The organism is Bradyrhizobium denitrificans (assembly GCF_013179005.1).
GTDB classification, from domain to species: domain Bacteria; phylum Pseudomonadota; class Alphaproteobacteria; order Rhizobiales; family Xanthobacteraceae; genus Bradyrhizobium; species Bradyrhizobium denitrificans.
This window is the reverse complement of record NZ_JABFDP010000005.1, coordinates 111,199-168,869: the sequence shown is the minus strand read 5'-3', so window position 1 is coordinate 168,869 and position 57,671 is coordinate 111,199. Positions and strand designations below refer to the sequence as shown.

The 57,671-nt window shown below is 64.1% G+C and carries 45 protein-coding genes, 1 tRNA gene and 2 pseudogenes (2 of these 48 only partly in view); 24 read left to right on the top strand and 24 right to left on the bottom strand.

The genetic code is table 11. The features are described 5' to 3' along the window. From HL671_RS06870 to HL671_RS06855, 4 genes are all read right to left on the bottom strand, one after another. On the bottom strand, positions 1 to 479 hold the 5' portion of the coding sequence (locus HL671_RS06870) for an isocitrate lyase/PEP mutase family protein (RefSeq protein WP_172235954.1). It extends 388 nt beyond the left edge of the window; 479 of the gene's 867 nt are visible here — the first part of the coding sequence; its start codon is at positions 477 to 479; its stop codon lies off the left edge, out of view. Positions 480 to 589: 110 nt separating this feature from the next. Continuing rightward, positions 590 to 2,605, bottom strand: coding sequence for an acetyl-CoA carboxylase biotin carboxylase subunit (locus HL671_RS06865; RefSeq protein ID WP_172235953.1), 2,016 nt, complete (start codon positions 2,603 to 2,605; stop codon positions 590 to 592). Positions 2,606 to 2,762: 157 nt separating this feature from the next. After that, positions 2,763 to 2,990: a hypothetical protein gene (locus HL671_RS06860; protein WP_012044908.1), complete on the bottom strand. Its 228-nt coding sequence runs from the start codon at positions 2,988 to 2,990 to the stop codon at positions 2,763 to 2,765. 70 nt (positions 2,991 to 3,060) lie between these two features. After that, a complete protein-coding gene (locus HL671_RS06855; RefSeq protein ID WP_172235952.1) occupies positions 3,061 to 4,185 on the bottom strand; it encodes a zinc-binding metallopeptidase family protein in 1,125 nt (374 codons plus the stop codon). 214 nt (positions 4,186 to 4,399) lie between these two features. Here HL671_RS06855 and HL671_RS06850 point away from each other — a divergent pair, with 214 nt between their 5' ends. The 7 genes from HL671_RS06850 (at position 4,400) to HL671_RS06820 (ending at position 13,921) form a co-directional block, all read left to right on the top strand. Continuing rightward, entirely contained in the window at positions 4,400 to 6,880 is a 2,481-nt protein-coding gene (locus HL671_RS06850) for a PAS domain-containing hybrid sensor histidine kinase/response regulator (RefSeq protein WP_041750833.1), read from the top strand. A gap of 133 nt (positions 6,881 to 7,013) precedes the next feature. Further along, positions 7,014 to 8,462, top strand: coding sequence for a sensor histidine kinase (locus HL671_RS06845; protein ID WP_172235951.1), 1,449 nt, complete (start codon positions 7,014 to 7,016; stop codon positions 8,460 to 8,462). Next, positions 8,447 to 9,805 (top strand): sigma-54-dependent transcriptional regulator, encoded by a 1,359-nt coding sequence (locus HL671_RS06840; protein WP_172235950.1) that lies wholly within the window; start codon positions 8,447 to 8,449, stop codon positions 9,803 to 9,805. Before HL671_RS06845 ends, HL671_RS06840 begins: the two co-directional genes overlap by 16 nt. A gap of 114 nt (positions 9,806 to 9,919) precedes the next feature. Next, a complete protein-coding gene (locus tag HL671_RS06835) occupies positions 9,920 to 10,618 on the top strand; it encodes an OB-fold nucleic acid binding domain-containing protein (RefSeq protein ID WP_172236018.1) in 699 nt (232 codons plus the stop codon). Between the two features lie 37 nt (positions 10,619 to 10,655). Then, positions 10,656 to 11,330, top strand: coding sequence for a hypothetical protein (locus HL671_RS06830; protein ID WP_012044914.1), 675 nt, complete (start codon positions 10,656 to 10,658; stop codon positions 11,328 to 11,330). Positions 11,331 to 11,370: 40 nt separating this feature from the next. Continuing rightward, positions 11,371 to 12,645: an MFS transporter gene (locus HL671_RS06825; protein ID WP_172235949.1), complete on the top strand. Its 1,275-nt coding sequence runs from the start codon at positions 11,371 to 11,373 to the stop codon at positions 12,643 to 12,645. Positions 12,646 to 12,667: 22 nt separating this feature from the next. Further along, positions 12,668 to 13,921: an arsenic transporter gene (locus HL671_RS06820; protein ID WP_012044916.1), complete on the top strand. Its 1,254-nt coding sequence runs from the start codon at positions 12,668 to 12,670 to the stop codon at positions 13,919 to 13,921. A gap of 25 nt (positions 13,922 to 13,946) precedes the next feature. Here the strand turns inward: HL671_RS06820 and HL671_RS06815 are convergent, their stop codons facing one another. Next, positions 13,947 to 14,441 carry a YciE/YciF ferroxidase family protein gene (locus HL671_RS06815; protein WP_012044917.1) on the bottom strand — a complete coding sequence of 165 codons (495 nt, stop codon included), beginning with the start codon at positions 14,439 to 14,441 and terminating at the stop codon, positions 13,947 to 13,949. 204 nt (positions 14,442 to 14,645) lie between these two features. Between HL671_RS06815 and HL671_RS06810 the strand changes: the two genes are divergently transcribed. Then, positions 14,646 to 16,505: an alkaline phosphatase family protein gene (locus HL671_RS06810; protein WP_012044918.1), complete on the top strand. Its 1,860-nt coding sequence runs from the start codon at positions 14,646 to 14,648 to the stop codon at positions 16,503 to 16,505. Between the two features lie 182 nt (positions 16,506 to 16,687). On the opposite strand, the gene HL671_RS06805 is transcribed toward HL671_RS06810, so the two are convergent. Together HL671_RS06805 and HL671_RS06800 are read right to left on the bottom strand one after the other, a co-directional pair. Continuing rightward, the gene (locus HL671_RS06805) at positions 16,688 to 17,812 is read right to left on the bottom strand and encodes a S1C family serine protease (RefSeq protein ID WP_012044919.1); all 1,125 of its coding nucleotides are present in this window, start codon (positions 17,810 to 17,812) and stop codon (positions 16,688 to 16,690) included. Between the two features lie 192 nt (positions 17,813 to 18,004). Further along, entirely contained in the window at positions 18,005 to 18,577 is a 573-nt protein-coding gene (locus HL671_RS06800; RefSeq protein WP_012044920.1) for a hypothetical protein, read from the bottom strand. 363 nt (positions 18,578 to 18,940) lie between these two features. On the opposite strand from HL671_RS06800, the gene HL671_RS06795 reads away from it, so the two are divergent. Further along, positions 18,941 to 19,600 (top strand): peroxiredoxin, encoded by a 660-nt coding sequence (locus tag HL671_RS06795; RefSeq protein ID WP_012044921.1) that lies wholly within the window; start codon positions 18,941 to 18,943, stop codon positions 19,598 to 19,600. A 16-nt stretch (positions 19,601 to 19,616) separates the two neighbouring features. On the opposite strand, the gene HL671_RS06790 is transcribed toward HL671_RS06795, so the two are convergent. The 4 genes from HL671_RS06790 to HL671_RS06775 all read right to left on the bottom strand — a co-directional run bounded on the left by HL671_RS06790 (position 19,617) and on the right by HL671_RS06775 (position 23,609). Continuing rightward, positions 19,617 to 19,889, bottom strand: a complete 273-nt coding sequence (locus tag HL671_RS06790; RefSeq protein WP_172235948.1) for a hypothetical protein — start codon at positions 19,887 to 19,889, stop codon at positions 19,617 to 19,619. Between the two features lie 90 nt (positions 19,890 to 19,979). Further along, positions 19,980 to 20,381 (bottom strand): DUF2177 family protein, encoded by a 402-nt coding sequence (locus HL671_RS06785; RefSeq protein WP_172235947.1) that lies wholly within the window; start codon positions 20,379 to 20,381, stop codon positions 19,980 to 19,982. 52 nt (positions 20,382 to 20,433) lie between these two features. Further along, a complete protein-coding gene (locus tag HL671_RS06780; protein WP_172235946.1) occupies positions 20,434 to 22,404 on the bottom strand; it encodes a DEAD/DEAH box helicase in 1,971 nt (656 codons plus the stop codon). A gap of 698 nt (positions 22,405 to 23,102) precedes the next feature. Next, a complete protein-coding gene (locus tag HL671_RS06775; RefSeq protein WP_041750834.1) occupies positions 23,103 to 23,609 on the bottom strand; it encodes a Spy/CpxP family protein refolding chaperone in 507 nt (168 codons plus the stop codon). Positions 23,610 to 23,723: 114 nt separating this feature from the next. Here HL671_RS06775 and HL671_RS06770 point away from each other — a divergent pair, with 114 nt between their 5' ends. The 6 genes from HL671_RS06770 to HL671_RS06745 all read left to right on the top strand — a co-directional run bounded on the left by HL671_RS06770 (position 23,724) and on the right by HL671_RS06745 (position 32,403). After that, positions 23,724 to 24,203 (top strand): DUF6789 family protein, encoded by a 480-nt coding sequence (locus HL671_RS06770; RefSeq protein ID WP_246579391.1) that lies wholly within the window; start codon positions 23,724 to 23,726, stop codon positions 24,201 to 24,203. 931 nt (positions 24,204 to 25,134) lie between these two features. After that, a complete protein-coding gene (locus tag HL671_RS06765; RefSeq protein WP_172235944.1) occupies positions 25,135 to 27,219 on the top strand; it encodes a hydantoinase/oxoprolinase family protein in 2,085 nt (694 codons plus the stop codon). 2 nt (positions 27,220 to 27,221) lie between these two features. Beyond that, complete coding sequence (locus HL671_RS06760) at positions 27,222 to 28,877, top strand: hydantoinase B/oxoprolinase family protein (RefSeq protein WP_172235943.1); 1,656 nt, start codon at positions 27,222 to 27,224, stop codon at positions 28,875 to 28,877. A gap of 269 nt (positions 28,878 to 29,146) precedes the next feature. Further along, positions 29,147 to 30,148 (top strand): TRAP transporter substrate-binding protein, encoded by a 1,002-nt coding sequence (locus HL671_RS06755; protein ID WP_172235942.1) that lies wholly within the window; start codon positions 29,147 to 29,149, stop codon positions 30,146 to 30,148. After that, entirely contained in the window at positions 30,141 to 30,746 is a 606-nt protein-coding gene (locus tag HL671_RS06750; protein WP_012044930.1) for a TRAP transporter small permease subunit, read from the top strand. The genes HL671_RS06755 and HL671_RS06750 overlap by 8 nt, the downstream gene beginning before the upstream one ends. A 352-nt stretch (positions 30,747 to 31,098) precedes the next feature. Then, on the top strand, positions 31,099 to 32,403 hold the full coding sequence (locus HL671_RS06745; RefSeq protein WP_172235941.1) for a TRAP transporter large permease: 1,305 nt from the start codon (positions 31,099 to 31,101) through the stop codon (positions 32,401 to 32,403). 9 nt (positions 32,404 to 32,412) lie between these two features. Here the strand turns inward: HL671_RS06745 and HL671_RS06740 are convergent, their stop codons facing one another. Next, positions 32,413 to 34,116, bottom strand: coding sequence for a methyl-accepting chemotaxis protein (locus HL671_RS06740; RefSeq protein WP_012044932.1), 1,704 nt, complete (start codon positions 34,114 to 34,116; stop codon positions 32,413 to 32,415). Positions 34,117 to 34,241: 125 nt separating this feature from the next. On the opposite strand from HL671_RS06740, the gene HL671_RS06735 reads away from it, so the two are divergent. From HL671_RS06735 to HL671_RS06715, 5 genes are all read left to right on the top strand, one after another. Further along, on the top strand, positions 34,242 to 35,687 hold the full coding sequence (locus HL671_RS06735) for a cryptochrome/photolyase family protein (protein ID WP_172235940.1): 1,446 nt from the start codon (positions 34,242 to 34,244) through the stop codon (positions 35,685 to 35,687). Between the two features lie 101 nt (positions 35,688 to 35,788). Then, complete coding sequence (locus HL671_RS06730; protein WP_172235939.1) at positions 35,789 to 36,040, top strand: histone; 252 nt, start codon at positions 35,789 to 35,791, stop codon at positions 36,038 to 36,040. Positions 36,041 to 36,478: 438 nt separating this feature from the next. Then, positions 36,479 to 36,739: a hypothetical protein gene (locus HL671_RS06725; protein WP_172235938.1), complete on the top strand. Its 261-nt coding sequence runs from the start codon at positions 36,479 to 36,481 to the stop codon at positions 36,737 to 36,739. A gap of 135 nt (positions 36,740 to 36,874) precedes the next feature. Next, positions 36,875 to 36,951: transfer RNA gene (locus HL671_RS06720), tRNA-Arg, on the top strand. A gap of 227 nt (positions 36,952 to 37,178) precedes the next feature. Continuing rightward, entirely contained in the window at positions 37,179 to 38,405 is a 1,227-nt protein-coding gene (locus HL671_RS06715; protein ID WP_172235937.1) for a tyrosine-type recombinase/integrase, read from the top strand. A 33-nt stretch (positions 38,406 to 38,438) separates the two neighbouring features. Here the strand turns inward: HL671_RS06715 and HL671_RS06710 are convergent, their stop codons facing one another. The 4 genes from HL671_RS06710 to HL671_RS06695 form a co-directional block, all read right to left on the bottom strand. After that, on the bottom strand, positions 38,439 to 38,663 hold the full coding sequence (locus HL671_RS06710; RefSeq protein WP_012044950.1) for a helix-turn-helix domain-containing protein: 225 nt from the start codon (positions 38,661 to 38,663) through the stop codon (positions 38,439 to 38,441). A 531-nt stretch (positions 38,664 to 39,194) separates the two neighbouring features. Continuing rightward, positions 39,195 to 39,908 carry a helix-turn-helix domain-containing protein gene (locus HL671_RS06705; protein WP_172235936.1) on the bottom strand — a complete coding sequence of 238 codons (714 nt, stop codon included), beginning with the start codon at positions 39,906 to 39,908 and terminating at the stop codon, positions 39,195 to 39,197. A gap of 423 nt (positions 39,909 to 40,331) precedes the next feature. Continuing rightward, complete coding sequence (locus HL671_RS06700; RefSeq protein ID WP_172235935.1) at positions 40,332 to 40,577, bottom strand: hypothetical protein; 246 nt, start codon at positions 40,575 to 40,577, stop codon at positions 40,332 to 40,334. Continuing rightward, positions 40,574 to 41,164 (bottom strand): RNA polymerase sigma factor, encoded by a 591-nt coding sequence (locus HL671_RS06695; RefSeq protein ID WP_246579392.1) that lies wholly within the window; start codon positions 41,162 to 41,164, stop codon positions 40,574 to 40,576. Before HL671_RS06695 ends, HL671_RS06700 begins: the two co-directional genes overlap by 4 nt. Positions 41,165 to 41,280: 116 nt before the next feature. Here HL671_RS06695 and HL671_RS06690 point away from each other — a divergent pair, with 116 nt between their 5' ends. Beyond that, positions 41,281 to 42,189, top strand: a complete 909-nt coding sequence (locus tag HL671_RS06690) for a protein-L-isoaspartate O-methyltransferase family protein (RefSeq protein WP_172235934.1) — start codon at positions 41,281 to 41,283, stop codon at positions 42,187 to 42,189. A gap of 731 nt (positions 42,190 to 42,920) precedes the next feature. Here HL671_RS06690 and HL671_RS06685 read toward each other — a convergent pair. The 5 genes and pseudogenes from HL671_RS06685 to HL671_RS38225 all read right to left on the bottom strand — a co-directional run bounded on the left by HL671_RS06685 (position 42,921) and on the right by HL671_RS38225 (position 46,680). Beyond that, positions 42,921 to 44,002, bottom strand: a pseudogene (locus HL671_RS06685) (IS110 family RNA-guided transposase). A 186-nt stretch (positions 44,003 to 44,188) separates the two neighbouring features. After that, positions 44,189 to 44,704 carry a hypothetical protein gene (locus HL671_RS38240; protein ID WP_246579404.1) on the bottom strand — a complete coding sequence of 172 codons (516 nt, stop codon included), beginning with the start codon at positions 44,702 to 44,704 and terminating at the stop codon, positions 44,189 to 44,191. Positions 44,705 to 44,808: 104 nt separating this feature from the next. Then, positions 44,809 to 44,946 (bottom strand): annotated as a pseudogene (locus HL671_RS38235) (IS110 family transposase); the annotation flags it as partial. Between the two features lie 546 nt (positions 44,947 to 45,492). Next, positions 45,493 to 45,903 carry a S1 family peptidase gene (locus HL671_RS38230; RefSeq protein ID WP_312010667.1) on the bottom strand — a complete coding sequence of 137 codons (411 nt, stop codon included), beginning with the start codon at positions 45,901 to 45,903 and terminating at the stop codon, positions 45,493 to 45,495. A 234-nt stretch (positions 45,904 to 46,137) separates the two neighbouring features. Beyond that, positions 46,138 to 46,680 (bottom strand): reverse transcriptase family protein, encoded by a 543-nt coding sequence (locus HL671_RS38225; RefSeq protein WP_246705823.1) that lies wholly within the window; start codon positions 46,678 to 46,680, stop codon positions 46,138 to 46,140. 96 nt (positions 46,681 to 46,776) lie between these two features. Here HL671_RS38225 and HL671_RS06670 point away from each other — a divergent pair. Further along, a protein-coding gene (locus HL671_RS06670; RefSeq protein WP_172235933.1) for an IS3 family transposase occupies positions 46,777 to 47,966 on the top strand; the annotation gives its coding sequence in 2 pieces (ribosomal slippage) (positions 46,777 to 47,026 and positions 47,026 to 47,966; 1,191 coding nt in all). A 550-nt stretch (positions 47,967 to 48,516) separates the two neighbouring features. Here the strand turns inward: HL671_RS06670 and HL671_RS06665 are convergent. The 3 genes from HL671_RS06665 to HL671_RS06655 all read right to left on the bottom strand — a co-directional run bounded on the left by HL671_RS06665 (position 48,517) and on the right by HL671_RS06655 (position 55,740). Next, a complete protein-coding gene (locus tag HL671_RS06665) occupies positions 48,517 to 49,902 on the bottom strand; it encodes a hypothetical protein (RefSeq protein ID WP_172235932.1) in 1,386 nt (461 codons plus the stop codon). Beyond that, positions 49,899 to 54,617, bottom strand: a complete 4,719-nt coding sequence (locus HL671_RS06660) for an AAA domain-containing protein (protein ID WP_172235931.1) — start codon at positions 54,615 to 54,617, stop codon at positions 49,899 to 49,901. The genes HL671_RS06665 and HL671_RS06660 overlap by 4 nt, the downstream gene beginning before the upstream one ends. A gap of 658 nt (positions 54,618 to 55,275) precedes the next feature. Continuing rightward, positions 55,276 to 55,740: a hypothetical protein gene (locus HL671_RS06655; protein WP_172235930.1), complete on the bottom strand. Its 465-nt coding sequence runs from the start codon at positions 55,738 to 55,740 to the stop codon at positions 55,276 to 55,278. A gap of 275 nt (positions 55,741 to 56,015) precedes the next feature. On the opposite strand from HL671_RS06655, the gene HL671_RS06650 reads away from it, so the two are divergent. Together HL671_RS06650 and HL671_RS06645 are read left to right on the top strand one after the other, a co-directional pair. Continuing rightward, a complete protein-coding gene (locus tag HL671_RS06650) occupies positions 56,016 to 56,909 on the top strand; it encodes a hypothetical protein (RefSeq protein ID WP_172235929.1) in 894 nt (297 codons plus the stop codon). Further along, a protein-coding gene (locus HL671_RS06645) for an MFS transporter (RefSeq protein ID WP_172235928.1) crosses the window boundary here: on the top strand, positions 56,903 to 57,671 show its 5' portion. 374 nt of this gene lie beyond the right edge of the window; 769 of the gene's 1,143 nt are visible here — the first part of the coding sequence; it begins with the start codon at positions 56,903 to 56,905; its stop codon lies beyond the right edge, outside the window. Before HL671_RS06650 ends, HL671_RS06645 begins: the two co-directional genes overlap by 7 nt.

The following is a 57,671-nucleotide window of genomic DNA, read 5'->3' as shown; positions in this document are numbered from 1 at the left end:
ACAGCGCCGGTCCGTCCGAGAATGACCAGCGCGGGATCACCGCGGCCCTCGAGCGCGGCCTTCACCTTGCCGATGCCCTCGGCCAACGAGATCAGCTGCGGCTTGGCGGCCCCAAACGCCTGCGGCAGCAGCGTGTCCTCGATCGTCAGGCCGGCGGCGCCGGCGGCCTCGAGCTCCTGCACGGTCCGACGCACATTCATCGCATTGCCGTAGCCGTGATCGGCATCGACCAGCACCGGCAGGGTCGCGGCGCGCGACATCCGCCGCATCTGGTCGGCGAGCTCTGTCAAGGTGATCAGCGCGATGTCGGGATCACCGAGCACGGCGAGCGAGGCGGCCGAGCCGCCGAACATGCCGAGCTCGAAGCCGAGGTCTTCAGCGATCCTGATCGAGATCGCGTCATAGACCGAGCCGGGATGGATGCAGCGCTCACCTGTCAGAATCGTGCGGAGCACCTCTCGACGTGCATGGAAGGTCATCCTCGCCCCCTCTTGCTCTTCGTCATTGCGAGGAGCGCAGCGACGAAGCAATCCAGAGTCGCCTGCCGTCCCTGGATTGCGTCGCTGCGCTCGCAAGGACAGCAGTTGGCTTATGCAAATTCCAGGATCAGCGCGTCGACCGCCAGCGTGGCGCCGGCCGTCGCGTGGATCTTCTTCACGGTGCCATCCTGCTCGGCGCGCAGCACGTTCTGCATCTTCATCGCCTCGATCACGGCCAGCGTCTCGCCGGCCTTGACCTCCTGCCCTTCGGTCACGGCGATCGAGACGACGAGGCCGGGCATCGGGCACAGCAGCTTCTTGCCGCTGTCGCCGGCGGTGACGACCGGCATCAGCCGCACCGCAGCGGCTTCGGCTTCGGTGTAGACGTAGACTGGCGCTTCGACGCCCTGATGCGCGAGCCGTACACCGTTCGGGATCGGCCGCGTCTGGACCGCGATTTCGGCGCCGTCGATGGTGCCGTGCCAAACCGCATCGCCCGGCTTCCAGTCGGAGGCCAGCTGATGCGGCGCGCCGACCTTGCCGTCGGCGCCGACGAAGCGGACCGTGATCGCGCCGTTGTCCCTGGCAATATCCAGCAGGATCTCGTCACGCCCGAGCCACACCGCGCGGCGGCCCTGACGTTTCACCGGCCGGCCGATCATCTGCTGCGAGATCTGCCGCTTGCGCTCGCCGAGCACGTGATCGATCGCCGCGCCGACCGCCGCAAGCCGGCGCGCGATCTCGCCTTCCGGCGCACGCGCGGCAAAGCCCTTGGGAAACTCTTCGGCGATGAAGCCGGTCGACAGCCGGCCCTCCCGCCAGCGCGGATGGTTCATCAGCGCCGACAGGAACGGAATGTTGTGGCGGATGCCGTCGACATAGAACGCGTCGAGCGCGGTCGACTGCGCCTCGATGGCGGCAGCGCGCGACGGCGCGTGGGTGACCAGCTTGGCGATCATCGGATCATAGTAGATCGAGATCTCGCCGCCCTCCTGGACGCCGGTGTCATTGCGCACGGTGATGCCATCCACCTTGCTCTCGGCCGGTGGACGATACTTCACGAGGCGGCCGATCGAGGGCAGGAAGTTGCGGAACGGGTCCTCGGCATAGACGCGGGATTCGACAGCCCAGCCGGTCAACGCGACGTCTTTTTGAGCAAGCGCGAGCTTCTCGCCGGCCGCGACCCGGATCATCTGCTCGACGAGATCGATGCCGGTAACGAGTTCGGTCACGGGATGTTCGACCTGCAAGCGGGTGTTCATCTCCAGGAAGTAGAAGCTCTTGTCCTGGCCGGCGACGAACTCCACGGTGCCCGCGGAATCGTAGTTCACCGCCTTGGCAAGTGCGACCGCCTGCTCGCCCATCTTGCGCCGTGTCTCCTCGTCGAGCAGCGGCGACGGCGCCTCCTCGATGACCTTCTGATTGCGGCGCTGGATCGAGCATTCGCGCTCGCCGAGATAGATCACATTGCCATGCTTGTCGCCGAGCACCTGGATTTCGATGTGGCGGGGATCGACGATGAACTTCTCGATGAAGACGCGGTCGTCGCCGAACGAGGCCTTGGCCTCGGCCTTGGCGAGGTTGAAGCCCTCGGCCACTTCGGCGGTCGAATGCGCGATCCGCATGCCCTTGCCGCCGCCGCCGGCGGAGGCCTTGATCATCACGGGGTAGCCGATCTCGTCGGCGATGCGCACGGCGTGCTTGTCGTCCTCGATGACGCCGAGGAAGCCCGGCACGGTCGAGACCTTGGCCTTGGCGGCGGCCTTCTTCGATTCGATCTTGTCGCCCATCGCGGCGATGGCGCCGGGGTTGGGTCCGATGAAGACGATGCCATTCTCCTGCAGCGCGCGCGGAAACGCCTCGCGCTCGGACAAGAAGCCGTAGCCGGGATGCACGGCTTGCGCGCCGGTCTTCTTGCAGGCCTCGACGATGCGGTCGATCAGGAGATAGCTCTCGGCGGCGGCAGGCGGCCCGATCAGCACGGCATCGTCGGCCATCTCGACATGCAGCGCATCACGATCGGCTTCCGAATAGACCGCAACGGTCCTGATTCCCATGCGGCGGGCGGTCTTGATGACCCGGCAAGCGATCTCGCCGCGGTTCGCGATCAGAATGGTCTTGAACATGTTTTTTCTTGATACCTTTGGGCGGGCTCCCCGCTCGCGACGCAGGCGCATGGACCGCGAGCTTGACCGGTTCGTCTATAGCAAAATCGGCCGCGCGCAACCTGCCTGTCATCCCCCGGATACAGACGGTCAGGCATGCCAGCCCCGCTGCGTCCCGTCACCCGGAATAGCTGTGGAAACGTCCGCGAGCATAGGCGTGGGACACGGCCTTCATCAGCTCGGTGACCTCGGTCTCAAGATAATCATTTGCAACAATCAGCGCGCGAATGGTGGCCCTGAGGTCACCACCACAGGCTGCAATCGCCTGATCCATGGCGGCGTCCAGCGCAAGGTCTTCGCTGAGCTCGGTCATGGCATCGGTTTTGGCATGGAATTCAGACGGCATGGCGTGGCGACAGCCCCTCGCTTCCGGTCAGCCATCATGTTCACTTTATGTTCTCAGGAGTCAAGCCGGATCACGCCGCCCCGATCTCTTCCTCCTGCTCCTGCCCGGCCGGCATCGTCTGTGCTGCCGCCGGCTTGGCGCGGGCGCCCTGCCGCACCAGCTCATGGATGAAGCCCAGCTTGGCGATGACCGGCGGTGTCAGGATGAACGGATAAAGATCGCGCGCACCCATCGCCCGCGCAACGCTGTTCATGGCAAAGGTGAAGGGCAGCCAGGCGTTGACGATCGCATCGAAATCATCAGCCACATAGGGATCGAAGGTGACGCGCGCAGTGAGCCCGCCGATCTGGTCGGCAGGCGGATCGATCTCGATGCCGAATTCCGAGGCCATCTCCAGCGTATCGACGATGTGCAGATAGTGCGCCCAGGTTTCGGCGAAGTCCTCCCACGGATGTGTGGTCGCATAGGCCGAGACGAAATTGTCCTGCCAGTTCGCCGGCGCGCCCTCGTCGTAGTGGCGTTTCAACGCCTCGCCATAGTCCTGCGAGTCATCGCCGAACATCGCACGGCATGCATCGAGCCTGCCGGCATCGCGCACCAGCACGTCCCAGAAATAGTGGCCGACCTCGTGGCGGAAGTGGCCGAGCAAGGTCCGGTACGGCTCGTCCATTTCAAGCCGGCGCCGTTCGCGCTCGATGTCGTCGGCTTCGGCCAGCGCGATCGTGATCAGGCCATGGTCGTGGCCGGTCATCACCTTCTGCTGGCCGGCGGGATCGTCGGCCAGGAAGTTGAAGATCAGGCCATGCTGGGGATCCTCGATTCGCGTCTTCACCGGCAGCTTCCAGCGGATCAGCGAATAGAATAGCCGGTGCTTGGCCACCTCCAGCTCGCGCCATCCGGCGAGTTGCACCGGGTCCGACAGGTTGGGAATGGTGCCATTATGCCGGCATGCGCGGCAGAAGCCGGCGGTCTCGCCGATTTCCAGCAGCCAGTTACAGGCGTCGTGCTCCGCATTGGCGCAGAAGAACCTCCCCTCCCCGCCGTCGGCCAAGGTCCGAAAGCCCTCGCCGGCCGGCTCGATCGCCGAGAGCGTCTGGCGCTCCGGCATGAAGGCGAGCCGATGGCCGCAGCGCCCGCAGCTGCGATTTTCGAAATACAGAATATTCTTGCAGGCCTGACAGACGAAGAGCTTCACGGTATGGACCTACGCGTTGCGGTGTCTAGCGCCTGACGACGCATGACAGTAACAGTCCGTTCCGGGGCTGCGGAACTTTTTATCTGCCTCAACGTTTTCGTCCTGCGGGCGTTCGTCCGCCTCAATCGCTGGCCAATCTGCTGTCCCTCAACCCAATGTCGCCACGCTTCCGAACACCTGCGGTGAAATGGTCTGGCGACCACTTGCCTTCCCGATGCAGGTCAGCATGAACAGCGCGGACGCGCCACGAGACGAAGTCGTCCCCGATATTGCCGGCGCGGCCGCGTTGCGCCAGCATATCGAGGAGATCGCGCGCGATCGCGACCAGGCCTATCGGGCGCTGCAGGAGCGCGAGGCCGAGCTGGCACGCATCCAGCGCATCGCGCGGGTCGGCGGCGTCGAGGTCGATCTCCGGGAAGGCTTTCGCAACCGCCGCTCACCCGAATACCTGATCATTCACGGCCTGCCAGAAGAGGCTGCCAACGAGACCCACGAGGACTGGGTCAACCGGGTGCATCCTGACGATCGCATCAAGGCCGAGCAGGACTTCATCGCCGCGGTCAACAGCAAGCAGGAAGACTACACCACCGAATACCGCATCATCCGGCCGAGCGACGGCGAGATCCGCTGGATCCGCGTCATCGCCCGCATCGAGCGCGACTGGAACGGCCGTGCCATCCGCCTGGTCGGCGCGCATATCGACGTCACCGACCAGATGCTCGCACAGGCCAAGCTGCGCGAGAGCGAGGAGCGGTTCCGGCTGATCGCCGACAGCGCGCCGGTGCCGATCTGGCTGACAAGGCTCGACCGCACCCGCTCCTTCGTCAATCGCGCCTATGTCGATTTCCTCGGCCTGTCTCACGACGAGGCGCTCGCCTTCGACTGGCGCAAGGCGCTGCATCCCGAGGACCTGCCGCGCATTCTTGCCCAGCAGCAGACGGGCGAGTGCTCGCTGAAGCCGTTCTTCCTCGAGGCGCGCTATCGACGGGCCGACGGGCATTGGCGCTGGCTGCGCTCGGAGTCGCAGCCGCGCTGGGACGCCAACGGCCAGCACATCGGCTTCATCGGCGTCGCCCATGACGTGACCGCCGCCAAGCAAGGCGAGATCGAGCTCCGTCGTATCAACGAGACGCTGGAAGAGCGCATCCGGGAGCGGACCGCGCAGCTCGAAGCCAATGAGGCGCGGATGCGCGCCATCTTCGACACCAGCAATCAGTATCAGGCCATCCTCGACACCGAGGGCAGGATCACGCATGTCAACCGCATCGCGGTCGACGGCATGCGCGCCGGCGGCGTCGATGTCATCGGCCATCCGCTGTGGGACGCGCCCTGGTTCGTGCATACGCCCGGCGTGAGCGAGATGCTGCGCAAGGCGTTTGCGCGGGTGCTCGCCGGCGACAGCTTCCGCACCGAGGTGCGGCTCGACTTCGCCAATGGCGACCGCCACTTCGAACTGTCGATGCGGCCGCTGTTCGACCAGCATGATGCGATCATGGGCGCGGTCGCCGAAGCCGTCGACATCACCGAGCGCATCCAGGGCGAGGAGCTGCTGCGGCAATCCCAGAAGATGGAGGCGGTCGGCCAGCTCACTGGCGGCGTCGCGCACGACTTCAACAATCTGCTCACGATCATCCGCTCGGCCACCGACTTCCTGCGCCGCCGCGATCTGCCGGAAGAACGGCGACGGCGCTATGTCGACGCGATCTCGGAGACGGTGGAGCGGGCCTCGAAGCTCACCGGGCAGCTCCTGGCGTTCGCGCGCCGGCAGCCGCTGACGCCGCAGGTATTCAATGTCGGCGAGCAGGTCGAAAGCGTCGTGCAGCTGATCCGCCCGCTGGTCGGCAGCCGGATCCAGATCGAGCTCGCGGTGACTGAGACCAGCCTGTTCACCTTGGCCGACATCGCGCAATTCCAGACCGCGCTGATCAACCTCGCCGTGAACGCGCGCGACGCCATGAATGGCGAGGGACGCCTTACGATCAGCATGCGCAGCACCGACACGCTGCCGGCGCTTCGCGGCCAGAGCGCGCGACCCGGCGCCTTCATCGCGATCTCCGTCGCCGACACCGGCGCCGGCATTGCGCCCCAGCATCTCAACGCGATCTTCGAGCCGTTCTTCACCACCAAGGAGGTGGGCAAGGGCACCGGCCTCGGCCTCAGCCAGGCCTTCGGCTTCGCCAAGCAGTCGGAAGGCGATATCGCGGTGGAGAGCCGGCTCGGCCAGGGCGCGACCTTCACGATCTATCTGCCGCAGGCGGCGGCGCCGCAATCCGGTCCGGAGGCCGGACATGCGCGCAGCGAGCCCGCCACCATCGGCCGCGGCTATCGCGTGCTCGTGGTCGAGGACAATGACGAGGTTGGCCAGTTCTCCACCGAGCTGCTCGAGGACCTCGGCTATGTCACGCGCCGCGTCGCCAACGCCCATGATGCGCTGGCGATCCTGGAGACCGACGAGTTTGCTGTCGACCTGGTGTTTTCCGACGTCATCATGCCGGGGATCAACGGACTCGAACTCGCCGGCATCATCCGCGACCGCTATCCCGGCCTGCCCGTCGTGCTGACGTCAGGCTACAGCCACGTGCTGGCGGAAAACGCCCATCACGGCTTCGAGCTGATCAAGAAGCCCTATTCGGTCGAGTCGCTGTCACGCATCCTGCGCAAGGCGATGGCCGAGAAGGCGCCGCTGCCGCGGTGATCCCCGCCCGCAGGGTTGCAGGGCGGGAACCAAAATTGCGGGTGATGCGTTCTGTTCCGCATGAGAAGCAGTGGCCGGCGTCGTACGCATTGCGCTGCAGGCTCAGTCATCCGATGTCACTGCGGACCATTCGATGCGCTCCCTTCGTTCGCGGCTGTCAGCGCTCTGGCTCATGCTGGCGATGTCGGGCGCAGCGACGGCCTATCTCCTGCTCGAATCGTTTCAACAATCGTCCGAAGCGCGCGTGGCGCGGGCGCAGGACCTCGTCGTCCGCAGTTGCCGCGACATCGCCGACCGCTATCAGTTCTTTGTCACCGGCTGGAGCGGCAGCGCGTCCATCGACGACAGGCTCCGGCAGGACCTGCTGCCGGTGATCCGCTCGGCTCTGGCAGGCGCGCCCGGCGTCGAAGGTGGCATCTGGCAGGCCGCAAGCGGCTCGCTGGCTTATGGCTACCCGACCTATGAGGGCACGGGGCCGAAAACCGATCTGCCGGCCGCCGAGCTCGGCGTGATCGAACAGGTCAATGCCGAAGCCAGGCGCAGCGGGCGTCCCGCGACGATCCGGAACGACGGCCGCTCGCAGAGCCTGATCGTCCATGCCTGCCCGTTGCGCGGCCCTCTTCAGGACGTCACCGCCTGGACGATGACCCGGGCCGCAACCGCCGAAGGCCCGGCCTATACGCATCTGCTCATCGGGCTCATCGTCCTCGCTCTGACGCTGCTCGGCTCGGCGATCTGGCTCGCCTGGATTCTCGTGTCGTGGTCGCGTCGGATCGCAGCCATCGAGACGGCGCTGGGCGGCGCGACCGGTACGGCCGACCTGCCGCATCTGCCGCAGACCGGCGCACGCGAGCTTGATCGCCTGGTCGATGCCGTCAACGATGCCGGCCACCGTCTCTCGGCCGAGCGCAGGCGCGCCGCCGCAGCCGAGCGGCTGGCCGCCGTCGGGCGGCTGTCCGCCAACCTCGCCCACGAGATCCGCAACCCGATCGCAGCGATGCGGCTGAAGGCGGAGAATGCGCTCGCCTCCTCCGACCCGGCGCGCAAAAGCAGCGCCCTCGAAGCGATCCTGCAACAGGTGGCGCGACTCGATGCGCTGCTGCGCGATCTGCTCGCCACGACGCAGGCCGTCCAGCCGACGCCGCGCAATGTCGAGCTCGAAGGCTTTCTGCGGTCGACGATCGACGCGCATCGCGAGCTCGCCGCCCATCATGCCCTCGCACTCCGCAGCGTATGCTCTTCCCCGCGTGCCGCCTGCTTCGATCCCTCACAATTGCAGCGCGCCCTCGACAATCTGATCCTGAACGCGATCCAGAACACGCCCGCAGGCGGCGAGATCGTCGTCGCGGCGGAGATCCACGGTGGACGCCTGCTGTTTCGTGTCACCGACAGCGGCCCTGGCGTGGACGCCGGCATCAGGGATCGCCTGTTCGAGCCGTTCGTCAGCACCCGCGCGGACGGCACCGGTCTTGGCCTTGCCATCGTCCGCGAGATCGCGCGGGCGCATCAGGGCGAAGCTCGGCTCGGACAGACCCATCACGGCAACAGCTTCGAGATTTCCCTGCCATGGCAACCATCCTGATCGTCGATGACGACGCCGCGCTGCGCGACGGTCTCGCGGAGACGGTGACGGATCTCGGTCATCGCGCCGTGACGGCGGCCTCCGGCCGCGAAGCGATCGGCATGCTGTCGTCCGACACCGATGCCGTGCTGCTCGACCTCCGCATGCCCGGGATCGACGGCATCGAGACCCTGCGCCGCATCCGCGCCGGCGGCGACGCGCCGCCGGTGATCGTGCTGACCGCCTATGCAAGCCCGGAGAACACGATCGAAGCGATGCGGCTCGGCGCCTTCGATCATCTGCTCAAGCCGATCGGCCGGGATGCGTTGCGTGAGCTGATCGAGCGGCTGCCGCCACGCCGGCGTCAGCGGCGCGACAGCGGCCGGGTTGGCGACAGCGGACTGATCGGCACCAGCGAAGCGATGCGCCGGGTGCAGAAGACCATCGGGCTTGCCGCCGATGCCGATGCGACGGTGCTGATCCGCGGCGAAACCGGCACGGGCAAAGAGCTCGTCGCGCGCGCGCTGCATGTCCACAGCCGCCGCAGCACGGCTCCCTTCGTCGCCGTCAACTGCGCAGCGATCCCGCAGGATCTGCTCGAAAGCGAACTGTTCGGCCACATCAAGGGCTCGTTCACCGGCGCCGCCTCGGACCGGTCGGGCGCGTTCCGCGATGCCGGTGCCGGCACGCTGTTCCTCGACGAGATCGGCGACATGCCGCTGTCGATGCAGGCGAAGATCCTGCGGGCCCTGCAAGAGCGGATGATCACGCCGGTCGGCGGCAAGCCGATCAAGGTCGCCGCCCGCGTCGTTGCCGCGACCCATCGCGATCTCGCCAGGCAGGTGGCGAGCGGCGCATTTCGCGAGGATCTCTATTACCGTCTGAACGTGATCCCGATCGAGCTGCCGCCGCTCCGCGAACGCACCCAGGACATCCTGCCGCTCGCCGATCATTTTCTGGCGCAGTGCTCGGACGGCCGGCCGCAACCGCAATTGAGCGATCGCGCCATCGACAAGCTCGTGCATGCGCCTTGGCCGGGCAATGTGCGCGAGCTGCGCAACGCGATCCAACGCGCCTGCGTGCTGACACGCGGCGCCCTGATCGATGCCGATGACATCGACATCGGCGCCGTGCCGGCGAACGACGAGGCAGAACCGGCGACGGACTTGCCCGCCGCGGTCGCGCGTCTCGAGGAAGGCATGATCCGCCGTGCGCTTGCGGCCTGCGGCGGCAACCGCACCGAAGCCGCGCGGCAGCTCAACATCAACCGGCAGCTGCTCTACACCAAGATGCAGCGCTACGGCCTCGTCGAGGACGCCACGTCAGGAAATCTGACGTGCGCCGTCGCGAAAGACGACGGCTAGCGTCCCCATCTCTCATGCAACCTATTGATTTCTGGTCATCCCGCACCTGGCATGGCTGTTGCGGAGCAGATCGCGTCACCACCCTCGATCAGGAGTTCCAGGATGACACGAAAGATGACGCCGATCATGAGCGCGCTGGTGCTCGCCATCGCAGGCATCGGCACCTGTTCAAGCAACGCCCAAGCGCCGTTGTCCCCGCCGGATGCGACCTGGGATTCGTCGCAGCTTCCGGAGACGCGCGGCATCGTCAAGCAGTACACGCTGACGCCGCGCGGCGACGTCGACGGGCTGATCCTCAATGACGGCACCGAGGTGAAGCTGCCGCCGCATCTGACTGCGCAGATCGTGTTCGCGATCCGCCCCGGCGATGGCGTCTCGGTCCGCGGCTTGCGCGCCCGTGCGCTGCCGTTGGTCGATGCCACCCAGATCACCAACATCGCGACTGGCAAGAGCGTGATCGACAACGGCCCGCCCGACGGACCGGGACGACGCGGCGGCGAGCAGACCCTCAGCGGACGCATCACAACGGTGCTGCACGGCAAGCGCGGCGAGGTCAATGGCGCTGTGCTCGAGGACGGCACTGAGTTGCGCCTGCCGCCGCCGGAGGCCGAACGCTTCGGCGAGCCGTTGCGCGCTGGACAGACGATCTCGGTGCGCGGCGACCTGCTCGAGACCGCGCTCGGCAAGCTCGTCGATGTCAGGGCGATCGGCACCTCGCCGGATCAACTGACCGAGATCGAGGCCCCACGGCCGCCGCGCGGCCCGAAGGCGGGTCCCGATCGGCTGGGTCCGCCACCTCCACCGCGCGGCTGATCCTCGAACCCCCATCAAACAAATCCAGGAGACAATCATGCATTGGATTGATCCCAGCAGCCTGCCCGCCGTGACCGGCATTCTCGAACGCTTCGTGCTCAATCCCCATGGCGAGGTCGACGGCTTCGTCATGCGCACCGGCGACAAGGATGTGCTCGTTCACACGCCTCCGCACATGGAGGCGGAACTCACACGCCACATCAAGGCTGGCGATCCAGTCGACGTGCGCGCGGTCAAGCCACGCGGTGCCGACGTGCTCGCCGCGGTCGCTGTGACCGGGGCGAATGGCCGGGAGATCGTCGATCACGGGCCGGACGAGGAGCGCGAGCATCCCAAGCACGACCATCACACGATGGACGCGGAAGGCACGGTGCGGCTATCGCTGTTCGGTCCCAAGGGCGAATTGCGCGGCGCCCTGCTCACCGACGACACCGTCGTGCGGATCGGGCCGAAAGAAGCGACTGACATGGCCGAGCTGCTGGCGCCGAAGGCCACCTTGGCGGTCCGCGGCGATGGCATCGACACCCGCTTCGGCCGGGTCATCCATGCCCGAGAGGCCGGCGCGAGCCTGAACTCTCTCGCACCGCTCAAGCACGCCAAGCCAGGCCCCAAGCATGAGCATGGCCCGAAGCCCAAGCACGGCCCGAAGGACGGACCCAAGCACGGCCCGAAGCCCAAGCATGGACCCAAGCACGATCACGCCCACGCGTGATCGCACTGCTCACGACATCACCTGATTCGAGGCCGTCACCATGTCCCAGGATGAGACCATCACGCGCCGCGCCGGCCACGCGCTCGACGCGGCCAATTTCTTCCTGGCGGACGTGCGCGACGGCCTCGGGCCCTATCTCGCGATCTATCTGCTCACGGAACAGAAATGGGACGAGGCCGCGATCGGCCTCGTAATGTCGCTGGCGACGATCGCCGGCATTGTGGCGCAGACTCCGGCCGGCGCAATGGTGGATGCCACGAGGGCCAAGCGCCTGATCATGATTGCAGCGGCGCTCATCGTCACGGCGGCCTCATTGCTGCTGCCGCTGATGGCGAGCTTCTGGCCAGTGGCGATCTCGCAGAGCATCGCGCATGCCGCCGGCGTGATCTTCGCCCCGGCGATCGCCGCCGTCTCGCTGGGAATCTTCGGTGTCAGCGCGTTCACCGCGCGGATCGGCCGTAACGAGACCTTCAATCACGCCGGCAACGCCGTCGGCGCCGTGATCGCCGGCGCGGCCGCCTATGCACTCGGACCGTCGGCCGTGTTCTATCTCATGGCGTTGATGTCGGTCGGCAGCCTCATCAGCGTGCTTGCCATTCCCGCGCGCGCCATCGACCACGAGGTCGCGCGCGGCCTGTCCGATCGCAAGGCAGGCGATGCCGAGACACGAGATGAGCAGCCGTCCGGGCTCAGCATTCTGCTGACCTGCCGGCCCCTGCTGATCTTCGCGATCTGCGTCGCGCTGTTTCATCTCGCCAATGCGGCGATGCTGCCGCTGGTCGGGCAGAAGCTCGCACTGCAGGACAAGAATCTCGGCACCAGCCTGATGTCGGCCTGCATCGCCGCGGCGCAGCTCGTGATGGTGCCGATGGCGCTCCTGGTCGGCGCCCGCGCCGACCGCTGGGGCCATAAGCGCTTCTTCCTGGCGGCGCTTCTGATCCTGCCGCTCCGCGCCGCGCTCTATACGCTGTCGGACGACAAGGCCTGGCTGGTCGGCGTACAGCTGCTCGACGGCGTCGGCGCCGGCATCTTCGGCGCGATCATGCCGGTGATCGTGGCCGACCTGATGCGGGGCACCGGCCGCTTCAACGTCGCCCAGGGCGCCGTGATCACCGCGCAGAGCATCGGTGCAGCGCTTTCGACGGCGCTTGCCGGGCTTGTTGTGGTCGAGGCCGGCTATAGTGCCGCCTTCCTGACGCTCGGAGCGACGGCCGCGCTCGCATGGATCGTGTGCTGGCTGCTGCTGCCGGAGAGCAGCGGAGCCACGGCATCACCGCCGAACCCCGTCCCGTCGCCCGCTATCGCCGCCGAATGATTTGCTCTATCCAGCGCTGACCATGTCCCTGCACGATCCCTGGCTCGCTTACGCCATCATCATCCCCGCCACCGCCGGCGTCATCATCCGCCCGTTTCGGCTGCCCGAAGCGGTCTGGGCCGTGGCGGGCGCCATCCTGCTCGTCGCGCTCGGCCTGATCACGACAACGGACGCCCTCGCCGGCATCCGCAAGGGTCTCGACGTCTATCTGTTCCTGATCGGCATGATGCTGATCGCCGAGCTCGCCCGCCGCGAGGGGCTGTTCGACTATCTCGCCGCCTATGCGGTGGAGCATGCGCGCGGCTCACCGCAACTGCTGTTCCTGCTGGTCTATGTTGTCGGCACCCTGGTCACCGTGCTGCTCTCGAATGACGCGACTGCGATCGTGCTGACCCCCGCGGTCTATGCCGCAACGCGCGCCGCCGGCGCCTCGCCGTTGCCGTATCTCTATGTCTGCGCGTTCATCGCCAATGCCGCGAGCTTCGTGCTGCCGATCTCCAACCCCGCCAATCTGGTCGTGTTCGGCGCGCGCATGCCGCATCTGACGGAGTGGCTGCGCCAATTCACCTTGCCCTCGATCACGGCCATTGCCCTCACCTATGCCGCGCTATGGCTGACGCAGCGCCGCGCCTTGCACGCGGAGACGCTGCGCACCGATGTCGACAAGCCGCGTCTCAGCCGCGAAGGCCGGCTCGCGGCGATGGGCATCCTCGCGATCGCAGCCGTGCTGCTGACGGCGTCTGCGCTCGACATCCAGCTCGGGCTACCGACCTTCGTCTGCGGCGTGGTCACGGCGGCCGCGATCCTGCTGGCCGGCCGGCAATCGCCATGGCCGGTCGTCAAGGGTGTGTCGTGGGGCGTGCTGCCGCTGGTCGCGGGACTTTTCGTGATGGTCGAGGGTTTGAGCCGCGCCGGCGCGATCGGCCAGCTCAGTGCGTGGCTGCACCAGGGCGTCACCGCCTCGCCGGCCGGAACGGCGTGGGCCGCCGGCCTGATCACGGCTGTCGCGGACAATATCGCCAACAATCTGCCGGTCGGTCTTGTCGCAGGCTCGGTCGCCGCCAGCGATCACCTGCCTCACGAAGTCGTCCGGACCATCCTGATCGGGGTCGATCTCGGCCCGAACATCTCCGTCACCGGATCGCTCGCCACCATCCTGTGGCTGACCGCGCTGCGGCGCGAGAAGATCCAGGTGTCGGCCTGGCAATTCCTGAAGATCGGACTCGTGGCAACGCCGCCGGCGCTGATCGCAGCGCTGGCGGCGGCCATGTGGTAGGATCGAACGGACTTTGAGGAAACGGTCAGGCCGCGGCTTCATAGTTGACCGCCGTTTCGGCGATCTTGGTCAGCGTCTCGTCCGTCTTCCGCTCTTCGTTCAGCGTCTGGTCGAGCAGCTTGGCCGCCTTCGGCAGGTTGAGCTTGAGGGCCCAGGCCTTCAAAGTGCCGTAGCGCGACATCTCATAATGCTCGACCGCTTGCGCTGCAGCGAGCAGGCCGGCATCGAGCGCAGATGTCCCCTTGTACTCGTCCATGATCTCCTTGCCCTCGTCGATGATGCCCTCGATCGCGTCGCACTTCTTGCCGCGGGCGGGCTTGCCGAGCAGCTCGAAGATCTGCTCGAGACGCTCGATCTGGCCTTCGGTCTCCTCCTGGTGCTTCTCGAACGCCGCCGACAGCTTCTCCGACTGCGCCGCCTTGGCCATCTTCGGCAAGGTCTTCAGGATCTGCTTCTCGGCGTAATAGATGTCCTTGAGCGTATCGAGGAAGAGCTCGTTGAGGTCCTTGTCTGCAGGCATGGTGTGCTCCCTGGGTTGATGTGAGCCGACAACCGGACAGCCACCCCCTGGTTCCTGCCATCCCGGACCGTCGCAATAAAATCCTGGCCGGAGCGGCGTCGAGGACCCGCAACCCTCTTGTAACGAAACTGTCACCCGGCAAAACTAAAGCTCCTCCCTGCGGCGAGACGCCGCGATTCCGCCGATTGCTTTCAGGAGTTTTCAATGCGCCGCCCGCTCGTGCTGCTGTGCGCCGGACTGACCCTGCTGTCGTCCAGTGCCGCATTTGCGCAGAACGCCACGCCTCATAACCTGATCCTGTTCATTCCCGATGGCCTGCGGGCCGCGAAGGTAACGCCGGACGCGACGCCTGCCATGGCAGCTGTCCGCGACAAGGGCGTCAACTTCAAGAACTCGCACTCGCTGTTTCCGACCTTCACCATGGCCAACGGCTCGGCCATGGCCACCGGCCATTATCTCGGCGACACCGGCACATTCTCGAACACGATCTTCACCGGCTACACCTCGGTCCCCGCCGGGGACACCGTCGTTCCCTTCATCGAGAACGATGCCGTGCTCGGCGACATCGACGAGCATTTCAACGGCGACTATCTCAACGAGGACACGATCCTGAAGCTCGCCCGCAAGGCCGGCTATTCGACGGCCGCGATCGGCAAGCTCGGCCCGACCTATCTGTTCGACCACACCGCCTGCCCCTGCAAGCCGGGCGCGACATCCTCGATCGTGATCGACGATTCCACGGGCGGCAAGAACGGGGTGGCGCTGACCGACGAGGTCAAGGACGCAATCGGCAAGGCCGGGCTGCCGCTGGCGACGCCATCGCGCGGCGACAATGGCAAGGCGGGCGACGCCAAGACCCCCGGTACGACCTCGGCCAACGTTGCGCAGCAGGCCTATATGGTCGACGTCGCCACCAAGGTGGTGCTGCCGATGTTCAAGGCCCGCAACAAGCCGTTCGTGCTGGTGTTCTGGTCACGCGATCCCGACGGCAGCCAGCATAATCATGGCGACAGCCTCAACACCATCACGCCCGGCATCAACGGCCCGACCTCGATGGCCGGCATCAAGAACGCCGACGACAATCTGGCGGCCCTGCGCAAGGCGCTCGACGATCTCGGGCTGGCTGCTTCGACCAACATCATGGTCCAGGCCGACCACGGCTTCTCGACCATCTCCAAGGAAAGCAAGACCTCGCCCTCCGCCAAGGTCAGCTATGACGACACGCCGAAGGACTTCCTGCCGATGGGCTTCCTGGCGATCGACCTCGCCAAGGCGCTCGATCTGCCGCTGTTCGATCCGAACGACAAGAATGCCGCCGTGCCCGAAGGCAAGCATCCGAAGGCCGGCAACGGCGTACTCGGCAAGGACCCGGCCAAGCCCGATCTCGTCGTCGCCACCAATGGCGGCTCGGACCTGATCTATCTGCCGAACGGCGACAAGAAGCTCGCCCGCCGCACCGTCAAGGCGCTGCTGGCGCAGGACTACGTCTCCGGCATCTTTGTCGACGACAAGCTCGGCGAGATCCCCGGCACGCTGCCGCTGTCGCAGATCAACCTGCAGGGCAAGGCGGTGACGCCGCACCCGGCGATCGTCGTCAATTTCCGTTCCTATGTCGCACCGGGCTGCGACGTGCCGAGCAACTGCTCGGTCGAGGTCGCCGACACCGTGCTGCGCCAGGGCCAGGGCATGCACGGCGCGTTCAGCCGCGGCGACACCTACAATTTCATGGCGGCGATCGGTCCGGACTTCAAGGCGGGCTTCATCGATCCCCTGCCCGTCAGCAATGCGGATGTCGGCATCACCGCCGCCAGGCTGCTCGACCTCAAGGTCGCGCCGAAGGGCAGACTGATCGGCCGGGTCATGACCGAGGCAATGCCGAACGGCGCCACGCCGAAGGCGGTGTCCGACGTCATCAAGTCGGACCCGGCCTCAGGCGGCCTGCGCACCGTGCTGAAGCTTCAGCGCGTCGGCAGCCAGCGTTATTTCGACGCCGCCGGCTTCCCCGGCCGCACGGTCGGCCTCGACGACGAGGCGCCGAAGCAGAAGGCCGCGGCGGCGAAGTAGCCCGTTCGTGATCCGCGCTTGCCTGTGATGACCAGGTGCCCCGCGAAAGCGGGGCACTTTTGTTTCCGCAGAACGAGGGGCCGTAGTCCGTGTGAGCGCAGCGACAGCCGGGACGACCATCCCCGCATGTCGCGGCGCTCATGCCGGCGACAATCTCGCGTCCCCGTCGCTGATCGTGTCCCTCACCGCGCGACGTCGAGCGTCACCCGGACCTCGATCGTCTTGCCGGCGCGCCTGACCCGCAGCACGACGCGGTCGCCGGGAGTCTTGGTCTCCAACGCCCGTGTCATGTCGTCGGGCGAATCCACCACCTGTCCGTCGATGGCCAGCAGCACGTCGCCAAGCGCGAAGCCGCCGTCGCGGGTCAGGCGCGCCGGGATCAGCCCCGCCTTCTCCGCCGCCGAATCCGGCTCGACATCGAGCACGAACACGCCCGACATATTGAGGCGGGCCGACAGCGCCTCATTGGCTTTTGGATCGGTCCGGATCCCGAGACTCGGGCTGACATAGCGGCCGCTCGCGATCAGCCGCGGCACGATGCGGTTGACCTTGTCGACCGGCACGGCGAAGCCGATCCCGGCCGACGCCCCGGACGGGCTGTAGATCGCGGTATTGACCCCGATCAGCCGTCCGGCGCTGTCGAGCAGCGGCCCGCCGGAATTGCCGGGATTGATCGCGGCATCGGTCTGGATCAAGCCGTTGAGGGTGCGCTCCTGCGTGACCTGCAGGTTGCGGTTGAGCGCCGAGACGATGCCCGTGGTCAGCGTACTGCTGAGGCCGAACGGATTGCCGATCGCGAACACTTTCTGCCCCACTTTGAGATCGGCGCTGGTCCCGATCGGCAACGGCTTCGGCCGGTCGGTGCCGACGCCGATCAGCAGCACCGCGAGATCGTTCTCCGGGTTGGCGCCGACCAGGGCCGCGCGGAACGAGCGGCCATCGGTCAGGCTGACCAGTGCTTCAGTCGCGCCCTCGATGACGTGATAATTGGTGACGACATGGCCAAGATCGTCCCAGACGAAGCCGGAGCCGGTGCCGGAGCGCTCCTGCTGCGCATCGCCTGTCCAGGCATTGACTGATTGTTGAACGGTCGTGATGAAGACCACCGAGCCGCTGCGGCTTTCGAACAGCGCAATCGTGCTCTTTTCGTCGGCGGCGAGGTCGCCGCGCGCCGTGATCTCGCGGGGCTTGGCGCGCAGGCCCAGGATCTCCGCCTGGATCAGCGGGAAAGTCTGCCACGCCATCATGAGCAGCAGCGCCGTCGCCGCGACCGCCAACAGGCGCGCGGCAAAGCTCCATCGGCTCATCTCGATATCTCCGTGCTCCAGGCCAGATCCATGCCGGCCGATCTATTCACCGGCCAGCGGGCTTCATCAAGAGGCCCGGCCCCTCCCGTCGAGCCGATCACGCCGGAGCAATCGAACGCCGGCGCAAAAGAAAAGAGCGCGATGAGATCATCGCGCTCTTTGAATGGGGAGTGTCCGACGAGCGCGTCGCGCTCACATGCCGATATCGATCATCGAGGGCAGCTGCGCCAGGGGCAGCACGCTCACGCCGACCAAGGTCGCGACCATCGCCCGCAGCACACGGTTGGCCTGACGCTTGCCGCGCATGCGCTTGGCGACCCATTCCAGCGCGTCTGTGCGCACGCCGCGCGCATTGACCGGCGCCCAGCTCTCGATGGCGGTCTCCGCCGCCAGCGCCACGCTGCGCGGCGGCACCGGCAGCCCCGACGCCGCGGCGGTGTGATGTGCGACCGCCTTGGCGAGCAGATCCTCGAAGCGGCCGTCGTCCTTGCGCTCGGTCGCGGCAGCATCGATCTCGAACAGCGCCTCGGCCTCGGCGCGGCTGACCGGGGTGTCGTTCAGGGCCGCCGCCGTCAGGATGCGCGCGCACCACGCCACGTCGTCGGCATCAAGCACGCGGGAAAAATGCACGCGTCCCGCTGTGGTCGGGCCCTCACCGGTGATCACGCCGTCGCGCACGATGGCGAGCGCGGAGGCGGCGGTTTCACAGGAGGACGGTTCGAGACCATCGAGGGAACCGATGGTTTTTGGTGCAGAGGCAGACATGTTCTCTTCTCAGTTGCTGTGTTGACCCACCTTGTCGGTCCGCGTCTGAACGAGTGGTTAACGGTTCGAAACGCTGCAGTGGGTTTTTGTCTCGGTTGCCGATTTGCCGCAGTGACCCGGATCACGGTTCAAAGCGCCCGTCGGCGGGGGCGGCGTGTTGCGACCAAGACGTGGCGAAATCTGGGCAGCCGGTGGTCTTACGGATGTTTCGCCGCAGGCCGGGAACTCAAAACAAGTTGTTGCGCGCGTGAGCTGAGATAGGACGATTTTCTCTTTTTCGCGGAACGGTTCCCTTAGAGGGTGGTATTTCCTATAGTGCTTAGAAGAATTTATTCCCGTCACCTGCAATGAATTGAGGTCGTCATGGCTCTCCAAATCGGCTCCGTCGCTCCGGACTTCGAGGCGCAAACCACCGAAGGCAAGATCAAATTCCACGACTGGATCGGTGACAGCTGGGCGCTGCTGTTCTCGCACCCGAAGGATTTCACCCCGGTCTGCACCACCGAGCTCGGCGCTCTCGCCCATCTGAAGCCGGAATTCGACAAGCGCGGCGTCAAGCTGATCGGCCTCTCGGTCGACCCGGTGGACAAGCACGCGCAGTGGGCCGAGGACATCCGCGAGACGCAAGGCGCGGCGCCGAACTATCCCTTGATCGGCGACACCGACTACAACGTCTCCAAGCTCTACGACATGCTGCCCGCAGCGATTTCCGGCGATCCGGCCAAGCGCACCGCGGCCGACAATCAGACCGTCCGGAATGTCTTCATCATCGGCCCGGACAAGAAGATCAAGCTGATCCTGGTCTATCCGATGACCACGGGCCGCAACTTTCAGGAGATTCTCCGCGTCATCGACTCGCTGCAGCTCACCGCCAAGCATCGCGTCGCCACCCCCGCCGACTGGAAGCAGGGCGACGACGTCATCATCGCCGGTTCGGTGTCCGACGACGAGGCCAAGACGATCTATCCGAACGGCTGGAAGGCGCCGAAGCCGTATCTGCGCGTGGTGCCGCAGCCGAAGTGAGGGCGAACTCAGCCCGTCATTCGCCCTTCTCCTCGGAGAAGGGCGAATGCCGCGACAGATACATGCGATCATGCAGGACGCGACCGATCTCGATGATCTGCTCGCCGCGCGCACGATAAAGCAGCAGATGCCGCCCGGCTCGGCCGTGTCTCGCGACATGACGCGTTCGTACGCCCGGTGCACCGAGACGAACGCGCGCCACACGTCCCCCGCGCGAGCGTCCGGATTGGACGAGCGTCTCGATGATCTTGTCCTGATGGCCGGTCAGCGCGACGTTTCGGGTCGGCATGGTTGTTCCGCGGCGCGACTTCATGCGATTGCCGGGGGACTTGACCCCGAAATATCCCGGTCGCGCCAAATCGCCCGCGGCAGTCGCCTTCTACCCCCGTGGCGTCACCCAGTCCGCGATCAGCAGTCCCACCGTGGCGGAGACCGCGGTGACGAACACGCCCCAGCTGATGTCGACCGCGACCACCGCCCAGGTCCACTGCTTGAGCATGGCCAGAGAGGTCAGCTCGAAGGTCGCGTAGCAGAACAGGCCGAACAGCGCGCCATAGAGCAAGGTCGAGCGCCAGGTCGCATCGGCCGTGCCGCTGACGAAGATCAGTACGCCAGCGATATAGAGCAGATAGAACAGCACCGCCGGCACGGGGCGGATCTCGCCGAGCATCTCGCCGACCTGCGACTGGAAGAAGCCCTTGGCGACGATGCTGAGGAACGGGATGTCGAAGCCGAGCAGCACCGCCAGCGTCGCAAAGTATAGAACGGCGTAGCGGCTCATGCGGCTCCTCCCGACTGTTCGCGCAACCGGCCCCTCATTTCGACCGGACCCATCAACCGCGGCGCTTGTCCTTAGGCTTCTTGCCAACCGGCGCCTTCGACCGCGCGCTGTGGGACTGGAACGTCTGTCCGCTGCGGCTGGACTTCTCGCGATGCGGCTTTTTCTTCGCGAAGGCCGGTTCGTCTCCGAATTTTTTCGAGGGACCGTCGCGATGCGGCTTGCCGCGGGGCTTGGCATCGTTGCCGCTGCGCGGCTCATCGCGTCGCAGCGGGTGGTACGCGCTCTCCTCGGCTGCGCGGCGCGGCCGCTTGTCCGGACGCGGCTTTTCCGATGCCCCCTGCCCCGACGGTGCGGCAGCGAGCGGCTCGATGCGGATCGTATCCTCCTTGTCGGGCCGGCGGATGTTGGCCGCGAAGGCGTCGGCCACGCGCGCGGCGATCTCGAACTCGGTCGTCGTGTCCGAGATCTTGATGGCGCCGATGTCCAGCTTCTCGATGCCGCCGCGACGGCAGATCATCGGCAGCAGCCAGCGGGCTTCGGCGTTCTTTTTCCGACCGATCGCGGCGCGGAACCAGACGCTGGGCTCCCCCATGCCGTGACGCGCCGATGGCTTTCCGGTCTTGGTTCGCGGTACCGCCGGCGGACGCTCCTCGCCGCGCCCCGGCCGCCCGTTGTCGCGATCGCGCTCATGACGGCCGCGCCCGCGCTCCTCGGCGGGATCGAGAATGTCCTCCGGCGACGGCAGCCGGGCGCGATAGAGCCGCGCCAGCGCGGCGGCGATCTCCTCGGGCGAGCGCTCCGCAAGCAAGGCCTGGGCGAGCGCCTGGTCCTCCGCCGTCGTCTCCTCGCTCAGGACCGGATCGTGCAGCATGCGCTCGTGATCGAGCCTGCGAATCTCGTCGGCCTGCGGCGCCGTTCCCCACACGGCTTCGATGCCGGCCAGGTTCAGCAGCGTCTCCGCCCGCCGCCGCCGGGCCGGCGGCACCAGGAGCACGCTCACGCCCTTGCGGCCGGCGCGGCCGGTGCGGCCCGAGCGGTGCTGCATCACCTCGGGATCGTTCGGCAGCTCGGCATGGATCACGAGATCGAGATTGGCCAGGTCGATGCCGCGCGCCGCGACATCGGTCGCCACGCAGACGCGCGAGCGCCCGTCGCGCAGCGACTGCAGCGCCAGCGTCCGCTCGTTCTGGGTCAATTCGCCGGATAGCGCGACCACCGAGAAACCGCGCTCCAGCAGCGCCGCCTGCAGATGCCTGACCGCCTCGCGGGTGTTGCAGAACACGATCGCGCTCGGCGACTCGTAGAAGCGCAGCAGATTGACCACCGCATGCTCGGCATCGCCGGGGGCGATGCGGACGGCGCGGTACTCGATGTCGGCGTGCCCGCCTTCGTCGCCTTCGACCTCGATCCGGAAGGCGTCGTCCTGATACTGCTTGGCCAGTGCCACGATGCCGCGCGGAAAGGTCGCCGAGAACAGCAGGGTCCGGCGCGTCTCCGGCGTGGTCTTGAGGATGAATTCCATGTCCTCGCGAAAGCCGAGATTGAGCATCTCATCGGCCTCGTCGAGCACCACCGCCCTCAAGTCCGAAATGTCGAGGCGCCCGCGGCGCAGATGATCGCACAGCCGCCCTGGCGTGCCGACGACGATGTGCGCCCCCGCCTCCAATTCGCGCTGCTCGCGGCGCGGATCCATGCCGCCGACGCAGGAGACGACCCGCGCGCCGGCATGCTGATACAGCCAGGCCAGCTCGCGCTGGACCTGCAGCGCCAGCTCGCGCGTCGGCGCGACGATCAGCGCCAGCGGCGCCGAGGCCCGCTCGAACCGCTCGGCGTCGCCCAGCAGGTTCGTCGCCATCGCGAGCCCATAGGCCACGGTCTTGCCCGAGCCGGTCTGGGCTGAGACCAGCAGGTCGCGGTCGACCGCCTCGTCATCGAGCACGGCGAGTTGAACGGGGGTCGGCTGCTCATAATTGCGCTCGGCGAGCGCGCGGGCGAGCGGCGGAACTGTAGCGGGAAAGGACAATGGACGGAAAACCTCGGTTGATTTCGGCTGCTTTACGCTAAGCAGGACGAAATCACCATGCCCGCCCCCACTCCAAATTCCACGTCCATGCGGGTCCGTTGGTGAATTTGCAGCATTTCCTGAGCCGCCGGTTAAATTCTTACCGATACCATCCTGCGCCAGGGATGTTTCCGCCATCCAGCGAACCAGTGACTTTACATGCTGTCGGCCCTTCAACTCGTAGGCGCGTGTCTGCTCATCCTGGCGGTGGTCTTCGGATCGATCGTCCTGGTCATGTCCATCCTCGTTCGGATCAAGGAAATTGTCCGTCCTCCCGTCGAGGCTGGGCCTCGACCATGGCGTCCAGGCCTGCGACACAGCCTTGCTGCGCTTGCGCGCGATGCTCGCGTCCGTCCCCACCGATTCTGGTTGACCGTCGCCATCGTCTTCGCCTGCGTTTACTTCGCTCCCTACATTGTGTTGGGCTTGATGGCCTTGGGGCTGCTGTCATTCGCGTTCCAGCCGTTCGCACGACGATACAACTGGGGAAGCGAAGGTCGGTTGACCCGTCATGTGAGCCGCCCGCCATTCGAGGACGAGAGCCGCCGAGCGACGCAGTAGGCCGCCCAGAGACGCCTGTCAGGCTGCCGAAAATTCTCATTCCTCTTTTTCGGAGATCATCCGAACCGGATGGCGCGAAACCCGCCGCCTGTCCGCGACTACTCCTCGCTCCACGGCCAGTGCCAATGATGCCAGCCCCAATTGCGCGGACCGCTGGCGTCCATGGCAGCCTTCTGCTTGTCGTCGAGCGAATCGTAGAGTGCCTGGAACGCCGGTCGGACCAGCTTGATCGCCTGCTGCATCGCGTCGAGCCGCTGCTCCGCCAGCGCAAGACGCTCGGTCGCCTTGGCGGGAGGCGCTGTCGGACAGTCCTTGGTGATCAGCTCGGCCGCCTTGGCCGATGCGGCCTTGAGATCGTCGAGCCGCGCGCGCTGCGTCTCGTTCGGCTTGATCGCACTTTCGATCTGCGACAGGCGCCATTCGGCAAAGCCCGCCATGCGGGGATTGCAGAGAAAGCCGAAGCCCCGCCCGCCCATCATCCCCGGCCCCATCATCATGCCCGGGCCCCAGCCCGGCGGTCCGCCTGCACCCGGCTGGGCAACGGACGGTGCAACGGTGGCCATCACGACGGCGGCCAGGATCAACGCACGTGGATCTGCTCGCATGGCGGAACTCCCTTGACGTGGCATCAATGAGTTTGCGCAAACTAAGCGGGCGGCGCGTTCGCGTAGTTGAGCAGGATCAACGGAACCGTGATGCGCTTCGGACGAAATGACGCGATGACAATAACGCGCAGCTATCGCTGGATAGGATCGTCGCTGGTGGCGTCGGGCTGCGGGACGCTGGCGCATATGGGGCTGATGGAGCTCAAGACCGCGCTGCACATCCTGCCGCAGTTCGATCCGTCGTCCGCGCTGCTCGAGACGCTCCCGCCGCTGTTCGCCAATGTCACGCATGTGCAAGCGCCGGTCTGGCTGCTCTCGCAGCTCAACGGCGCCTTCCTCATCGGCCTGCTGTTCGGCTACGTCTTCCACCGCCTGCCCGGGCGGAGCGGCCTCGCCAAGGGCTTTCTGCTCGGACTTGCCGGCTGGCTGCTGCTCGGGATCGTGCTGTTTCCGGCCATCGGTCTCGGGCCTTTCGGCATCTCGCTCGGACTTGGCGCGGGCCCGGGCCTGTTTTCGCTGGCCATGGTCGAGGCCTATAGTCTGGTTCTCGGGGTGGTCTATGCGGCCCTGCAGCGGCCGGCCCACGGAGACTGAACCGCGATCAAGCGCGCCTGGTCCCTGCTTGCGCACCGCCGCCGCGAGCATTTCGACAAAGTCGAATTTTGATCTTTCGCTTTCTCGGAAATGATGTATGATCCGCGTCGTCCCGCCCCATGCAGAGGGATGTACGCGTCGTCACGAACGTCGGGGTGAGATGCGGTGGCCGCGGCCATGCCGGACGCGCTCGATGCGCAGACGACCGGCATGCCCAGCGGACGTGAAGTCGCAGCGTCCTGACACCCCGAAGCTGGTGTTACGTTCGCAGCGATGCTGACGCATCGCGCGGATCATGGTGGCCAACAAGCCCGGCGCACCAGGGAGACTGCGTATAAGCGTGAAGACACCGCGCAGGGAATGCCGGATGTTCGGCTGAACCTGTGGTACCTGCCGCCTGCATTTTCTTTCGCAGGCGGGCCATGGCTGAGGCCTTCACCCGGCATTCCCTGCGCCCTCTCATTTTGTGTGAGGGTGAACTGATCGCAGAACTCGGGCGTGAAGTGCCGCGGGAACTAGAACGCTTGTGTTCGAGCTGCTCAGCACGCGCTGCAATCTCCGCTGTCGTCCCGGACAAGCCGCGGCGCGCGCCAGCGCGACGCGGCGCTGATCCGCGACCCATCCGCCGCGGCGGACATGAGGCGAAAGGTGGCAAACGACCAGCCTGCCCCAAACGACTCCCTGGGGTTATGGGTCCCGGCGTTCGCCGGGACGACGGCGGGGCGTAGGGTCGGCAGCGAAGCGCTGCACGCGACGTCGCGTCGACGCACGAGCGAACAACGACATCGTCGATCAGCAAGATTGAGCGCGCCCCCTATCACGACCTCAAGTCCGCACCGCACAAATGCAGAGCAGCAAGACACATCTCCGCTGGCGCAATGGCATAGGACTTGCTCAACTCGTCCACCAATTCGTTGCGGAGATCTATCGAATGCTTGAAGGAGCCGAAGTCCGGCTGGCCGTCGATATCGGTGGCACGTTCACCGATATCGTTCTCGACATCGGCGAGCTTCGCCGCACACGCAAGGTGCTGACGACGCCGACGCAGCCCGAGCAGGCCGTGCTGGATGGCACGCGCCTGATCCTCGCCGATGCGAAGGCGCGCATCTCCGATATCGACGTCTTCATTCACGGCACCACGCTCGCCACCAACGCAATCATCGAGCGCCGCGGCGCCAGGACGGCGCTGATCGCCACATCAGGCTTCCGCGATGTTCTGGATATTGGAACCGAGAGCCGCTACGATCAGTACGACCTCTCGATCGACAAGCCGAAACCGCTGGTGCCGCGCGCCCTGCGCTTCACCGTGCCCGAGCGCGTCGATGCCCATGGTGACGTCAGACTGCCGCTCGATGAAGCGGCAGTGCGCGCGCTGGTTCCACAATTGCGCGCGCAGAATGTCACCAGCATCGCCATCGCCTTCCTTCACGCCTATGCCAATCCGGCCCATGAGCGGCGCGCCGGCGAGATCTTGGCCGCAGAGATGCCCGGCGTCTCGATCACGCTCTCCTCGGCGGTCTGTCCCGAAATCCGGGAATATGAGCGGACCTCGACCGCGGTCGCCAACGCCTATGTGCAGCCGCTGATGGACAGCTATCTTGCGCGCATGGAGCAGGCGCTCCGGATCGAGCAGTTCCGCGGCGCGATCTATCTGGTCACCTCAGGCGGCGGCGTCACCTCGATCGACACCGCACGGCGCTTTCCGGTGCGGCTCGTCGAATCCGGGCCCGCGGGTGGCGCGATCTTCGCCGGCCAGATCGCGGCCCGGCTCGGCGAACGCAAGGTGCTGTCGTTCGACATGGGCGGCACCACCGCCAAGATCTGCCTGATCGAGGACTTCGAGCCGGAGAGCTCACGCGTGTTCGAGGTCGACCGCGCCGCACGCTTCCTCAAAGGCTCCGGCCTGCCGGTGCGCATCCCCGTCATCGAGATGGTCGAGATCGGCGCCGGCGGCGGCTCGATCGCGCGCCTCGATGCGATGAAGCGTGTCACCGTCGGCCCCGAAAGCGCCTCGTCCGAGCCGGGACCGGCCTGCTACGGCCGCGGCGGGCAACGTCCGGCGGTCACCGACTCCGACGTCGCGCTCGGCATGATCGATCCCGACGCGTTCGCCGGCAGCACCATCAAGCTCGATCCCGAGCTATCGCGACAGGCCCTGCTCCGCGACGTCGGCGCGCCGCTCGGCCTCGATGCCGAGACCGCCGCCTACGCGGTGCACGAAGTGGTGTGCGAGAACATGGCGAGCGCGGCGCGCGTCCACGCCGTCGAGCGCGGCGCCATCATCGGCCAGCACACGCTGATCGCGTTCGGTGGCGCCGCGCCGCTGCATGCCGCCCGCGTCGCCGAGAAGATCGGCGTCTCCCGGGTGATCGTCCCCTCCAATGCCGGCGTCGGCTCGGCAGTCGGCTTCCTCGCAGCGCCCATCGCCTATGAGCTGGTGCGTAGCCGCCACGCCCGGCTCGATGATTTCGACACGGCGCTCGTCTCCGGTCTGCTGCAGGAGATGGCCGATGAGGCCCGTGCCCTGGTCGAGCCCGGTGCGGCCGGCGCTGCGGTGCGCGAGCGCCGCGCTGCGTTCATGCGCTATGTCGGCCAGGGCCACGAGATCAGCGTCGAGCTGCCCAACCGCGCACTCACCGTCGATGATCTGCCCGCACTGCGTAAGACCTTCGAGGCCGGCTACGCCGCCCTGTTCGAACGGGCCATTCCCGGCGCCGCGATCGAGGTGCTGAGCTGGTCGGTGCTGGCGACGACGGACGCGCGCCAGCCGCCGGCCGTCGCCGCGGTGACGCGCAGACCCGCAGGACAAGCCGCCGGTCATCGCAAATTCTTCGACGGCCGTGCCGGGCAGTTCGTCGAGATCCCGCTGTATCGCCGCGAACAGATGGCGCCGGGTGCCGTGATCGCCGGCCCCGCCGTGATCGCCGAGGACGAGACCTCGACCTTCATCTCCAATAGTTTCGACGCGCATATCGACGGCGCCGGCAGCATCGTCATGGAACGGAAGGCAGCCTGAAGATGAGCGCATCACAAACCAGCCTGATCGACCTGCAGATCATGTGGCACCGGCTGATCGCCGTGGTCGAGGAGCAGGCCCAGGTGCTGCTGCGCACCGCCTTCAGCCCGATCGTGCGCGAATGCGGCGACCTCTCCGCTGGCGTGTTCGACCTCCGGGGGCGCATGCTGGCGCAGGCCGTCACCGGCACGCCGGGCCACGTCAACTCGATGGCCGAGTCGGTGAAACACTTCATCGCGCATTTCCCGATTGCCACGATGAAGCCGGGCGACGCCTATATCACCAACGATCCCTGGATGGGCACCGGCCATCTCAACGACTTCGTCGTCACCACGCCCTGCTTCAAGGACGGCCAGCCGGTCGCACTGTTCTCCTGCACCAGCCATCTGATGGACATTGGCGGCATCGGCTTCGGCCCCGATGGCACCGACGTGTTCATGGAGGGGCTGTACATCCCGATGCTGAAACTGATCGACCAGGGCGTCGTCAACGAGACGCTGATGGCGATGATCCGCGCCAACACGCGACTGCCGGTCGACACCGAGGGCGACACCTATTCGCTCGCCGCCTGCAACGATGTCGGCTGCCAGCGCCTGGTCGAGATGATGACGGAGTTCGGCATCGCCTCGCTCGACGAACTCGGCGACTACATCTGCGACCGCTCGCGCGAGGCCGTGCTGGCTGAGATCGCGAAGCTGCCCAAGGGCACCTGGCGCAACGAGATGGTGGTCGACGGCTATGATGCGCCGGTGACCTTGAAGGCGGCGCTGACCATCAGCGATGACGGCATCCATGTCGATTTCGCCGGCACCTCGCCCGCCTCGAAGTTCGGCATCAACGTGCCGCTGTCCTACACCACGGCCTACACCGTGTTCGGGCTCGGCTGCGTGGTGGCGTCCGCGATCCCCAACAATGCCGGCTCGCTGTCGCCACTCACCGTCTCGGCGCCCTCGGGCGCGATCCTCAATGCGCCGAAGCCGGCGCCGGTCGCCTCGCGCCACGTCATCGGCCAGATGCTGCCCGACGTCGTGTTCGGCTGCCTCCGTCAGATCATCCCGGAGCGCGTGCCGGCCGAGGGCACCTCGTGCCTGTGGAATCTCAACGTGCGCGGCCAGACCCGCTCCGGCGCCGGCGGCAATTACGGGTTCTCGATGGCGGTGACCTCGAACGGCGGCACCGGCGCCCGCTTCGACAAGGACGGGCTGTCGGCCACCGCCTACCCCTCCGGCGTGCGCGGCACGCCGGTCGAGATCGCGGAGACGCAGACGCCCTTGATCTTCTGGCGCAAGGAGCTGCGGCCGGATTCCGGCGGCCCCGGCCGCACCCGCGGCGGCCTCGGCCAGATCATCGAGGTCGGCAGCGGCGTCGACGCGCCGTTCGACATCCTCGCCGCCTTCGACCGCATCGACCACCCGCCCCGCGGCCGCGACGGCGGCCACAATGGCGAGGCCGGCTATGTCGGCCTCAAATCGGGAAAGAAGCTGCGCGGCAAGGGTTTTCAGACGGTACCGCCGGACGACCGGCTGGTGGTGCTGACACCGGGCGGCGCCGGCATCGGCGATCCCCGCGAACGCGGCGCGGAGCTGGTGCAAGGTGATGTCGAGAGCGGACTGGTATCGGCGGACAATGCGGCAAAGCTCTACGGGCAGGCGCGGTGAAATCTCATGCCCGCCGGGACATTTGTGGCCTCATGGTTCGAGACGCGTCGCAAGGGCGACACTCCTCACCATGAGGGTTTAGTACCGAGATCGATGCTGCACATTGACCATGAGAAAAGTCCCCATGGAGATGATCAGCATCTGGCCGCGCAACGTGTCCTCATCCTGAGGAGCCCGCCGCAGGCGGGCGTCTCGAAGGATGGCCGCGACCACACAGCTCGCCACGCCTCTTCCATTTTTCGTAACTCAGCAACGAAGCGGAGACACCCATGATCACGCGACGGACGTTCACGGCAGGTGCGGCCACCCTGCTCGCCGCAACACAGGTCTCGACCCGAGCCCGCGCCGCCACGACCAACTGGGACATGTCCACGGTCTGGCCCGACGGCAACTTCCATACCCAGAACGCGATGGCCTTCGCCGAGGAGGTGAAGAAGCAGACCAATGGCGCGGTCAACATCACCGTCAAGGCCGGCGGGCAGCTCGGCTTCAAGGGCCCGGAGCATCTGCGCGCGGTGCGCGACGGCCTGGTGCCGTTGGCGGACGTGCTCAACATCCAGCAGGTCGGCGACGAACCGTTCATGGGCGTCGAGAGCATTCCCTTCCTCGCGGGCTCGATGGACGAGCTCAAGGTGCTGCACAAATATGTGCGGCCGGAATACGAGAAGATCGCCGCGCGCAACAACCAGAAGATCCTCTACATCGTGCCGTGGCCGACGCAGTACCTGCATCTCAAGGTCAAGACCTCCGACGTCGCCGGGCTGAAGAACATCAAGATCCGCGTGCCCGACAAGAACGCGGTCGACATGCTCAACGCCATCGGCATGGCCGCGGTCATGATCCCCTGGGGCGAGACCATCCCGGCGCTGGCCTCCGGCGCGGTCGCCGGCGTCTCGACCTCGTCGGTGTCCGGCGTCGACGGCAAGTTCTGGGAGTTCCTCAAATATGTCTACCCGACCAATCATGTTTGGTCGTCGCAGATGCTCAACGTCAACCTCGATTCCTGGAAGGCACTGACGCCCGAGCAGCAGAAGATCGTTAGCGACGTCGCAGCGAAGATGGAGCCGACCTTCTGGGCCAACTCGCTCAAGGCCGATGTCGACAGTCTCAATCGGCTCAAGGAAGGCGGCATGGAGGTGGTGCCGGTCTCGGACGCGATGATGACGGAGATCCGCGCCAAGACCGCGCCGCAGATGGAAGCCTTCCTGAAGCGGGTGCCCGCAGCGGACGCGCCGGTGAAGGCCTATCTCGCCGAGATGAAGCGTGGCTGAGATCGTTGAAGCCCCCTCGCCGGGCGAACGAGCGAGCCTCAATGCAGCGGCGCCCGCGCCGCTGCGCATCATGCTCGATGTCATCGACCGGCTCGGCCGGCTCGATGGCTGGATCGGCGGCGGCTGTCTCTTGACGCTGACCGCGCTGATGCTGGCGGAGGTCACAACGCGGGCGCTGTCGAACGTGCTGCCGTTCTTCCCGCCGACGATCTCGATCGCCTGGGAGTACTCGTCCTACCTGATGGCCGCCTCGTTCACCTTCGGCGCCGCCATGACGCTCCGCGTCGGCGGCCACATCCGCGTGGTGCTGCTGCTCAAGAACGTGCCGGCGCCGCTGCAGCGCGCGCTGGAGGTGCTGGCCGCCGCCGCCGGCTTCGCCTTCATGGCGTTCCTGACCTCGGCGATGACGAAGTTCGCCTGGAGCTCCTTCGTCCGCGGCCAGGTCTCCACCTCGAGCGACACCCCGCTGTGGTTCCCGCAGGCCGTCGTGACGTTCGGCATGCTGCTGCTGACCCTGCAATTCCTCGCCCGCGCGATCCAGGCGGCGCTGGGACTGCCGCTGGAGGACCACCGCATGAAGGCATCGCCGGTCGAATGAAGGGGCGATCCGACACGACGAGGGTCACTTTGCTTTTGGCGGCAGCCGACATCCGTCGTCGCCAGCTAACGAATAGGCGAGCTCTCACCCCGCACGCGCTGTGCTCCCTCTCGTTCTTACGGGGAGAGGGTTGGGGTGAGGGGCAGCCACGCCCACCGACCGTGCGGAGGGCCCCCCTCACCCGGATTGCATCTAGCGATGCAATCCGACCTCTCCCCGCAAGCGGGGCGAGGTTGCACCGCGCTCGCCGCAGCCTCTGTGCCCACCTCGGCCAGATAGCAACTGATGCTGCTGCCCCCTCCTCCGCCGGACTCCTCCCGCCCGCCATCCTCACCGCGGACTCCCCCTCCCCATGACCATCGAAGTCATCGCTCTCTTCGTCATCCTGTTCGCGCTGCTCGCCGGCGGGCTGTGGATCGGGCTCACGCTCGCCTTCACCGCCACGCTGCTGCTGGCAATGTTCCGCTCGATCCCGCTCGACAAGCTGCTTCCGCAATATGCCTGGAACATCCTGACCACCCAGGAGCTGCTGGCGCTGCCGCTGTTCATCCTGATGGGCGAGCTGCTGTTCCGCACCCGGCTGTCGCGCTCGCTGTTCCAGGGCCTGGCGCCATGGGCCGGGCTGCTGCCAGGCCGCCTGCTCCACGTCAACGTCATCGGCTGCACCATCTTCGCCGCGATCTCCGGCTCGTCGGCGGCGACCACGCAGGTGATCGGCCGGATGTCGCTCAACGAGCTGCTGCGCCGCGGCTATTCGCGCGACATCGCGATCGGCTCGCTGGCCGGCGCCGGCACGCTCGGCTTCCTGATCCCCCCGTCGAACATCATGATCATCTATGGCGTGCTCGGCGATGTTTCCATTCTAAAGCTCTTTACGGCCGGCGTGCTGCCGGGCCTCTTGCTGGCCGGCACCTTCATGGGCTGGGTCATGCTGCACACCACGCTGAAGCCCGCGATGGTGCCGAAGGCCGAGGCGCAGCTGTCGCTTGTGCCCTGGGCCGAGCGCTTCGCGGCCTTGAAGGATCTGGCGCCAGCGCTGTTCCTGATCGCCTGCGTGCTGGGCTCGATGTATGGCGGGCTCGCCACGCCATCAGAGGCCGCCGCCGTCGGCGTGCTCGGCGCGGCGCTGGTGGCGTATTTCCAGGGCGCGATGTCGCAGCAGGTGGTCCGGGATGTGATGATCGGCTCGGTCATCACCTGCTCGATGATCGCGCTGATCGTGCTCGGCGCCTCGATCCTCGGCAATGCTGCGGCGTTCCTCGGCATTCCGCAGGCGGTGGCCGCTTTCGTCAAGGGGCTCGGCCTGTCGCCGTTCATGCTGATCGCCGTGCTGATCGTGTTCTATCTGATCCTCGGCTGCTTCCTCGACGGCTTCTCGATGATCGTGATGACCCTGCCGATCGTGCTGCCGATCGTGAAGGGCGCGGGCTTCGACGAGGTCTGGTTCGGCATCTTCCTGGTGCTCGCGGTCGAGATGGCCCAGATCACGCCGCCAGTCGGCTTCAACCTGTTCGTGATCCAGGGCCTGACCGAGGACGGCCTGGGCTATATCGCCCGCGTAACCGCCCCCTATCTGATCATCATGATCGCCTTCGTGCTGCTGCTCACTTTGTTCCCGGGCATCGTGACGATCCTGCCCCGGCTGCTGTATGGGTGAGCCGCCGTGTCAGGCCGCCTGCATGTTGTCGAGGAATTTTTGGACCTCGGCCTTCAGCCGCAGGCTCTCGCCGGACAGCGCTTGCGCCGAGGCGAACATCCGGTTGGAGCTTTCGCCGGTCTCGCCCGCCCCGCGCGCCGCGCTGCGGATGTTGTTGACGACCTCGGCGGTCCCGCTCGCGGCCGAACGGACACTCTGGGTGATATTCTGCGTGGCCGCGCGCTGTTGCTCGACCGCGGCCGAGATCGATGCGGCGATGCCGTTGATGCGCTCGATGGTCGCGCCGATCGCCTTGATGGCGTCGACCGATTCCTGGGTCACGGTCTGCATATTGGCGATCTGGCTGGAAATCTCTTCGGTCGCGTTGGCCGTCTGCCCGGCGAGCGTCTTGACCTCCTGGGCGACCACCGCGAAGCCGCGCCCGGCATCGCCGGCGCGGGCGGCCTCGATGGTGGCGTTCAGCGCCAACAGGTTGGTCTGCTCGGCGATCGAGGTGATCAGCTTGACGACGTCGCCGATACGGTTGCCGGCGTCGGACAGCTCCTTGATGCGCTGGTCGGTGGCGGTGGCCTGGTTGACCGCCTCGGCCGCGATCGCATTGGATTCCTGCACGCGGCGGATGATCTCGGCGATCGAACCGGACAATTCGTCCGAGGCGGCTGCTGCGGTGCGGACGTGCTCGGACGCAGTCTCGGAGGCGCCGGCCGACTGTCCCGACAGGTCGGCGGTGGTGCGCGCGGCCTGGGTCAGCTGGCGGGCCTCGCGTTCGAACTCGCTCGCCGACGTCAGCACGTTCTCGATGATGCCGCCGATGCTGGCCTGGAACGAATTCACAAAGCGCTGCAACTCGGTCTTGCGCTGTTCGACGGCAGCCGCAGCCGCGGCCGCCTGCTCCTCGCGCATCCGCCGCCGCTCGCCGGCGGCGCTGCGGAAGAACATGAGGCTGCGGGCGATCTCGCCGATCTCGTCACTGCGGTCGTCGGATCCGATTTCGACGTGCTCGCGGCCGTCGGCGATCGCCGTCAGGGCTTCTGTCACAGCGGTCAATGGCTTGGTGACGCGCCGCACGGCGAGCATGGTCAAGCCAAGCACCAGCAGAGCAGCGATGGCGGCGGCGACCATCATGGTCTGCATCACCTGCGACAGCATGGCGTCGAGCTCGGCCATGGGCACACCGACATAGAGAATGCCGATGACCTTGCCGGCCGGATTCGTCACCGGGAAATAGGCGGTCATGAACGGCTTGCCGAACAGGACCGCCGGGCCCTTATAGGCCTCGCCACGCCGCAGCAGCGGCTGCGCAGGATGGTCGGCGGCAAGCTGGGTGCCCACCGCGCGGTCGCCATTCTCCTTCTTCACATTGGTCGAGCGCCGCACAAACTGCCCGTTGTCATCGACGACGAACAGCGTGGCGCTGCCACCGACATAGGACGTGGCGCGATCGACGATCGCATGGTCCTTGATGTCGGAAATCGTGGGGACCTCGATACGGGTGACCGCGCCGTTCTGCATGCTCACCTTGGCGTCCTTGAACGTCTCGGCGAAGGTCAAGGCGAAGGTGCGCAGATTGCCTTCAATGTCCCGCTTGGCACGATCGGCGAAATCGGACGACAGCGACCAATAGGCGGCACCGACCACGAGAGCTGTATTCAAAGCGATCACGACCGCGGCGCCGATCAGCGCCTTGGTGCCGAGCTTCAACTTGAGAGACACGTCAAAAACCTTCTGGGGAACTGCAACTGAATCTCAAACTGCCCGTAGTTGGTTTCCAACCAGTTATTTTCCGGCGCGTAGAATACCCTCGTGCCTCCTTGAAAACGGCAACCAGATACCTAGTGATGTCTTTTTCCCCCATCGTAGTATGGTTTCGCGAGAGCCTACGCCTGTCGGACCACCCCGCGTTGCATGCAGCGGCCACGTCCGGCGCGCCCGTCATATGCTGTTACGTTTACGATACTGAGAGTGCTGCGCTTCGCCCCCTCGGCGGCGCGTCGCGCTGGTGGCTGGCGCAATCACTGCGCGCGCTTCAAGACGAGCTCGACGCGCTTGGCGTCAAGCTCGTGATCCGGCGCGGACCTTCGGCGAAGGCGATCAGCGAGCTGGCGCGCGAGGCGAGCACGAGCGCGGTCTATTGGAACGATGTGGCCCAGACCGGACCGCGCGCCGTGGCCGCAGAGGTCGAGGCGGCGCTCGATGCGATCGGCGTCAAGTCGCGTGTCTTTGCCGACGACCTGCTGATCGATCCGGCCGAACTGCGCGGCAAGGATGGCCGCGGTCCGCGTGTGTTCACGCCATTCTGGAAGCGCGTGCTCGCCCAGGGCGATCCGCCGAAGCCGCTGCCCGTTCCGGTGCGGCTGTCGTCGCCATCGGGCATTGCGAGCCTCACGGTCGACGAGCTGGCGCTGGAGCCGACCAGCCCCGACTGGGCCGGCGGTCTGCGCACGACCTGGCGCGCCGGCGAGCGCGCCGCGCAGGCGCGGCTGGCAAAGTTCCTCGAGACCACCGTGCGCGGCTACGCCGCCGATCGCGACCGGCCGGACATCGAGGCGACCTCGCGCCTGTCGCCGCATCTGCGCTTCGGCGAAATCAGCCCGCGTCAGATCTGGCACGCGGCGCGGTTCGCCGCCGAGCAGCAGCCGGCCTTCGCGCGCGGCATCGACAAGTTCCTGAGCGAGCTCGGCTGGCGCGAGTTCAGCCGCCACCTGCTGTTCAACAATCCTGACCTCGCAACCCGCAATCTGCAGCCCTCCTTCGACGCATTTCCGTGGTCGCAGGATGCTGCGGCGTTGCGGGCGTGGCAGCGCGGGCAAACCGGCTATCCGATCGTGGATGCCGGGATGCGCGAGCTCTGGCACACCGGCAGCATGCACAACAGGGTCCGCATGGTCGCAGCCTCGCTGCTGGTCAAGCATCTCCTGATCGACTGGCGACTCGGCGAACAATGGTTCTGGGACACGCTGGTTGATGCCGATCCCGGCAGCAACCCGGCGAGCTGGCAGTGGGTGGCCGGCTCGGGCGCTGACGCAGCCCCCTATTTTCGCGTCTTCAATCCCGTGCTGCAGGGCGAGAAGTTCGACTCCAGCGGGACCTATGTGCGACGCTGGGTTCCGGAACTGGCGCGGCTTCCGGCCGCCCTGATCCATCAGCCCTGGGCGGCCAAACCGCTCGAGCTCGCCGAGGCCGGCGTCGTGCTCGGCCGCTCCTACCCGGCGCCGGTCGTCGATCACAGGCACGGACGGGAGCGTGCGTTGGCCGCCTATGCGAGCCTGCGCACAAGTGATTAGTTGCGGTGCGCTTTGACAGCCGGCAGAATCCAGCTATCGTTGCCGTGTTTCCAACACATCGGGGGACCGATATGGACGACACTCCACTCTCTGACCCTACCGTGACCGAGACCAGCACGCCCGCCGAGCCGCCGAAGGATCCGGTGGTCGCGGCGGCCCCGAAGGCCAGGCGCGCGGCCAAGAAGGCAGCGAAGAAGACCTCCAAGAAGGCTGCACCCAAGCGGGCCGCCGCCAAAGCCAAGAAGGTCGCGACCAAAAAGTCGGCCAAAAAGACCGTGAAGAAGGCCGCCAAGAAGACTGCGAAGAAGACGGCGAAAAAGGTCGCCAAGAAGACGAAGAAGGCCAAGCGCTAATCCGCTTGGTCGGGACTGAAGGCAGCAGGCGATCGCTTGCACTGCCGGTCTCGGCGAAACAATCCAGTGCCCGGTAGTGGGGACGATCTGGCGCTGGATTGTTTCGGGGATTGCTCGATACGAAGACGCTGAGTTTGGACAGCGGCGTCCGCACAGCTGATAGCGGACAGTTGACGATCGCCACGCGGCGATTGGCCGGGTTGCCGCCTCAGGCTGCTGCATTCGGAACATCGTCCCGGGCTGGGCTCCGACCTTTTTCGATGTTCGAAGGTGCGCAACCACCAAGGTAACGATGGGGTTCGGACGATGGGGTTTGGACAGAGGCTGATTGGCTGCCGAAGATTTGGCAAGAGATGCCGTATTGTGCCTCCCTCCCCGGCCCTTTGACGTTAGACTGCGCAGGCGACCTGCTGTCGTCTGCTTCCTTGGAGACACCACATGAGCAAGCTTCCCATTTTCGTCGCCGCCTTGATCCTGGCTGCAGCCACCCTGGTTCCCGCGGCATCGGAGGCCCGCAGTCATCATCGTCACCACCTCCACCATCACGGCCTGCCTTACACGATCAGCTTCCTGCACAATTACGGGCCCGGTCCGCTGCCTGGCACCTTCGCCTTCTATGACGGCCCTTCGACCAATCACTGCTACCAGAGCGCGGCGACCTATATCGGCCAGGACCGCCGCCGCCATCCCTGCTTCTGATGGGGTTATCGACGCCGTTGCGGCAGTCTGCGCATTCGGCCGATCTCGAATGTCGTGCACCCGAGCGCCGCGAAGGCTGGCCTTGCCCCGCCAAGTCTGATATCGAGGGCCTCGCCGGTTCGGCCTGCACATTTTGCGCTCGTAGCTCAGCTGGATAGAGCATCGGATTTCGATTCCGAGGGTCGGGAGTTCGAATCTCTCCGAGCGCGCCAGGCCCGTCTTCGCCCCCCTTCACCCGCCATCGCCGATCATCACCGAAGCCCACGATAACACCTTGTCAGATCGTGGTTTTTCGCGCTTTCGGCGACTGCAGCGTACGATCGGCGATCGACGGCGAACTCCGCCAGACCGTCCATTTGGCCATCCCTCGATCTGAGTTAGAATCCCCCTCACCTGAAACGCTGCATTTTTCGGCGAGGGACAGGAGTTCGAATCTCCCATGCAGTTTCTAACTCAAAGGCCCGAGATCACCGCCAAGAACTATCTCTCCGTCGGGCCCGGTGAATACCCGTGCGGCAACAATCTCTATTTGATCGTCACCCCAAGTGGCGGCCGCCGCTGGGCGTTCCGCTATCAGCGCAACGGCATCGTCAAGAAGATGGGTTTCGGTTCGGCCAAGGAAACCGGCCTGAAGCTGTCCGAGGCCAGGGACAAGGCGATTGACGCTCTGCGGCTTCTGGCCAAGGGGACCGATCCACGAGAGCACCGTGACGTGGAGAAACGCCGCACTCAGGGATCGCGCCAGTTCGGCGAATTCGCCGAGGAATGGCGGCGAACCTACGAGACCGGCATGAGGCACAAGGCCGCAAGAGCAAAGCTAAAGCGCATCGTGCAAGTCGTCTGCGGCCCGCTCCACAAGCACTGGGTCCACGAGATCGAAACCGCACATGTCGTCAACGTGCTCATGCCGATCTGGCAGCAGCCTGAGACCTCCCGCTCCGCTCGCCAGATCATCAAGAAGATTCTCGACGCAGCGATCGCTCACAACCTGCGACCGAAAGACAACCCGGCTGACTGGGCCAGCCGACTGCAACCGATCATGCCCAGGCAACGGCGGCGTGGCACGATACGGGGCGGCCACAAGGCGATGGACTACCAGGACCTACCGGCGTTCATGCACAAGCTCAGCGCCATCTCGACGCAAAGCGCGCGGGCGCTCGAGGTCATCATCCTGACCCTGGGACGGACCGCCGAAGTTCAGAACATGCGCTGGGCGCAACTCGATCTCGATAACGGAATCTGGGATCTCGGCTTTCTCGGCACCAAGAACGAGCGGTTGAAGCGCACGCCGTTGCCCCGTCAGACGCTCAACTATTTGCGTGAGGCCTACGACAGCCGTGTGAGTGACGAATTCGTATTTCCCGGTCGCAGCCTAAAGCGACCGATGAGCAACATGACGATGCTCAAATATCTCAAGGAGCTCACCGGAGACGACTCCCTGACAGTGCACGGCTTCCGCACGACGTTTCGAACCTGGGCGCAGGAGCAGACCCACTTCGAGGAGGAGATCGTCGAGCATTGCCTGCACCACATTACGGGCGATGATGCCGAAAAGGCCTATAAACGCGGCGAGGCCCTGAAGAAGCGACTGCATGTGATGCAGACGTTCGCAGACTACGCAACGCAACTACCAAGGAGCAATGTGACCCCGATGAAGGTCGCCTGAAAGTTCAGACTATCCCCTGCCCTGCCGAGGATGTCACAGCTCGGGCTGCTTGGTCGCGTCAGGCAGGCCTTCCAAGAAGGAGGCGAGATCCGCGCGCGTGATGATCGTACGCGTGCCATACTTTCGGATTCGCAGCCGCCCTTCTTTGATGGCCTTGTAAAGCGACGTTTGTCCCAGCGAAGACAGTAGGGCAGCCTCAGGAACGGTGAGGGCGAGCTTTTCCGCAGCGTTTCGAAGCATCGGTTCGCGCTTTGGCATCCAGGGGTGGTCTCGCCTCATTTGATTGCCGCGGCGACATCGAAGGCACGCAGATTCGACGGATGACGGCTCAGCGAATGCTTGGCAACATCCGAAATCCCTTAGGCGGAGTTTCGGATGCGATGTCGTACAACTGGGATAGTTGAGAATCCTGACTGAACTGCCTCGCAGTGAAACCACTCCGCGGACGCCAGCGCCAACTAAGAAGGCAGCCGCAGTGTCGACGTAGCGTGGCGACTGTTGCTCCCCTTTGCTGAGCCCTCGGCTCCACAGCTCTCCAAATCCTTCCGGACGTCCTTGGAGTGCCTCAAAGGAGATCGGCGCGGATAGGGCCGATCCATTCGCTTCAGTCTCCTGCGCCCGCTCTGGCCCTTGCAGCGCATGTTCACGAGGAGGCAGAGATCAGGACGATACACAGCATAGCTTCCGGTTCAGCCCTCTGGACGGCCCGCCGGCTAGTCCCAGCGTTTTGGAGCTTCGTCATTTCACTGCAGCCAGCACAATCTGGGCGCCCCGCGACAGCCCGCTCCCTTACCCGCCTTTCGGCCGACCGCCACCCAGCAAATGTCGGTATCGGGTCCAGAGCTCCATGATCGCAAACCGGTCGAGCTCACCCCGACTGTAGCGTTGACGCAACTCATCCCGCGCGGGGTCCGGGAGCGCGGCGATCAATTCCCAACCTTCAGCAACGTCGTCGAAGAGCGCGACAATCTCCGGATCAAGGCGAGCGCCATCCTGGAGCTCGGCCAGCCGACGGCGCGTCACGTCGATGGTTTCCGGCCGACCATCAAGAGGGAGGTCGCCCGACAATGCAGATCTGTTTTTGTATAGTTCTTTATAGGCAGGTCCCTCAGGGCCCCGCGGTGAGTCTTTATACGCAGGTCCCTTTTGGACCCGCGGAGCCGCAGGTCCCTTTCGACCCCGCGGACGCGCCGACTTATCCACAGGCGCCGGCACGTCACGGACGACGTAGTCAATCTCACCGAACCGATGTCCGTCGACAATTCGTTGCGCTTCGCGTGTAACGTAGCCGGCGGCGATCAGCTCTCGGAAAATGCGCTGCAGCTTCTTGCGGCCGACCAGGAGGGTTCGCCCGATATGATCGAGACGGACGTGCCATTTGTGGGGGCGTGACAAAAGATAGCCGAGGACACCCTTGGCCTCGACAGAAAGGCGGGAGTCCGCGAAGACCGCGTTCGGGACGATCGTGAATTGCGCCTTGTGCTCGCGACGGACGATCGTCACTGGCGGGTGACCGTCCAGGTGACCCCATGCAGATCGTTGCGAACTTCAGCCGGCCGACGGCCCAATTGCCCTACGCGATGGCCTGCGACGCTCTCACGAGCATACGCCCCGTTCAGGGGCTTGCAGGACCTCGCATTGGTCGGAGCGCGCAACTCACTCGGGCAACGGCCGCACGGCGACATAGGTCGAATGTGCCACAGCAACTCCGGACTCGCATATCGCCGAGTTTTCGCTGTGCTACGCCGGCATACGATGGACAAGTCCGCTTGGGTCGGGATGCGACAGGCGTCGACCGCAATGAGCGTCGCGAGTGCGAGGCTCGCCACGTCCGGCGAGCTGTCTCCCAAACCGGGCGCCCGTCCTGCGCCGATTACCCCTCAGAGAGACCGGCTCCCCTACTCTTCCAAGCCTTCTCCCAACCGATCAGTGCCGATTGTGATGTGATAGGACAGACTCCAGGCCGCGCTCTGAATCGCTCGAGCTCACAATGCGGGGCTCGCCGCCCTCGGCAGCTTGCGCCGCCTTGACGAGGCGCCTGACCTGCCGTGCCGTGCCGGCCAGGGCACGTCCCTGGATCTCCCGCAGCTCCTCGTCAGTCGCCGCAATCACGTCATCGCTGAGCGCCTGGAGCAGGCGCGCGAGTTCGAGACGGGGGTGCCAGCGTGTCATGGCGAGCTCCAATTCCGTTGGTGGCGGAGCAGCGCCCGCCGCATTCGCCGCCGCGCAGTATCGTAATCGATAGCCGAGATGCCATACGCCCGGCAGATGTCCCTGGCCGTGAGGCCGTTGGCCAGCCCGTCGACGATCTGCAGCACGACCGGATCTCCTGCAAACAGCCGGAACACCTCGGCGAGCCCTGCGACGGCCACGGCCACGCGTTCGGGATCGGCCAATTCGTCAACGGGATCGCTCGGGACGCCGTACTGGCCGGGATCATCGCGGCTGACCAGTAGCCGTTGCTCGCTCCGAACGCGCCGCCAATAATCGTCGCAGAGGCTGCGCATGACGCCGGACAGAAAAGCCAGGATCGGGACACCCAGAGGCCAGACCCGCGATCCGTCGAGAACGCGGAGAATGGCCTCATGCAGCACGTCGGTCCAGCCGATCCCTCCGGGCAACCCGCGGCTCCACAATTGCGCCAGGGCTTTCAGCCGCACCAGATCGGTCTCGGACAAGGCCTCGATCGCCGCCGCCGCATCGGCGACGGTGCGACCGGCGTTCGAGCCAACTCCAGGGGTGCCAATCGATCGTTCCATCACCCCTATTATGCGGCCGAGCAAATCCGTTGCGGACAGCCTCGGGAAAAATTTTCCGCCGTGTCCGCGCTACCGGTCCGAGGGCCGCATCCTCTCCATGCTGAGAGGAGAGAACCGTGGATCAGATCGCAAAAGCACGCCGCTGGTATGCCGAGGACCTACGCTGCAAGACGCCTATTCTGCGCAACCCACACATCGTCGAAGCCTTCGGCGCCGTGCCGCGAGAGCCGTTCGTCGGCCCAGGTCCCTGGTGGATCATACCCTACCCCTACCGGGAGCCGTTCATCACCCCGGACGACGATCCGCGTTGGCTCTATCACGACGTCCTGGTCTCGATCGACCCGAGCCGGAAGCTCAACAATGGGATGCCGAGCTTTTGGGCGCGCAATTTCGAGCACCTCGATATCGCCCGAGGTGAACGGGTGCTGCAGATCGGAGCGGGCAGCGGTTACTATTCAGCCGTGCTCGCCGAAATCGTCGGGCCCGCTGGGCAGGTTACGGCGGTCGAAGTCGACCCGGCTCTGGCCGATCGAGCCCGCATCAATCTGGAGAGTTGGCCGCAGGTCCAGGTGATCCCGGGCGATGGCCGAAATGTCAATGCTACCGCAAGCGAACATGACGTCGTGATCGTGTTCGCAGGCTGCACGCACCCCGCTCCGCAATGGCTCGACGGCCTCGCCGACAACGGTCGGCTGCTGCTCCCGCTTACCAGCGACGATTGGTACGGCTTCCTGCTGCGCGTGGTCCGCCGCGGTGCCTCCTTCGAGGCCTCGTCGATCGGCGGGGTCAGCATCTTTCCCTGCACAAACGGCCGCGATGAGGACGCCAGTCGCCGGCTGAAGAGCGCCCTCGTGAACTCGCCGATGATGAATGTTGCGATCCAAGCACTCCACCGGGGCATTCCATTATCCGCCGAGTCCGAGCGGGTCTGGTATCAGACACCCGGCTTCTGGCTAGAGCGACAAGAATCAGTGGTTGAAGCGACCACCCATCAGCCTGCAGACGGCAACAACGACACCGCCTGACCCGAGATCCGAGGCATGGGCTAGGACGGCTCTCGCGCCTGCCCCGGGCGGAATGCGTCAGCACAGACCCTGAGGCCCGACGGCCGCGATACGGCTTCATCCGCTGGCGCAGACCAAGTAGCGGATTCTCTCCTTGGCGCGGAATGATCCGAGTCTTTCGCCAGAGCTCGCTACAGCACGATCAGTGCCGAAGTGATCTTTGACTTTACTGGCAAAAAACTCAATGGCGGCACGCCCACCGACCGACCGGCACGGCTGAACCCAAGCCATGGCAATGGCTTGGTGTTCATCCGGCGAGCTTCTTTTATCTTGCCGCTTTAATCGGCCGGGTGTTCTGCCTCTCTGCCACGATCGTCTTCGTCGCTTTCGCCATCGGTGCTCTCCATCTTCATCGTCAAAAACACGTCTGCAACGCAGCCTGATCTGCAGCTCGTTGACAGCGAGGAGTCCCAGTGCGCCGTGCAGCTTTCCGCGCTCAGCGACGGCGTGGCGCGGCTGCACGATGGCGGCAGCATAGCCGTCGCGGCGCAATTTTCCATCGGTCTGACGGAGCCACGTCACAGGCAATTTGGTGCGATCGCGCCGTCCCTTCGGACACCGCCTCGCAGGCAAAATAGCGTACGTACCGTGGTCTTGGATCTGCACCGGTCCTCATCCGCTGACAGCGGAGCTCCAACAATTCGCGCGTCGCCCGCGACGCCTGTTCGTTGCTGCCGGGCTGCTGCTATGGTTCATGCCAGCGCTCCCAGCAGCCTGCGGTCCTTGCGCTTGGCATGCGCGGCCGCGTCGGAGGCGCTGACGACCTGATCGCCGCAATACGCCGTGCCGTCGCACCACATCGCGTGCATGATCACCGCGAGTTTGCGCGCCACCGCGACCACCGCCTTGCGGTGTCCAGACCGCTTGGCAACCGCCAGTCCCCAGGTCTTCACCTTGTCGCGACGCTTGAAGCGCGTCAGCAGCGCGCTCGCTGCCTCGTACAGCGCGCGCCGCACATCGGCGTCGCCCGCCTTGCTGATCGGCCCCTGCACATCGATCGAGGTGCCTGACTGCAAGCGCCGCGACGTCAGGCCAAAATACGCCGCGACGTCGCGGGAACGCCTAAATCGCGATGGATCATCGATCGCCGTCATGAAGCTCAGCGCGGCGATCGGCCCGACGCCTGGAATCTGCATGAAGCGCCTGCACAGCTCGTGTCCGGCAACCAGCTTGACGACCAGGCGATGCAGCCGGCAGTACTCCTTCCACAGCGCCGCATCGGCATTGAGCATGGCGTCGATCAGCTCGGCGATCAGCGCGTCGCCGGCCACCGCGTCGCTTACGGCCTGCGCAAAGGCACCACGGCCGACGCGGTTGAGCCGGATGCCGAGCGCCCTCAAGGAGTGCCGGATCGCGTTCTTGAGATCGAGGAATTTACGCTTGAGATTGCGGCGATGCGTCAGCCGCAGCCGATAGCACGGCGCGGTCCTGATATGCGCGCGCCGGAATCAGCCGGTGCGCATGATGTGGGCGATGCCGAGCGCATCCGCACGGTCGGTCTTGTTGCGCTGGGCATGCAGCGGGGCGCCACGTGCTGGGTCTCCACGCAGATCGCCGGCAGGCCGAGATGGAGCAATTCTGGGTGCAGCCACGGCGACAGCGCGCCGGCCTCGTGGCCGGCCCGCCTCAGCCGGCCGCGATACGGCGACAGTGCGCTCTTGATCGCGTCCGGCTCGGTCACCAGCGCGACCTCCAGGAGCACGTCGCCCTTGTCGTCGACCACGCAAATCGCGGTCTGATCCATGCCGACATCGAGTCCGCAGAAGAACTCCATGAAGCGCCTCCTGTGTTGGTGAGAGCGCTTATACTGCATGGCCGCCGCTGCCGCGTAAGTAGAAGGACGGTCAGGGCGATTACGGCCTGGCAGGGAGTAATCGCCGGAGTAATCGGGCGCTCCTCCGCGTTCTGCTCCGACATGATCGTCTTCTCTGCTTGATATTTCCGGCTGCTCACGAGCGGTCTACAACGTGGCATTGGTCGGGCTTTCGTCATGATGTCGGTGTGATAACATCTGGTGGTCAATCCAGTAGTTCGTGCTCAGCCCCGCCATCCAAATGGGCGCACATGTCGTCGTCAGGATCGCGGGGCAACACAGCCACGGTAGCGCGCTCGACGTCTCAATCGAGCTGTCGTCGCCGGCAAGATAACGTACTCGCCGCATCCGCTTCGATCCACCAAACGCCTCTCCGCCGACCGGCGGAAACTCAGCCAATCTTCTGTCGTCGCACTGTCTGTCAGACGGCGCTCGCCAGAGCGCTAACATTGCGGCGGCGAGCGCCGTCGGGTTGCTAAGACTCGGTTCGGTTGCACTTCCATCTTCTGCGGACCGGAACACAGATCCATCGATCCACATGCGATGCATGACCACCGCCAGCTTACGCGCAACGGCCACCAACGCGCGTTTGTGACCACGTTTGGCTGCGATCCAAACACCCCAGGCCTTGATGCCGTACCATTTCTTGGAGCGCACCAGCATCGCGTTCTCCGTCTCGAAGAGAAGGTACGTACCACGCCGTCGCACTCCGAAATATGCCCTTCAACGCCGATAGATGTGCTCGTCTGGATACGTCGGGAAGTCAGTCCGAAATGCGCGCCAACGGCGTTCGATTTGCTAAACCTATGCGGACTACGATGGCCGCCCTTGACGGTCAGTGCCGTCACTGGATCGACGCCAGGAATGGCGCAACAACGTCGGCAGAGTTCGTCCCGGCCGACCATTTGCACCAGCAAATCATGCAACTTCTTGTACTCCGTCCACAGCGCCTCCCACGTCCTCCACCTGCAGTCCGTTACGCTGTTTTTAAGCCGGTGACACGCACCAGCTGGCGCACCGCAGGCTAAGTCGGAGCACCGTTGCCTGGTGCCGTCCACGTCGTTCTCCGGGCACGAGACCATCGACGGCAGAAATGTACCTACGTGTATCGCAACAGGTGAGGAACGGCCCCTCGTCGTGCTCGCCGCCCGTTGGCCGAACTGAACCAGCGTGCGGAAAGCGAATGAAGCCCAAGGCGTCGCGGACCTTTTCGGATTCCTCTCCTGCGACCCGAATGTCGAGGTAAGCTCCGTGCATCCGAGGGCGATGCCGGTGATCCTGATCGAGAGAGTCCGACCTATGTTTGGATTGCCGCTGGGACGAAGCCAAGGCGCGGTGCCGCGGCCGCTACCGGACGGCACTCTTTTGTTGGTCACACGCGCCTAGGAGGAAGACGGGGCGCCGAGACCTAACTTGCGAAGAGCGCGCCGTACCACGAACACGGGCATCGCTCATGATTTCCGCAGCCAGCTCATCAAGGCCGACACGTAGATCGCAAAATCGCGACCTTCAGTCGGTCCGCCCTGGTGAATGATGCCGACGACCGCATCATCCGCGTCGATAACCGGGCCGCCGGACATGCCTTGCGACAGCTTTTGCGTCACCTCGATCATTTGAACGGCACTCTTCACCGGTAGCGAGGTGACAGTGCCATGACGTACGTTGAACTTATCCCCGGGACCGAATGCGGGGTAGCCGATCGCCACCACGTTGTCGCCGGCCTTCAGGCCTCGCGCCGACGCCTCGAGTTCGTAGAATTCGATGGCTGCTATATCGTGCCTGAGAATCGCCAAATCACGGTGCGCATCGTACTTCGAGATGATCACTTTGAATTGTTGGCCGGTTTGCTCGGATGGTACAATCGATGTTCGTCGCGCCCTCGACGCAATGCCACGCCGTGACGAGCCCTACGGACTTCAGAAAAAAGGCGGTACCTTGGATGAGACCTTCGGTCTTACCGTCGCCCGTGTGCTCCACCAACCATACGGCGCGATCTCTCACCTCCGTCGCGGTGGGTTCGATTTCCAGCATTAGTTCGGGAAACAGCTTGTTGAACCGCAGCGCGAGGCCGCGAAAGACAGGATCAGACGCCTCCTTTACTTGGCCGACCACGAAATGCGCCCACGAACATGCGATGCGAAGCCTGATTCCCGTCCGTACTTCTCCTTGAGAACGGCCTGTGCGGTTGCGGTCCCTTGCCTCTCGACCGCGAATAGCGCCGAGCGGATATTCCGGACGAATCGTCTATCCACGTTCACTAGCTCGTTTATTTTGAGACCGGTCACCATCCGGCGCGAGTGCTTGTCGGCGTAGTAAGCCTTCTCGGGGTTGATCGTGAATCCGTTGCCCTTGAACGCCAATTGCAATCTCGCCTTGAGCAGGTCCGGCGAGAAGTTTCCCGCCGGAGGCAGGGGCCCCTCGAACAGCGACGTCAGCGGTTGATATCTCGAGAACGTGATGTCATCGGCGTATCTCGTATAGATGCAATGCCCCTCCTTTGCGATCGCCTGGAGTTCCTTGTCCATGCGGAAGCAGATCATGTTCGAGATGACCGGGCTGCTCGGGGCGCCCTGCGGCAAACCGCTGTCATTGCAGCAAATGCGAGCCAGGATCTGTGCAACGCAATCGTCGATCCCCAACGCCTCGAAAAGACCGCAGACGCGACGCTCCGTGACCTTGCCCCTCGGGCTTAATCCAGTTTGAAGTTCGTTCTGGCCCCCAGTGAGGACCAGAGCATGAAGCGCAGCCGCTTTACGGAAGAGCAGATCATCGGGATTTTGAAGGAGCACGAGGCCGGCGTTCCGGTCGCCGATCTGTGCCGCAAGCATGGCGTGAGCGACGCCAGCATCTATAAGTGGAAGGCCAAGTTCGGCGGAATGGACGTCTCGGAGGCCAAGCGGCGGAAGACGCTGGAGGACGAGAACACGCGGCTCAAGCGGCTGCTGGCGGACGCCATGCTGGACAATGCCGCGCTGAAGGATCTCCTGGGAAAGAAGTGGTAACGCCCGCGGCCAAGCGGAAAGCTGTCGCGCATCTCGTGGACGTTCACGGGATGAGCGAACGGCGGGCGTGTAAAGCCATCGGCTGTTGCCGCATGACGGTCAGATATCAGACGAGCCGGGCCGATGATGCAGGGTTGCGGGAACGCATGAGGGCGACCGCCCATGAGCGCCGCCGCTTCGGCTACCGTCGCTTGCACGTCCTGCTCAAGCGAGAGGGCTACCTGGTCAATCACAAGAAGCTGTTCCGGCTGTACCGGGAGGAACGGCTCACGGTGCGCCGTAGAGGTGGCCGCAAGCGGGCCCTCGGCACACGAGCGCCGATGAAGGTGCCGCTGTTCGCGAATGATCGCTGGTCGCTCGACTTCGTGTCGGATCAGATGACCGACGGCCGGCGATTCCGCGTCCTGACCGTGGTCGACGACTGCACCCGCGAGTGCCTGGCGCTGGTGGCCGACACCTCACTCTCGGGCGCCCGGGTCGCTCGAGAGCTGGACCGGCTGGTCGCCGAGCGCGGCAAACCCAAGATGATGGTGAGCGACAACGGCAGCGAGCTCACTAGCAATGCCATCCTGACATGGGCCGATCAGAGTCGCATCGCCTGGCACTACATCGCGCCGGGGAAACCCATGCAGAACGCCTTCATCGAGAGCTTCAACGGCCGCCTGCGGGATGAAATGCTGAACGAGACGCTGTTCACCTCGCTCGGCCAGGCCCGCGTTGCGCTCCGATGCTGGCAGGCCGACTATAACGACGTTCGACCGCACTCCCAGCTCGGATGGAAGACGCCATCCGAGTTCGCGGCCACCTGCAATCCGCGTCGGGATCTGGCGCTGCGCTATGCCGAGAGCTCCGCGCCAGCTCCCGCCGCTACGACCGCCCATATGGGCACATCCAACCGCCCGAACGAACTCAGACCTGGATAAAACTTGGGGGCAAGGTCAGTTCGACCTTACCGACCGTCCGTGGACGTAACCGTGCACCGTGCGTCTTGGCCGAGCGACGAGGCTATGTTCCGCTGAAGCATCTTCAAGCGCGTATCCGGAGCCGCTATCGGACGTGTCTTCCCGTGCCGCTTTGCGATGTCGAATCGTGAATACATGCGCCCGCGGAACCACCAGATTTTCTTGAGCTCCGCCGCTGACAAGCCGAGAAATATCAAGAGTTCGCCTTCGCTTGTGAACTCTTCCGGAAGATCCACTCTGGTGGTGCCGCCGAACAACGCCGCAAGGCTAGGCACGAGGTCCCCCTCCAATCACGCCAGGCAGTCCGTAGGCTTGGCGCGCAACGATCCTTACTCAGAATTTTGGTCTTACGCCGCAGTTTCGACAGCGCGTATGCGAGGGGAGACCTCGTGGGAGCACGCTACCAAGGTGCGCAGCGCTTGAATACTTGCCTGACTGCGGTTTGCACACATCTTTGCCCGGGCGAGAGAACTCGAGCCACTTTCGACATGGAGCGTGCTGGCTGCTCCGATCAAGACTCTGCCTCACCCTGCGCGGCCTTGGGGTCCCAAAGGACATATCCTTTCGCGAGGCGTCCTTCGAGGTCGACTTCCTTTTCGAACCGATCGATCATCGACCTGTCGGTGGTCGCGTAGCCGATCGCGAGATCCGAACTCGCCGCTATGCCGACTCGAACCGTGAACGCCAGCACGCTCCCTGCCCTGATGAATTCGAGGCTCTTTGGAATGCGACGAGATCGCATCGAGCGGCTGCGCTCGAACATGTGTCTGAACCTGCGCATCACCTCGTTGTCAGTACCGTGAACATCCAAGAGCGTCGAGGAAACGGTGCTCCCCTTCGCTTCTCCGCGGACCGCGTTGTGCACTCTGGTGACCGCCGTCGGCAGATCGGGAGAAGCCCCCCATGATGTGCCGGCGGTCTTGCCCCAAATAACGCCGACCGCTTTCCCGGTGCGATCGTTGTGCCGAGAGGCCAGGAGCGCGATCGCTTCGGCATTGTCGGGGAGATAGATCGAACCGATGATGCCGCGAATCGACTGCGGGGCGCCGGACGGTTGCTCGCGCTCGATCCACCCTTCGATATCGAAATGTCCGTTTCGCCGCAAGTATGCGGAAAACCGACGCTCGCCCAATATTACGTCGACGAACTGCAGGGTCGCGTAGTCGGATAGCGGGGTGATCCGCGCGTTTCGAGCTGCCGACATGCCTTCGAGAAGAGGCCGAAAGCTCGCGAACTTCTCTATCCCAAGACCGTAATCCGTATCGATGCGCGGCTCTTCGGATAGATCGAGCAAATCGGAAGTCCGATACGTCGACCACCCGTAGCCGACGGGCTCGACGTGCCCGATCGAATAGAGATTTACCGAGTCCGCGTCTCCTATCCCCTTCTGCGCCCGCACGAACTCCCGGAAATTCGAGCTGAAGGCCGTTTCGGCGAACCGACGCGGAATTTCTATGGAAAGCGAAGACGGTTTGACCTCGATGAGGTGGCGACTACCGAAGGACCTTTCGGACGGAAGGATGGTGCTCGCCACCATGTCGAACGAGACTGTCTCGTTCCAGGTCTCGATGGAAACGATCCTGGGCATGCCGTCGGAAGACGAGGAAAAGAGCTCCTCCGCGGCAGGATCTAGAGACACCAGATCGCCATCGAGGAGGATGTGTCCGCGCGCGCCCAGATCCTTCAGCACGACCTCCATCTCTCTGACCGAGAACCCGAAGAACCTGCGCAATCTCTGGACGGGGATTCGATCGAACATCTTGAGCAGACGAAGCACGAACTCGTCCACCACGGGAAGCCGACGATCCCGCGAGACATTGAGCACGAACGAGAATCTTCGGCACGGAATTCTGAAGCCGGTGGTATCGACGAGGATCCGATCGGCGTCGACGGTCATGGCGCACCGGACATGATGATTTCTCCGGCAGGTCGCTTCATGCCATCGATGTATTCCAGGACGAGCCGCATCGGGCTCGTCTTCGCGACTCTTCGCCACATGCGCGTAGCGCCGACGATAACCAGGCGCTCCTTCGCCCGCGACATCGCTACGTTGCACCTATTCATGCTGCCTACGTGTCCGACGTTACCCCTGGCGTTGCATCGTACGAGAGATACGATGACGATAGTGTTTTCCTTGCCCTGGTATGAATCAACAGTCTCCAGGCGGATCATCTCTCGGTACTCCGGAGTGAGATCGCTTTGCGATAGCAGGCGTTCGAGAAGCATCCGCTGCTCCTTGTACATGCAGATTATCCCGATCGGTTGATCGTCGCCGAGGCCGGCCAAGTGCGCGAACAACGTATGGTCCTTCTGGATGTCTCTCAGGAGTTTCACAATGGTATTCGCTTCGGCGAGATTTGCGATGTCCCATGGACTTTGGGAATCCGGCTTCTCGACGTGGGACCGCTGCTCGGAAGTATCTATCCACGTGACGCTTGATGGAAGTAGCTTGTCGGCGGCCGGGCCTGCGAAGAATGCATCTCCCTTTCTGTCCGGCGAGGTCGTTAGGACGACGCCGTTCGGTCTATAAAACACGTCCGAAACGAGATCGCAGATGGACGGCGCCATGCGATACTGCTCGTTCAGTATCTGACCTCGGTTGACCCCGTACGAAGAAATGAACGCGCGCTCGAACTCGCTCCTTTGGATATCGGTGAGCTGCGCGTGCGAGAATTCTCGACAGAGCTCGCGCGTCACCACATCGTCGACCATCGGCTTTAACTGAAAATGATCGCCGACCAGCAGCACCCTCTTCCCCAACTGAAGAGGGACGGCGAGCTCTCCTGGAGTGCAGCGGGCAGCCTCGTCGACGATGACCCAATCGAAATCCGCTTGTTCGATCCTAACGCGGGTCTGCCCGAGTCCGACGCAAGTGCCGGTAACGATGGTCTTCGTCTTCGCAAGAAACTCCTCAAAATTTCTCGCGCTGGACGACAGCGCCTCGACCCACTCTCGGGAGATCCCGAGTAAGCGCTGCATGCTCGCGGCGTCGCCTTCCGGCACGCCGTGGGACAATCTGAGGTTTTCGAACGCCATTGCCAGCGCGGCGGGATTTCCCGATAGCTGCTCCGGAATTCCCGCACTCTCCATGATCGCCGCGAAGGACTTACGGACCGTTCGCAGCGCTGTGTTGAAGCCCTTTTCGTCGTCGGGTTGATGCCCTCCTCGCGCCAGCTCGTCGAGCAGATAGTGCAGTCGCCGGGATAGTGACCCAGCCTGGCGATCGAGATCGACAGAGGCCTGCGCGTAGTCTCTGTCGATTCCGATCGAAGACGCCAGCGAAGAAACGCGTGATCGGATCGAGTTCGAGAAAGAGGTCGCATACCGCTCCCTGACCGACGCCGTGTGATAGGGCTTTACTGCCGCAGTTATGTTTTTGGAGCCTATCCTCAGCAGATTGGGACGATGACCGAACGCGCGAAACGTCCTCAGGATCGCCTCGATGACGTTGTTGACCGCTTCGTGCGATTGGCTCGCGATCAGAACACGATCTACCTTTCGGACAACCGCCAACCAATGGACAAAGGCCGCGATGAATTTTGTCTTGCCCGTGCCGGGCGGACCCTGCAGCAATCCGACCGGGCCATGCCGCGTGATGTCGGCGAACGCAAGCTTCTGCCCCGCATTCAGGCCGTACTTCTCCAGATCGCCGGGCTCGACGGGATCTTCCAGGACTGACGGCTGGGCCGCCCCTCCCGTGTCGAAGTATTCGAGCAGCCCTTTGACCGGGGACTCTCTCGCGATGATTCTGTCGACCGCGCGCTTGCGTCTGTCGTACGATGTCTGCTGAAGGCGTTCCACCAGTTGAACTACGTCTCCCGGCCGGAGGTGCCACTCGAGTTCCCTGATCGCCAGTTGCGACGTATCCGTACCGGAAACATCGAGACGCCCTATTCTCCGCTTTCTGTTCGGGACCTGCACGTCAACAACGTCTTCCGGATCGAAATCGAAATTTCCCCGCGAGAGATCGTACTTCGCGATCCAAGTTGAGCCCGATGGCGACATCTCCGATGCGATAATCACCTCTGGAACGAGGTTCTGCTCGAGCTCGACCGATCTCTTCCAAAATCGACCGGTATCCAAGCGTAGAGGCGCTTGCACGAGATCCGAAACGACCGTCTCGGCGATCGGCGGCTCGACGAGTGCCTCCTCGCCTAGCGTCTCCTGCGCGCTTTCTTCGATCCTTATTTCCGAGAGTACGTCGATGAGCCGACCTATTTCGGGTGCGTTCGACCTCCTGAATTCGAAGCTCGCCTCGAAGCGCTCGCATCTGTCGCTCTCTCGACGCATCGTTTCGAAATCGACGGCCGTGACCTTGACCTCGGGAACAGCGTCCGGCGCCCAGACGATATTCATCTGATATCCGAGGCCGAACACCAGATATCTGACGAGATTGCCGCCGAACCTGTACGCCCGTGAATAATAGAAGCCGCCGTCGGACGGAAAAGTCACGGCGGCGTCGGGCAATCCTATCGATATCCGCGGCGCAGGTGGCTTGTCGAGGCTCGTAGCGAGGTCCGTCAGCAGATCGCGCACCGTGTCGAGTGTCTCGATCGCCGGCCGCCGTAGTTCCAAAGACAATCGCTGGCGGCAATCCTCTATCCGGTCGTCCTGAACATCCCCAAGGAGCTCGAGAGCGATCGACACCGCCGCGAAGCGATCGATATGTTCGATACTCAACTGCTCCGCATTTGGTGGCAAACGAGCGGCGCCGACCGCATTTTCGTCAACGAACTCTCCGGCCTCGAAGAGCTCACTGACGGTAGGGAAAGGTTGATCTCCTTCGATCCGGACAAACACGGCCTTCGTATCGAGCTTTCCGTGTTGCAAGCCCGCGCGGTGCAGCGCCGCAATGGCCGATATCAGCCCGCATCCCGTCCTCGTGGCGACCAGCGGCGACATTGCCTCGCATTCGTCGAGCCTGGTTCCCACAATCTTGTCGTAGGTAACGAAAGCGCCCATCGCCGACAGGCCGCATGGCCCGAACTTCGGTAGTCCTTCCGATCTGGCCTCGCGCAGTTGCTTTACGCCTTCGAACAACCGGAGCAGCGCCAGGTCTGATTGTGCACTGCCTCCGCGAAACATCCGCGGCCATATTTTGACTACGATCTTCTCGGAGCTGGCGTTCGTCGATTCGTAGACAATGCGGGGCCCCTTGCTCAATTGGAGCTCGGCTGGCCACTCGAAGACCGGATTAATTTCGCTCTCGAACGCGTCGAGAGCCGAGTGGTCCGCAAGCGGCGACACCTCGGCGTCCGATATCCGACCGAATTCATCAGACATCTCGACGACCGTCGAAAAGCCGACGGATCCCGTAGTCCCGACGGCACTGGCCAGCCAATCCGCGGTCGGCTCGTGCTCCGGAGAACGATCGCTCTGAGGCAGGCCGCTCTCTTCCGTCCCGTTGAAGAGGATGGAGCGCGCAACCAGACCGACATGATAGACGTCGCGCTGCCAGTCGTCCTGCAACTCGACGTCGGCAGGAGGGGGCAACGCGTAGCCCGCGAGTTCGTCCAACCAATATTGCGGAAGAGGATCGTCCGGCAGACTCGCCGATGAAAAGCCGCCGATCGCCAGACGAGTGGTTGACTCAACCCAGATGTTTCGGAGGCCGATATCGCGATGCGCGACTCGCTTCGCGTGAAGCTCGGCAACCGCGTTCAGAAGGGTCCGAACGAGCGTCACGCGATCGTCCCATCCGATCTCGTCGCGGGTCCGCTCGAGATAGTTCGGTAGTGCGAGCAAGCCTTTGGGCAAGCGCCGGAGGTCGAAGTGATGGGTTAGGATTTCGGACCGCGAGCCACCTACCACCTCGAGGATACGTCCCTCGGAAATGAGCTTGCTCCGTACCGCGTTCAGATAACCGATGGCCCGGATGTCGCGATTGGCGATGAGAAGCCGATTGTCGGGCGTGTTGAGATGGGGCGACAGACGATCGAAGGCCCACATCCGCAAGATGGCCGAATGCCTGGGATCCTGCTTCAGGACCGCCCGATGTTCGGACCACACCGATTTCGGATGAGTGAATATGTTCTCCTGAACGACTCGGTAGCCGTCCCAATCGATGTCCTTAGGCTTGAAGCGTCGGCCAGTCCTGGTCAGACGGTCGAACTCGGCTTCATAAGTATGAGCCTTCTTCGCTCTCAACGGCTGGCGTTCGAGCAGCGACGTCCGCCGGGTGGGATCGACGATGATTTCGAGCTGGTCGACGGTGAAGACCCTCGCTGCTTCTCCTGCCGGCAGCGTCGTCGGTCGTGCCGTGCCGGTCATCAGCACCCCGGAGTCCACGAAGAAATGGAAGCCTGGAATGGCCTCCCGTATGACCTTGCCCAGAATTCTCGCCTTGTAGGCAACCGAATGAACCGCGGATCTTCCGCGAGGCTTATCGTCGAGCAGCCAGACGTCGCCGTTGCATGTGAGCACTCCATCCCAATCCTTGACCTCAAGCAGAAGCACTCGATCGTCCATGACGATCAGTGCGTCGATGTCGATGGGCTTCTCGCGGGGGGGAAGATATTGGAAAGACGCGTAGAGCAGCCAGTGCTCGGGAAGCTCCGAGGAAAGCGCTGCAAGCGCCGGGACCTCGCTCGGTGGGATTCCCGTACTGTTCAAGTACCTGATCCGACAACCCACGACGCGCCTCGAGAAATCGTCTCAAGCAGCCGGAGCGATCGGCCTGAGGCCGGAGCTCCGGATTAGCCGAACGTTAGACGCATGGCTGCCCACATCTTCCTCTACCCTCGAGCGCCGCAATTTGTTGGATCTCATCGTGATTGCCTGATTTTGTCGCTTGTGGAGCCTGTCTTACCGGAGCTACGTTTGTTGAAGAAATTCTTTCGACTAGACTGCACTCTGCTCCACAAGTATTTGGCGACGCCAGCCGATCGCAAGGTCCGCCACCCACCTGTTCCACCTTCGTCTCGGCAATTCATACGGCCGCAGCGGGCGTGACCCAGGAAAAGCAAGCGACTTGACGTCGCCGTCCGCCGTCGAGCAGTTGCGGCGTGCGCCATCCGGCCGTCGCTCCAAGCGCCTCGATACTGATCAGCTTGCGCTTTACTCGATAAGATCGAAGGCGAAATTACCCGCAAAGAGGGGAGCACCGCAACTTAGGAACGCAAGCGCAAAACCCGGCGAATGCGTTGGGTGCGAGCGATCACACCCAACGCATTCACTAGGCTTCAGCACTACGAAAGTGCGAAAGCGCGCGCTTCGACTTTATGAAGGAGCGCTCGCGGACGAATATTCGCTTTTACACTACATCGAAATTTCAAACACGATTCGGCACTTGTACCAATTCGGGCTTGACAGCTTGTATGCGAAAAAGGCCAGCCTCATCGCTTGATTGCCAAAGCTCGTTGGCGACATGACTCTTCACGTCCTCTGCAAGCCTTTTGCCGACGTACCGACTGGGACGGCTTTTGCCAGATGCCCATCGCCAAACGGTCGAGGCATTTACGCCCACCTCCGAAAGGAAAAAGCTGTTGCAGTTTTGGTATTTGCGCGCAATCTCGATGAGGCCGCTGAATTTGTCCTCACCTTCGACCTGGTCGGCGAACGCTACGCGCTCATCCTCTAACCATTGCACGAAGACTCGCACATCGGCAGCGACTCGCGTTTGCTCGCCGGTCAATCCTGCCAAATCCGCGCTCGCGAGCCGCCGCAAATCCTGTTCGATCTCGGCGCTCTGTCGTTCTTCTGCGCTTAGCGCCACTGGGACTATCTCGAGAGACATGATGGACTCCGTAAAAGGGGAATGATGCGAGGAGTCCAGTATATACTCGCGGTCATTGCACGATGCAATAGACCTTGCAAGTTGCAATAGAAAATGATAGGCAGAACGTGTCCCTTGGGTCACACTTTGCGAGCATCCAGATTGCGGAATTGTTAAGAAGGTGTTCCATGAAACCTAGTGCGGAAGCGCAAAAACCAGCAGGTTCAGGCAGTTGCTGGGAGGCGAGCCAAATGGTACATGCTACCTGTAGTAAAACAGGTAGGGCGGGAACTCCAATGTCGATTGAACGACCCAAGATATTTGTCACAAAAAAGAACATTTCTGTGGAACCCCGGCGCTCAAGTTCCCCTACTGATGCCGAAATTAAGGACCTTAGGAAGGGCGTCGTTACCGCCTCTCGGGTTTCAGCCTTCTATACCAACCACATAGCGAAGGCGCGGCTCGCGAACCGTCGCCCAATGATCATGCAGCGGGATGCAGTTCAAATCCTCACGCAGATGAGAGGCCAAAAGGTCTACGTATGCGAGCAGCCTTCCGAGAATGAACGCATCATCCATGCGGCGTCGATGCTTTGGGACGAAGAAATACCTGTTCCTGAACGAAACGCAGACAAGCGATACAAGGTTGAACGGTTTCTCGAAATTGGAACTCAAGTTTCAGAGCTAGCCGGATATGGCTTTCAATGGCTTCTGACGGCGATCATCCTGTTAGAGCAATTGCTCTACGATCCAACAGGCACCGTGTACGCCGCAACATATGGCGACAACGACGTCGCAGGCCCGAATTTCATCAAGAACATGATGTTCCTACCATGGGAAGATGTGCCCGAAACCGTTTTGGCTCTCCGACTTCATCATCTCGATTCGGGTGGCGAACTATCGCGCGGCGTGAAATGGTTCCGTCCGACGTTGAGAACGGTCGAAGGAGCGGCGCACCTCATCGTCGACATCGATCAAAATCCAAATCGTAGCGCCAAAGGGGACGGTGCGCAGATACCTGAAATCGAACTCCGCTTTGATGAGAACGAATTCCAGAAGGTCTCCTACAAAGAACTGGTCGAATTCGCCCATGCACTGATCGCCAATCCGCCCAAGACTTATTCGGAGCTCAAACAGTTTTCGAGCCGGACGCTAAGCCCCACCTTTCTTGATTTCGAAGGAAAATGGTGAGTCGCGACCATGATCCCGGCGTCGTTCTGAAATCGGCTATCTCGCTGAGCAACTTTTACGTTTTTGCGGTCGTCAACGTTGCGATGGCGCCGATCGTTCTGATCGCTAGGTTTCATCGGGAGGTAGCCGACCAATTTGGCGTGCACGAGACATTGGTGTCCTCTCTTTACGGGTTGTTTTTCGTTGTCGGAGGTTGCTTCAACTTCTGGACCCAGAAACATCAGGTCCGTCTCGCAATCCGTCTCCGATGCGTCTTGGCCGGAGCACTGCTCTCGATTGGTCTCTTCATTTGTTCGATTTGCGACAACTTTTCGAGTTTCGGCATTTCGTTCATCGTCATCGTAAGTGCGCTCGGCGGCGCCTTTTTCTTGGCGCCGATTGCAGCATTTGCGATGACGCGGACAGGTAGCGCATCCGCGCTTGCATTGGGGATCGCCTCCGCCGGCCAACTTACTGCGTTTGGATTCTGGGCTTTCGCACTTCGTTCGTTGGAGATCCATCACTGGCGGCCTGCCTTCGAAGCGAGCGCATTCTTGGTCGCCGCGTTGTCCGCATTCGGATTGATTGCGCTCGTACCTACGAGAATGACCATCACTCTCGCACCTCCGATCGAGAAGGGGCGCTTGGCGGCACGGCACTTGTTCGTGGCATACACGCTGGTTTGCTTTACGGCGACCGCGCTCATTCTCTTCATTTCGACAACGATCACGGCGGAAGGCTTGCCGCCTGTCTATCTCTTTTCTGCCTCGGCCCTAGTCGGCA

Bases quoted from the DNA above. Each gene is read 5' to 3' on its own strand.
- HL671_RS06865 (WP_172235953.1), bottom strand. From the start codon at position 2,605: ATGTTCAAGACCATTCTGATCGCGAACCGCGGCGAGATCGCTTGCCGG.
- HL671_RS06860 (WP_012044908.1), bottom strand. From the start codon at position 2,990: ATGCCGTCTGAATTCCATGCCAAAACCGATGCCATGACCGAGCTCAGC.
- HL671_RS06850 (WP_041750833.1), top strand. From the start codon at position 4,400: ATGCAGGTCAGCATGAACAGCGCGGACGCGCCACGAGACGAAGTCGTC.
- HL671_RS06845 (WP_172235951.1), top strand. From the start codon at position 7,014: ATGCGCTCCCTTCGTTCGCGGCTGTCAGCGCTCTGGCTCATGCTGGCG.
- HL671_RS06840 (WP_172235950.1), top strand. From the start codon at position 8,447: ATGGCAACCATCCTGATCGTCGATGACGACGCCGCGCTGCGCGACGGT.
- HL671_RS06835 (WP_172236018.1), top strand. From the start codon at position 9,920: ATGACGCCGATCATGAGCGCGCTGGTGCTCGCCATCGCAGGCATCGGC.
- HL671_RS06830 (WP_012044914.1), top strand. From the start codon at position 10,656: ATGCATTGGATTGATCCCAGCAGCCTGCCCGCCGTGACCGGCATTCTC.
- HL671_RS06825 (WP_172235949.1), top strand. From the start codon at position 11,371: ATGTCCCAGGATGAGACCATCACGCGCCGCGCCGGCCACGCGCTCGAC.
- HL671_RS06820 (WP_012044916.1), top strand. From the start codon at position 12,668: ATGTCCCTGCACGATCCCTGGCTCGCTTACGCCATCATCATCCCCGCC.
- HL671_RS06815 (WP_012044917.1), bottom strand. From the start codon at position 14,441: ATGCCTGCAGACAAGGACCTCAACGAGCTCTTCCTCGATACGCTCAAG.
- HL671_RS06810 (WP_012044918.1), top strand. From the start codon at position 14,646: ATGCGCCGCCCGCTCGTGCTGCTGTGCGCCGGACTGACCCTGCTGTCG.
- HL671_RS06805 (WP_012044919.1), bottom strand. From the start codon at position 17,812: ATGAGCCGATGGAGCTTTGCCGCGCGCCTGTTGGCGGTCGCGGCGACG.
- HL671_RS06800 (WP_012044920.1), bottom strand. From the start codon at position 18,577: ATGTCTGCCTCTGCACCAAAAACCATCGGTTCCCTCGATGGTCTCGAA.
- HL671_RS06795 (WP_012044921.1), top strand. From the start codon at position 18,941: ATGGCTCTCCAAATCGGCTCCGTCGCTCCGGACTTCGAGGCGCAAACC.
- HL671_RS06790 (WP_172235948.1), bottom strand. From the start codon at position 19,889: ATGCCGACCCGAAACGTCGCGCTGACCGGCCATCAGGACAAGATCATC.
- HL671_RS06785 (WP_172235947.1), bottom strand. From the start codon at position 20,381: ATGAGCCGCTACGCCGTTCTATACTTTGCGACGCTGGCGGTGCTGCTC.
- HL671_RS06775 (WP_041750834.1), bottom strand. From the start codon at position 23,609: ATGCGAGCAGATCCACGTGCGTTGATCCTGGCCGCCGTCGTGATGGCC.
- HL671_RS06770 (WP_246579391.1), top strand. From the start codon at position 23,724: ATGACAATAACGCGCAGCTATCGCTGGATAGGATCGTCGCTGGTGGCG.
- HL671_RS06765 (WP_172235944.1), top strand. From the start codon at position 25,135: ATGCTTGAAGGAGCCGAAGTCCGGCTGGCCGTCGATATCGGTGGCACG.
- HL671_RS06760 (WP_172235943.1), top strand. From the start codon at position 27,222: ATGAGCGCATCACAAACCAGCCTGATCGACCTGCAGATCATGTGGCAC.
- HL671_RS06755 (WP_172235942.1), top strand. From the start codon at position 29,147: ATGATCACGCGACGGACGTTCACGGCAGGTGCGGCCACCCTGCTCGCC.
- HL671_RS06745 (WP_172235941.1), top strand. From the start codon at position 31,099: ATGACCATCGAAGTCATCGCTCTCTTCGTCATCCTGTTCGCGCTGCTC.
- HL671_RS06735 (WP_172235940.1), top strand. From the start codon at position 34,242: ATGTCTTTTTCCCCCATCGTAGTATGGTTTCGCGAGAGCCTACGCCTG.
- HL671_RS06725 (WP_172235938.1), top strand. From the start codon at position 36,479: ATGAGCAAGCTTCCCATTTTCGTCGCCGCCTTGATCCTGGCTGCAGCC.
- HL671_RS06715 (WP_172235937.1), top strand. From the start codon at position 37,179: ATGCAGTTTCTAACTCAAAGGCCCGAGATCACCGCCAAGAACTATCTC.
- HL671_RS06710 (WP_012044950.1), bottom strand. From the start codon at position 38,663: ATGCCAAAGCGCGAACCGATGCTTCGAAACGCTGCGGAAAAGCTCGCC.
- HL671_RS06700 (WP_172235935.1), bottom strand. From the start codon at position 40,577: ATGACACGCTGGCACCCCCGTCTCGAACTCGCGCGCCTGCTCCAGGCG.
- HL671_RS06695 (WP_246579392.1), bottom strand. From the start codon at position 41,164: ATGGAACGATCGATTGGCACCCCTGGAGTTGGCTCGAACGCCGGTCGC.
- HL671_RS38240 (WP_246579404.1), bottom strand. From the start codon at position 44,704: ATGCTGGTGCGCTCCAAGAAATGGTACGGCATCAAGGCCTGGGGTGTT.
- HL671_RS06665 (WP_172235932.1), bottom strand. From the start codon at position 49,902: ATGACCGTCGACGCCGATCGGATCCTCGTCGATACCACCGGCTTCAGA.
- HL671_RS06655 (WP_172235930.1), bottom strand. From the start codon at position 55,740: ATGTCTCTCGAGATAGTCCCAGTGGCGCTAAGCGCAGAAGAACGACAG.
- HL671_RS06650 (WP_172235929.1), top strand. From the start codon at position 56,016: ATGTCGATTGAACGACCCAAGATATTTGTCACAAAAAAGAACATTTCT.